Source organism: Thermomonas sp. (assembly GCF_029945965.1).
Lineage (GTDB): Bacteria > Pseudomonadota > Gammaproteobacteria > Xanthomonadales > Xanthomonadaceae > Thermomonas.
In genome coordinates this window covers 628,507-686,177 of sequence record NZ_JAQSDO010000015.1, presented here as the reverse complement: position 1 = coordinate 686,177, position 57,671 = coordinate 628,507, and the positions used below count along the sequence as shown (strand labels likewise).

45 protein-coding genes (2 of these 45 only partly in view) are annotated in these 57,671 nt (G+C 62.2%); 15 read left to right on the top strand and 30 right to left on the bottom strand.

Annotation, left to right across the window (positions count from 1 at the left end; translation table 11 throughout):
• From zwf to PSV05_RS09390, 6 genes are all read right to left on the bottom strand, one after another.
• On the bottom strand, positions 1–865 hold the 5' portion of the coding sequence (gene zwf, locus PSV05_RS09415) for a glucose-6-phosphate dehydrogenase (protein WP_300064389.1). Its footprint begins 524 nt before the window's first position; the window shows 865 of its 1,389 coding nt (coding positions 1–865); it begins with the start codon at positions 863–865; the stop codon falls past the left edge of the window.
• Positions 866–978: 113 nt separating this feature from the next.
• The gene (locus tag PSV05_RS09410; RefSeq protein ID WP_300064387.1) at positions 979–1,371 is read right to left on the bottom strand and encodes a CrcB family protein; all 393 of its coding nucleotides are present in this window, start codon (positions 1,369–1,371) and stop codon (positions 979–981) included.
• Positions 1,368–2,744 (bottom strand): replication-associated recombination protein A, encoded by a 1,377-nt coding sequence (locus tag PSV05_RS09405; RefSeq protein WP_300064386.1) that lies wholly within the window; start codon positions 2,742–2,744, stop codon positions 1,368–1,370. Before PSV05_RS09405 ends, PSV05_RS09410 begins: the two co-directional genes overlap by 4 nt.
• 45 nt (positions 2,745–2,789) lie before the next feature.
• On the bottom strand, positions 2,790–3,407 hold the full coding sequence (gene lolA, locus PSV05_RS09400) for an outer membrane lipoprotein chaperone LolA (protein ID WP_300065458.1): 618 nt from the start codon (positions 3,405–3,407) through the stop codon (positions 2,790–2,792).
• An 89-nt stretch (positions 3,408–3,496) separates the two neighbouring features.
• On the bottom strand, positions 3,497–5,851 hold the full coding sequence (locus tag PSV05_RS09395; RefSeq protein ID WP_300065456.1) for a DNA translocase FtsK: 2,355 nt from the start codon (positions 5,849–5,851) through the stop codon (positions 3,497–3,499).
• Between the two features lie 69 nt (positions 5,852–5,920).
• Positions 5,921–6,988 carry an alanine dehydrogenase gene (locus PSV05_RS09390; RefSeq protein WP_300064385.1) on the bottom strand — a complete coding sequence of 356 codons (1,068 nt, stop codon included), beginning with the start codon at positions 6,986–6,988 and terminating at the stop codon, positions 5,921–5,923.
• A gap of 176 nt (positions 6,989–7,164) precedes the next feature.
• Here PSV05_RS09390 and trxB point away from each other — a divergent pair, with 176 nt between their 5' ends.
• From trxB to infA, 4 genes are all read left to right on the top strand, one after another.
• Positions 7,165–8,118, top strand: coding sequence for a thioredoxin-disulfide reductase (gene trxB, locus PSV05_RS09385; protein ID WP_300064384.1), 954 nt, complete (start codon positions 7,165–7,167; stop codon positions 8,116–8,118).
• Positions 8,115–9,251: a GNAT family N-acetyltransferase gene (locus tag PSV05_RS09380; RefSeq protein WP_300065454.1), complete on the top strand. Its 1,137-nt coding sequence runs from the start codon at positions 8,115–8,117 to the stop codon at positions 9,249–9,251. Before trxB ends, PSV05_RS09380 begins: the two co-directional genes overlap by 4 nt.
• Positions 9,248–10,009: a leucyl/phenylalanyl-tRNA--protein transferase gene (aat, locus tag PSV05_RS09375; RefSeq protein ID WP_300064382.1), complete on the top strand. Its 762-nt coding sequence runs from the start codon at positions 9,248–9,250 to the stop codon at positions 10,007–10,009. Before PSV05_RS09380 ends, aat begins: the two co-directional genes overlap by 4 nt.
• An 88-nt stretch (positions 10,010–10,097) precedes the next feature.
• The gene (gene infA, locus PSV05_RS09370) at positions 10,098–10,316 is read left to right on the top strand and encodes a translation initiation factor IF-1 (RefSeq protein ID WP_300064380.1); all 219 of its coding nucleotides are present in this window, start codon (positions 10,098–10,100) and stop codon (positions 10,314–10,316) included.
• An 80-nt stretch (positions 10,317–10,396) separates the two neighbouring features.
• Here infA and clpA read toward each other — a convergent pair whose 3' ends face one another.
• Both clpA and clpS read right to left on the bottom strand, forming a co-directional pair.
• Positions 10,397–12,679: an ATP-dependent Clp protease ATP-binding subunit ClpA gene (clpA, locus tag PSV05_RS09365; protein WP_300064379.1), complete on the bottom strand. Its 2,283-nt coding sequence runs from the start codon at positions 12,677–12,679 to the stop codon at positions 10,397–10,399.
• A gap of 68 nt (positions 12,680–12,747) precedes the next feature.
• On the bottom strand, positions 12,748–13,077 hold the full coding sequence (clpS, locus tag PSV05_RS09360) for an ATP-dependent Clp protease adapter ClpS (protein WP_300064377.1): 330 nt from the start codon (positions 13,075–13,077) through the stop codon (positions 12,748–12,750).
• A gap of 114 nt (positions 13,078–13,191) precedes the next feature.
• Here clpS and PSV05_RS09355 point away from each other — a divergent pair, with 114 nt between their 5' ends.
• From PSV05_RS09355 to acnA, 4 genes are all read left to right on the top strand, one after another.
• Complete coding sequence (locus tag PSV05_RS09355; RefSeq protein ID WP_300064375.1) at positions 13,192–13,671, top strand: NUDIX hydrolase; 480 nt, start codon at positions 13,192–13,194, stop codon at positions 13,669–13,671.
• Positions 13,668–14,795 carry a tRNA 2-thiouridine(34) synthase MnmA gene (gene mnmA / locus PSV05_RS09350; protein ID WP_300064373.1) on the top strand — a complete coding sequence of 376 codons (1,128 nt, stop codon included), beginning with the start codon at positions 13,668–13,670 and terminating at the stop codon, positions 14,793–14,795. The genes PSV05_RS09355 and mnmA overlap by 4 nt, the downstream gene beginning before the upstream one ends.
• An 11-nt stretch (positions 14,796–14,806) precedes the next feature.
• The gene (hflD, locus tag PSV05_RS09345) at positions 14,807–15,418 is read left to right on the top strand and encodes a high frequency lysogenization protein HflD (RefSeq protein ID WP_300065452.1); all 612 of its coding nucleotides are present in this window, start codon (positions 14,807–14,809) and stop codon (positions 15,416–15,418) included.
• 99 nt (positions 15,419–15,517) lie between these two features.
• A complete protein-coding gene (gene acnA, locus PSV05_RS09340) occupies positions 15,518–18,289 on the top strand; it encodes an aconitate hydratase AcnA (RefSeq protein ID WP_300064371.1) in 2,772 nt (923 codons plus the stop codon).
• Positions 18,290–18,373: 84 nt separating this feature from the next.
• Here the strand turns inward: acnA and PSV05_RS09335 are convergent, their stop codons facing one another.
• Complete coding sequence (locus tag PSV05_RS09335; RefSeq protein ID WP_300064369.1) at positions 18,374–18,829, bottom strand: nuclear transport factor 2 family protein; 456 nt, start codon at positions 18,827–18,829, stop codon at positions 18,374–18,376.
• A 118-nt stretch (positions 18,830–18,947) separates the two neighbouring features.
• Between PSV05_RS09335 and PSV05_RS09330 the strand changes: the two genes are divergently transcribed.
• Complete coding sequence (locus tag PSV05_RS09330) at positions 18,948–20,627, top strand: AMP-binding protein (RefSeq protein WP_300064367.1); 1,680 nt, start codon at positions 18,948–18,950, stop codon at positions 20,625–20,627.
• A gap of 187 nt (positions 20,628–20,814) precedes the next feature.
• Complete coding sequence (locus PSV05_RS09325; protein ID WP_300064365.1) at positions 20,815–21,702, top strand: crotonase/enoyl-CoA hydratase family protein; 888 nt, start codon at positions 20,815–20,817, stop codon at positions 21,700–21,702.
• A 110-nt stretch (positions 21,703–21,812) separates the two neighbouring features.
• On the opposite strand, the gene PSV05_RS09320 is transcribed toward PSV05_RS09325, so the two are convergent.
• From PSV05_RS09320 to PSV05_RS09300, 5 genes are all read right to left on the bottom strand, one after another.
• Positions 21,813–23,930 (bottom strand): ATP-binding protein, encoded by a 2,118-nt coding sequence (locus PSV05_RS09320; protein WP_300064363.1) that lies wholly within the window; start codon positions 23,928–23,930, stop codon positions 21,813–21,815.
• Positions 23,931–23,938: 8 nt separating this feature from the next.
• Complete coding sequence (locus PSV05_RS09315) at positions 23,939–24,997, bottom strand: two-component system response regulator (RefSeq protein ID WP_300064361.1); 1,059 nt, start codon at positions 24,995–24,997, stop codon at positions 23,939–23,941.
• A gap of 130 nt (positions 24,998–25,127) precedes the next feature.
• A complete protein-coding gene (lysS, locus tag PSV05_RS09310; protein WP_300064359.1) occupies positions 25,128–26,642 on the bottom strand; it encodes a lysine--tRNA ligase in 1,515 nt (504 codons plus the stop codon).
• Between the two features lie 118 nt (positions 26,643–26,760).
• A protein-coding gene (gene prfB, locus PSV05_RS09305) for a peptide chain release factor 2 (RefSeq protein ID WP_300064358.1) occupies positions 26,761–27,889 on the bottom strand; the annotation gives its coding sequence in 2 pieces (ribosomal slippage) (positions 26,761–27,813 and positions 27,815–27,889; 1,128 coding nt in all).
• A 108-nt stretch (positions 27,890–27,997) separates the two neighbouring features.
• The gene (locus PSV05_RS09300) at positions 27,998–30,952 is read right to left on the bottom strand and encodes a VIT domain-containing protein (RefSeq protein ID WP_300064356.1); all 2,955 of its coding nucleotides are present in this window, start codon (positions 30,950–30,952) and stop codon (positions 27,998–28,000) included.
• A gap of 224 nt (positions 30,953–31,176) precedes the next feature.
• On the opposite strand from PSV05_RS09300, the gene PSV05_RS09295 reads away from it, so the two are divergent.
• Positions 31,177–32,394: an acyltransferase gene (locus PSV05_RS09295; protein WP_300064355.1), complete on the top strand. Its 1,218-nt coding sequence runs from the start codon at positions 31,177–31,179 to the stop codon at positions 32,392–32,394.
• Here the strand turns inward: PSV05_RS09295 and recJ are convergent.
• The 11 genes from recJ to hrcA form a co-directional block, all read right to left on the bottom strand.
• Positions 32,383–34,050, bottom strand: a complete 1,668-nt coding sequence (recJ, locus tag PSV05_RS09290; RefSeq protein WP_300065450.1) for a single-stranded-DNA-specific exonuclease RecJ — start codon at positions 34,048–34,050, stop codon at positions 32,383–32,385. The genes PSV05_RS09295 and recJ overlap by 12 nt on opposite strands.
• Positions 34,051–34,091: 41 nt before the next feature.
• Positions 34,092–35,033, bottom strand: a complete 942-nt coding sequence (locus tag PSV05_RS09285; protein WP_300064353.1) for a phosphoglycerate mutase — start codon at positions 35,031–35,033, stop codon at positions 34,092–34,094.
• Positions 35,034–35,076: 43 nt separating this feature from the next.
• Positions 35,077–35,541, bottom strand: coding sequence for a transcription elongation factor GreA (greA, locus tag PSV05_RS09280; protein WP_300065449.1), 465 nt, complete (start codon positions 35,539–35,541; stop codon positions 35,077–35,079).
• Positions 35,542–35,552: 11 nt separating this feature from the next.
• Positions 35,553–38,792 (bottom strand): carbamoyl-phosphate synthase large subunit, encoded by a 3,240-nt coding sequence (carB, locus tag PSV05_RS09275; RefSeq protein WP_300064351.1) that lies wholly within the window; start codon positions 38,790–38,792, stop codon positions 35,553–35,555.
• Position 38,793: 1 nt separating this feature from the next.
• Entirely contained in the window at positions 38,794–39,960 is a 1,167-nt protein-coding gene (carA, locus tag PSV05_RS09270; protein WP_300064349.1) for a glutamine-hydrolyzing carbamoyl-phosphate synthase small subunit, read from the bottom strand.
• A 151-nt stretch (positions 39,961–40,111) separates the two neighbouring features.
• The gene (dapB, locus tag PSV05_RS09265; protein ID WP_300064347.1) at positions 40,112–40,822 is read right to left on the bottom strand and encodes a 4-hydroxy-tetrahydrodipicolinate reductase; all 711 of its coding nucleotides are present in this window, start codon (positions 40,820–40,822) and stop codon (positions 40,112–40,114) included.
• 75 nt (positions 40,823–40,897) lie between these two features.
• Complete coding sequence (locus PSV05_RS09260; protein WP_300064345.1) at positions 40,898–43,123, bottom strand: DUF1631 family protein; 2,226 nt, start codon at positions 43,121–43,123, stop codon at positions 40,898–40,900.
• 122 nt (positions 43,124–43,245) lie between these two features.
• A complete protein-coding gene (gene dnaJ, locus PSV05_RS09255; RefSeq protein ID WP_300064343.1) occupies positions 43,246–44,376 on the bottom strand; it encodes a molecular chaperone DnaJ in 1,131 nt (376 codons plus the stop codon).
• A gap of 103 nt (positions 44,377–44,479) precedes the next feature.
• Entirely contained in the window at positions 44,480–46,405 is a 1,926-nt protein-coding gene (dnaK, locus tag PSV05_RS09250) for a molecular chaperone DnaK (RefSeq protein ID WP_300064341.1), read from the bottom strand.
• Positions 46,406–46,504: 99 nt separating this feature from the next.
• Entirely contained in the window at positions 46,505–47,017 is a 513-nt protein-coding gene (grpE, locus tag PSV05_RS09245) for a nucleotide exchange factor GrpE (protein WP_300064339.1), read from the bottom strand.
• 84 nt (positions 47,018–47,101) lie between these two features.
• Positions 47,102–48,166 carry a heat-inducible transcriptional repressor HrcA gene (gene hrcA, locus PSV05_RS09240; RefSeq protein ID WP_300064337.1) on the bottom strand — a complete coding sequence of 355 codons (1,065 nt, stop codon included), beginning with the start codon at positions 48,164–48,166 and terminating at the stop codon, positions 47,102–47,104.
• Between the two features lie 105 nt (positions 48,167–48,271).
• Here hrcA and recN point away from each other — a divergent pair, with 105 nt between their 5' ends.
• On the top strand, positions 48,272–49,942 hold the full coding sequence (recN, locus tag PSV05_RS09235; protein WP_300064335.1) for a DNA repair protein RecN: 1,671 nt from the start codon (positions 48,272–48,274) through the stop codon (positions 49,940–49,942).
• On the opposite strand, the gene fur is transcribed toward recN, so the two are convergent.
• Positions 49,939–50,340 (bottom strand): ferric iron uptake transcriptional regulator, encoded by a 402-nt coding sequence (gene fur, locus PSV05_RS09230; RefSeq protein WP_300065447.1) that lies wholly within the window; start codon positions 50,338–50,340, stop codon positions 49,939–49,941. The genes recN and fur overlap by 4 nt on opposite strands.
• Positions 50,341–50,490: 150 nt before the next feature.
• Here fur and bamE point away from each other — a divergent pair, with 150 nt between their 5' ends.
• Positions 50,491–50,877 (top strand): outer membrane protein assembly factor BamE, encoded by a 387-nt coding sequence (bamE, locus tag PSV05_RS09225; RefSeq protein ID WP_300065445.1) that lies wholly within the window; start codon positions 50,491–50,493, stop codon positions 50,875–50,877.
• Here bamE and PSV05_RS09220 read toward each other — a convergent pair.
• Both PSV05_RS09220 and PSV05_RS09215 read right to left on the bottom strand, forming a co-directional pair.
• The gene (locus PSV05_RS09220) at positions 50,874–51,149 is read right to left on the bottom strand and encodes an RnfH family protein (protein ID WP_300064333.1); all 276 of its coding nucleotides are present in this window, start codon (positions 51,147–51,149) and stop codon (positions 50,874–50,876) included. The two genes, bamE and PSV05_RS09220, sit on opposite strands and share 4 nt — an antisense overlap.
• Positions 51,146–51,607: a type II toxin-antitoxin system RatA family toxin gene (locus PSV05_RS09215; protein WP_300065443.1), complete on the bottom strand. Its 462-nt coding sequence runs from the start codon at positions 51,605–51,607 to the stop codon at positions 51,146–51,148. Before PSV05_RS09215 ends, PSV05_RS09220 begins: the two co-directional genes overlap by 4 nt.
• Positions 51,608–51,687: 80 nt before the next feature.
• Here PSV05_RS09215 and smpB point away from each other — a divergent pair, with 80 nt between their 5' ends.
• The gene (smpB, locus tag PSV05_RS09210; RefSeq protein WP_300064331.1) at positions 51,688–52,215 is read left to right on the top strand and encodes an SsrA-binding protein SmpB; all 528 of its coding nucleotides are present in this window, start codon (positions 51,688–51,690) and stop codon (positions 52,213–52,215) included.
• A gap of 25 nt (positions 52,216–52,240) precedes the next feature.
• On the opposite strand, the gene PSV05_RS09205 is transcribed toward smpB, so the two are convergent.
• Entirely contained in the window at positions 52,241–54,451 is a 2,211-nt protein-coding gene (locus PSV05_RS09205) for a CHASE domain-containing protein (protein ID WP_300064329.1), read from the bottom strand.
• A gap of 247 nt (positions 54,452–54,698) precedes the next feature.
• On the opposite strand from PSV05_RS09205, the gene PSV05_RS09200 reads away from it, so the two are divergent.
• Complete coding sequence (locus tag PSV05_RS09200) at positions 54,699–55,145, top strand: hypothetical protein (protein WP_300064327.1); 447 nt, start codon at positions 54,699–54,701, stop codon at positions 55,143–55,145.
• Positions 55,146–55,444: 299 nt separating this feature from the next.
• On the opposite strand, the gene PSV05_RS09195 is transcribed toward PSV05_RS09200, so the two are convergent.
• Positions 55,445–57,671, bottom strand: partial view of an efflux RND transporter permease subunit gene (locus PSV05_RS09195; RefSeq protein WP_300064325.1) — the 3' portion only. Its footprint extends 920 nt past the window's final position; 2,227 of the gene's 3,147 nt are visible here — the last part of the coding sequence; its start codon lies off the right edge, out of view; its stop codon occupies positions 55,445–55,447.

The window sequence follows — 57,671 nt, the reverse complement described above, 5'->3', positions numbered from 1 at the left end:
CGTCCGAATCCTTGGCCACACCGTCTTCGTCGCGATATCCACGGAATTGTCCGCGGACGAGTTCGTCACTGCGCAGCGGCCGCATCGCGCGAAAAAGGCGCAGCTTTTCCATCTGGATCGAGACCGGATCGCTGCCGATCGGTGCGTCCATCGCCAGTAGCGCGACCACTTGCAGCAGGTGGTTCTGGACCACGTCGCGCATGGCGCCGACGCCCTCATAGAAGCCTCCACGGCCTTGGACACCGAAGTTTTCGGCCATCGTGATCTGCACGTTGTCTATGTGTTCGCGGTTCCAGATGGGTTCCAGAAACGCATTGGCGAAGCGGAAATACAGCAGGTTCTGCACCGCTTCCTTGCCCAGGAAATGGTCGATGCGGAAGATCGACGACTCGGGGAATACCTTTTGCAGGATGCCATTGAGCTTGTGTGCCGAAGCGAGGTCGCGCCCAAATGGTTTTTCCAACACTACCCGGGCGCCCTTGGCACATCCGCTGTCGTGTAGCGCCTGGATCACGGTGCCAAACAGGTCAGGAGGGATCGCCAGGTAATGCAGTGGGTGCGCCGCGTCGCCAAGATCCTTGCGCAGCTGCGTAAACGTGGCCGGGTCGGTGTAATCGCCTTCGACGTAGCGCATCTGCGCAGACAGCTTCGAAAACGCGGCCTCATCGAGGCCGCCATGGTGCTCGAGGCTGTCACGGGCGCGTTCGCGCAATTGCTCAAGCGACCAGCCCGCGTGAGCCACGCCGATCACCGGCATGTCCAGCCTGCCGCGCGCGACCAGTGCCTGCAGCGCAGGAAAGATTTTCTTGTACGCAAGGTCGCCAGTGGCGCCGAAGAACACGAATGCGTCGGAAACGTGGTTCACGCGGGATCCAGTTCGGGAGTAGTACTGGACAATGCTAGCGACGGGCGAGTTAATTTCGAGTCATCGCCGGGATGCTTCGGCGTCCCGAAAGCGCCAGCCATGGCGCTGGCCGGTTATCCGCGCAGGACAGTCGCTAAACGCGCCCCGAGCCATACCAGCGCTAATCCCCCAATCAACGTGCCACCCAGGTAACCAAACATCAGTCCCGCGCGTTGGGACTTGGTGAACAGAAGGCATTCCAGCATCAGTGCTGAATACGTGGTCAATGCACCCAGCATCCCGACGATCAGGAATGCCCGCCAGTACAACGCTTGCGGGCCGCGCCCCTCCAGCCAGATGGCGATGAAGCCTGCGGCAAACGCGCCACCCAGGTTGGCTACCAGTGTTCCCCACGGGATGCTGTCGCCGACATGACGCAACATCGCGCCGCCCAGCCAGAAGCGGCCTGCGGCGCCAAGCGCACCGCCAAGCATGACCAGCATCAGTTGTTGCCACCAAAGACTCATTGGTCGTTTCCTTGCTTGCCTGATCGCCTGCCTGAATTTTCGCGTGCCTGCTTCCGCGCACTGCGAAGCACATCCAATTTTTCTTTCAGCTTGATCTCCAGTCCGCGTTCTACGGGCTGGTAGTACACGCGTTCGCCCATCGCATCCGGAAACCCGGTCTGGTCCAGCGCGACACCGCCATCGACATCGTGGTCGTACTGGTAATCCTTGCCATGGCCGAGCGACTTCATCAACTTGGTCGGTGCATTGCGGAAATGCAGTGGCACGTCCTGCGTGCCATATGCAGCAACATCCTTGCGTGCGGCGTTCCATGCAGCATAAGCAGCGTTGGATTTGGCAGTGCTGGCCAGGTAAATGGTCAGTTGCGCCAGTGCCAGATCGCCCTCCGGCGAGCCCAGCCGGTCGTAGCTATCCCAGGCATCCACCGCCATCTGCAGCGCGCGCGGATCGGCCAGGCCGATGTCTTCGACAGCCATCCGGGTCAGGCGCCGGGCAAGGTAGGCCGGATCGGCGCCGCCATCCAGCATGCGTGCCAGCCAATACAAGGCGGCATCCGGATTCGAGCTGCGCACGCATTTGTGCAGCGCCGAGATCTGATCGTAAAACTGATCCCCGCCCTTGTCGAAACGGCGGGTGCGATCCGCCAGCACCTGCTGCAGCGTGGCCTCGCCGATCTCACCACCCTCGCCCGCCAGTTCGGCGGCGATCTCCAGCAAGGTCAGTGCGCGCCGCACATCGCCATCGGCTGCATGGGCGATCTGCGCAAGCAAGCCAACGTCGATGCGGATGCCGCGCCCGCCCAGCCCATGTTCGGCATCCTGCAACGCGTGCTTCAATGCGATGACGATGTCGTCGGCGGAAACCGCCTCCAGCACATGCACGCGGCAGCGTGACAGCAGCGCGGAGTTCAGTTCGAAAGACGGGTTTTCGGTCGTGGCACCAACGAAAATGATGCTGCCGCGTTCGATATGCGGCAGGAATGCATCCTGCTGCACCTTGTTGAAGCGATGTACCTCGTCGACGAACAGCACGGTGCGACGGCCTGTATCGTACCTTCGCTGGGCCTCGGCCAATACTTCACGCACCTGCGGCAGGCCGCTGAGGACGGCGGAAATCGCCACGAACTCGGCATCCGCATAGCGTGCAAGCAACAAGGCCAAGGTGGTCTTCCCGCAACCAGGGGGACCCCACAGGATCATCGAATGCATGTGCCCGCCTTCGATGGCGCGGCGCAACGCCGAACCAGACGTGAGCAAGCGTTTCTGCCCCACCATCTCGTCCAGCGTGCGCGGACGCATGCGCTCGGCAAGCGGCCGCAAGGCCTGGTTTGTAGTGTCCGTCGGGTTATCGGGCAAGAGCGACTTGCTGGGCATCCGACATTGTAGGGCGACTTGGAATGGTTGCGGTCCGGTCAGCGCTTAGCCGCCGATCACATCCACACCCTTGGCGGGTACATACACGAACGTGCCCTTGGCGAAGCTGGGATTGCGCTTCCAGTCATCAAACGTGATGCGGGTGCGCTGACCAAGTGCATCCACGTATTCCATCTGCGCAAGCCCGGAATCGTTGAAACCCAGCTTTGCGGATTTGAACGCGGCATCGGTATTGCGCGGGGTCAGCTGCAGCCACTCGATGCCATTGTCCGCGCCCGCGTCCTTGACCACGAAATCGCGATCAAGCTTCGACGGATCCAGCAGGATGGCGAGTGGACTGTTGGCTTCTTCGGCGCCTTGCGGGCGTTTGCTGACTTGCTGCAGGTCGGGATCGTGCACCCATACGGTGCTGCCGTCGGCCACGATCAATTGCGGGTATGGCTTGGTGTATTCCCAGCGGAACAACCGCGGCGCGGAGACTGCCACGCGGCCGCTGGATTGCTCTTTCTGCTTGCCGTTGGTGCCGAACACCTGTTGGGTGAAATGCCCATCCAGGCCCTTCAGGCCCTTGGTGAAGGTGTTGAGGTCATCGCGCGCACCGGCGTTGGCGATACCGAACGTGGTCAGCAGGCCGATGGCGACTGCGTGGGTAAGGACTTTCATGGCTTTGCTCATGGAATGGCTCCCTGCATCATTGCGATGCAGTGTGTCCGAGCCAAGCTGAATGGGCATGTACGCAGGCGCGGGAAAGCTTATGGTCGTGGCGGTGGCGGTGCCAGCACGCTGCGATCACCGTTGTGTTCCGGGGTGCTGACCACGCCAGCCGCTTCCATCGCCTCGACCATGCGCGCCGCACGGTTGTAGCCGATCTTCAGCCGGCGCTGCACGCCGGAAATCGAGGCGCGGCGGGTCTCGGTGACGATCCTCACGGCCTCGTCGTAGAGCGGATCGGATTCGTCTCCGCCCCCGCTGCTCGCCTCCGACAAGCCGGTTGCGCCCACGCTGGTACCGTCGTACATGGTCTGTGAATCTTCCAGCACACCTTCGATGTAATCGGTACCGCCGCCGCTCTGGCGCAGGTGCTGGACCACGCGATGCACTTCCTCGTCGCTGACAAAGGCGCCGTGCACGCGCTCGGGCATGGCGGTGCCCGGTGGCATGTACAACATGTCGCCGTGGCCCAGCAGTGTCTCCGCACCGGACTGGTCGAGGATGGTGCGGCTGTCGATCTTGCTACTGACCTGGAACGCGATGCGGGTCGGGATGTTGGCCTTGATCAACCCGGTGATGACGTCCACCGAGGGTCGCTGGGTGGCCAGGATCAGGTGCATGCCGGCGGCACGTGACTTTTGCGCCAGCCGTGCAATGAGTTCTTCGACCTTCTTGCCGACCACGACCATCATGTCGGCGAATTCATCGATGAAGATGACGATGAACGGCAACGGCTGCAGCGGGCGCGGCGCTTCGTCCAGCTCGGGATTTGGCTTGAACAACGGATCCATCATCGGCTGGCCGGCATCGATCGCGTCGCGCACCTTCTTGTTGAACCCAGCCAGGTTGCGCACGCCAACCGCACTCATCAGCTTGTAACGGCGCTCCATTTCCGCAACGCACCAGCGAAGACCATTCGCGGCTTCCTTCATGTCGGTGACCACCGGCGCCAGCAGGTGCGGGATGCCCTCGTAGACCGAAAGCTCCAGCATTTTCGGGTCGATCATCAGCATCCGCACTTCCTTGGCGGACGCCTTGTACAGCAGGCTCAGGACCATCGCGTTGACCGCGACCGACTTGCCGGAACCCGTGGTGCCGGCGACCAGCAGGTGCGGCATGCGCGAAAGATCCGCCACGGTCGGTCGGCCAGCGATGTCCTTGCCCAGCGCCAGTGTGAGTGGGCTGCTGGACTTGTCGTATTCCTTTGAGCGCAGCAGCTCGCTGAGATAGATCATCTCGCGATGGGTGTTCGGGGTTTCCAGGCCAATCACCGACTTGCCCGGGATCACATCGACCACACGCACCGACTTCACGCTCAGGCCGCGGGCGATGTCCTTGTCCAGCGAACTGATCTGGCTGACTTTTACGCCAGGCGCGGGCTGTACTTCGAAGCGGGTGATCACCGGCCCCGGATACGCGCCGACAACTTCGGCATCGATGCGGAAATCCTTGAGCTTGAATTCGATCTGCCGCGATAGGGTTTCCAGGGTCTCCTCGCTATAACCCTTCGGCTGCGGCTTGGGGTCATCCAGCAAGGCCAATGGCGGAATGCCGGAGCCGTCGCCGACATGGAACAGCGGGATCTGCTGCTCGCGCTTGGCGCGCTCGCTCTTCTCGATGACGGGTGCAGCCGGCGGTTCGATCTTGACTGGCGCGCGCTTGGCACGCAGGCCGGAATCGACCTTGCGCATCTGATCGCGTTCTTCGCGGAAAGCTCGCGCCTCGCTCCATTCGCTGGCCTGCTTGCCGCTACGGCGAAACAATTTTCCCAGCGTGTCTGGCAATGCAAGCGTCCACTGGCCGACGCGGTCCATCACTGCCAGCCAGGACAGGCCAGTCGCCAGCGTGACCGAAATCAGCAACAGGCTGAGCAGGAACAGGTTCGCGCCAAGCGGTCCGAACAACAGGTTCAGCGAATTGCCCACCAGCGTGCCAAGCACGCCGCCACTACCGGACGAAAGCTCGTTGGATCCTGCAATGCGCAGGTTCAATAGTCCGCAGCTGGCAACCAGGAAACCGACGATGCCCACCAGCCGCAATGCCGGTCCCAGATCGACCTCGCCATCGCCGTCGATATCCATGCCGAACAGGGCAATCCAGGCGATCGCACCCAGCACGATGGGCAGCAGGAACGCCACGTATCCGCACAGGAACAACAGGAAACTCGCGATCCATGCGCCGGCGAGACCGCCGATGTTGTGGATTGGCGCCAGCAGGCTGTAATCGCGGTCGTAACCTGGATCCAGCGGGGAATAACTGAACAGGCAGGCAAGCAGATACAGCAACAATGGCGCAATCGCGATCAACGCGAGATCGCGCCATAGCCGCTGCCTGCGTGGATTCACGGCAGGCTTGGCCTTGTCCTGCCTGGCGGCCGGCTTGCGGCCAGCCTTCACGATGTCGGGCGCGCTGCGTGCCACCTGTGATCAGACCTCAGGAAGTTCCCCTAGACCGTTGATAGTACGTCAAAGTTTCATACCCTGCAGCGCCGGATGGACCAGTTTTCCGGCTTCAACATTGATCCCGCGTAGTAGCGCCTGGTTGTCGCGCCAGTTGCCGGAGGCAAGCTTGTTGACCCACGGAAGGATCGCCGCGCAGATCGCCTGCGAGCTGGTCTGCGGCACCGAACCCGGCATGTTGGTTACGCAAAAATGCGTCACGCCCTCTTCCACGTAGGTCGGGTCCTTCCAGGTGGTCGGACGCGAGGTCTCGAAGCAGCCGCCCTGGTCGATGGAGATGTCTGCCATCACGCTGCCTTCTTCCATCGTTCGCAGCATCTCGCGGGTGACCACGTGCGGCGCGCGCGCGCCGGTCACAAGCACCGCGCCGACCACCAGGTCCGCGTTGGCCAGTTCACGCATGACCACGTCATGGTAGGGATACAGGGCGGTGACGTTCGGACCGAGCCGCATCATTTCGTCCATGCGGTCGGTACGCATCTCGAATACCACCACATTGCAGCCTGCAGCTGCCGCCAGTGCCGCCGATGCACCACCAGCCTTGCCGGCGCCGAACACCACCACCTTGCCGCGCTCGGTCGATGGCAGGCCGCCAAGCAGCTTGCCCTTGCCGCCCTCCGGCATATGCAGCAGCGTGGTTCCGACCTGCACCGCGATCTTGCCGGCGATGATCGACATCGGCGCCAGCAACGGCAGGTCGCCATTGGGCAATTCGACGGTTTCGAACGCGATACCAGTCAAGCCGATATCCAGCAGGCGCTTGGTCAGCGCCGGTTCGGCGGCCAGGTGCAGGTAGCAGAACAACAGGTGATCCTTGCGCAGGAGCGCCAAATCGCCTTCGATCGGTTCCTTGACCTTGACGATCATTTCGCCCTTCTCGTACAGCGCGGCGGCATCCGGCGCGATGTGCACACCAAGCTTGGTGTACTGCTCGTCCTTGAACCCGGACTTGATGCCCGCGCCCTGCTCCACCCACACCTCATGGCCACGCTTGACCAGGTCGCCTGCGGCAGCCGGCACCAGTGCTACACGCCCTTCCAGGGTCTTGGTTTCCTTGGGTACACCGATGCGCATGACGAACTCCTGTTGGGGTTGGGCGCCAGCGTTGCAACCAGACTGTTGCAACGACGCGCCTTGTAAAGGGTCGATGCGGCCGCCAAGCTAGAGGGCACGCAGCGGGTACCGAATATCCGCCAAGAAGCGCGAACACCGCGAATAGCCACGCAATTATAGAGCCTGGACTCCACTCGATGAACCCGACCAAGCACACCCGCCTGTTGATCCTCGGCTCCGGCCCGGCCGGCTGGACCGCCGCGGTTTACGCCGCGCGCGCCAACCTGAAACCGGTGGTGATCACCGGCATGGCCATGGGTGGCCAGCTGATGACAACCACCGAAGTCGACAACTGGCCTGGCGATGCGCACGGCTTGATGGGCCCGGCCTTGATGGAACGCATGCAGGCGCATGCCGAGCGCTTCGAGACCGAAACCGTGTTCGACCACATCCATACCGCCGACCTGTCGCAGCGTCCATTCCGGTTCAAGGGCGATTCCGGCGAATACACCGCCGATGCATTGATCATCGCCACGGGTGCCACCGCCAAGTACCTCGGCATCCCTTCCGAGGAAATGTTCAAGGGCCGTGGCGTGTCTGCCTGCGCAACCTGCGACGGCTTCTTCTACAAGGACCAGGACGTGGCGGTGATCGGCGGTGGCAACACCGCGGTCGAGGAAGCCCTGTACCTGTCCAACATCGCCCGCAAGGTCTACCTGGTCCATCGCCGCGACACCCTGCGCGCGGAGAAAATCATGCAGGACAAGCTGTTCGCCAAGATCGAATCGGGCAAGATCGAACCGGTCTGGCACCACACGGTCGACGAGGTGCTGGGCAACGATGCAGGCGTCACCGGGATGCGGGTCAAGTCGATGCTCGATGGCAGCACCCGCGACATCGCCGTGCATGGCTTCTTCGTGGCGATCGGCCACAGCCCGAACACCCAGTTGTTCGATGGCCAGCTGGCCATGAAGAACGGTTACCTGACGATTCTCACTGGCCTTGAAGGCAATGCGACCCAGACCTCGGTGCCAGGCGTGTTTGCTGCTGGCGATGTCGCCGACCAAGTCTACCGCCAGGCGATCACCTCGGCCGGCTTCGGTTGCATGGCCGCACTGGATGCCGAGAAATTCCTGGAAGACGCCCACTGATGATCCAGGCGCGCATCCATCGCGCGCTGTCCGAAATCAGTCCCGCCGATTGGGATGCGCTGCACGACGGGCGCAATCCATTCGTCGCCCATGCCTTCCTGGCTGGGCTTGAGGCGTCTGGTTGCGTGCGCGCGGAATGGGGCTGGACCCCGCATCACATCTCGCTATGGGATGGCGATGCGCTGGTGGCGGCTGCGCCGGCCTACCTGAAAGCCAATTCGCACGGGGAATTCGTGTTCGACCACGCCTGGTCGCATGCGTACGCGCAGCACGGTTTGGACTATTTCCCCAAGTGGCTGGCTGCAGTGCCCTACTCGCCCGTCACCGGAGCGCGATTGCTCGCCCGCGATGGTGATGTACGCGTTGCATTGGTGCAGGCGATCAGCACGCACATGCGCACCACGGAACTGTCATCGGCACACGTCAATTTCCATACCGAATTGGACGATACCGCCTTCGATACAGACTGGATGTTGCGTGAAGACATCCAGTTCCATTGGCACAACAACGTCGGCTGGAACACGTTCGAGGATTTCCTCGGTGCGATGGACCACAAGCATCGCAAGAACATCCGCCAGGAGCGGCGCAAGATGCGCGATGCCGGCATCCAGTTCCGCATCGTGCATGGCGGTGAAGCGACGGATGATGACCTGGCCGCGATGCATGGTTTCTACCTGCAGACGTTTGCCGAATATGGCAATTCGCCGGCATTGACGCTCGACTTCCTGCGCCACCTGGCCAGCACGATGCCGCGCCAGTTGGTGATGTTCCTGGCCGAGCTGGACGGCGTGCCGATTGCCGGCGCGCTCTGCCTGCGTGGCGGCGACACCCTGTACGGTCGTTACTGGGGTGCATCAGAACTGTTGCCGGGCCTGCATTTCGAGACGTGTTACTACCAAGGCATCGACTACTGCCTGCGCGAAGGACTGACGATGTTCGAGCCTGGTGCTCAAGGTCGGCACAAGATCGCCCGCGGTTTCCTGCCATCGCTGGTGCGCAGCCGGCATCTGCTGGCCGATCCGCGTTTCGCGATGGCGCTCAAGCAATGGTGCGCGGAAGAACGCGACTCGGTTCGCCAGCATCTCCAGCAACTCAGCGCACATTCGCCGTTCCGCATGGTGGATGTGGCGTGAGCCTGCAGCTTCCGCAGTTGCCGCTGGACCCAAACGCAGCATTCCCACCGCCAGGTACTGCACTTGTGGAACCGGATGGCCTGCTCGCATTTGGTGGCGATCTTTCCCCAGAGCGCCTGCTCAACGCTTATAGCAACGGCATCTTTCCCTGGTATTCGGACGACGAACCGATCCTGTGGTGGAGCCCTTCGAGACGCGCGGTGTTCCGCACCGACGCGGTCCGCCTGCCGACGCGGCTGCGCCGCAGCCTGCGCGGTTCGAACTGGATCGTGCGAATGGATACTGCATTCGAAAGGGTCATTGCGGCATGTGCCAGTGCTAGGCGCGCCGGTCAGCGTGGAACCTGGATTACTCCGTCGATGCAAAGCGCTTACATCGCGCTGCATCGGCTTGGACATGCGCACAGCGTCGAGGTATTCGACGGAAGCGTGCCTGGTGGAGGCAGGCTGGTTGGCGGCCTGTACGGCCTCAACGTCGGTCGGATGTTCTGTGGCGAGAGCATGTACTCCGCCGAATCCGGTGCTTCGACGGTCGCGCTGGTAGCACTGGCAAGGCATCTGGATCAGCGCGGATGGCCATTGGTCGATGCGCAGGTACCAAACGACCATACCCGCCGGCTGGGCGTGGAAACCTGGTCACGGGACGATTACATGCAGGCACTGGCCGGGTTACTGGATGCCGATGAGCCACCAGGAAACTGGGCGGCCATATTTCGCGGACAGCCTGTTTCGTTGCTGGCAGCTACGGCCCCGGTTTAACGATTTCTTTGCAAGAGGCCATCCCGCGTGTCAGAATGCTCGGCTTCGGGCCTCGAATCTGGCCCACACTAGCTACACATAGGAACACATGGCGAAAGACGACGTCATCGAATTCGAAGGCACGATCTCCGAGACCCTCCCGAACACCATGTTCCGGGTCAAGTTGGAGAACGGCCATGAGATCATTGCGCACATCTCCGGACGCATGCGCAAGAACTACATCCGTATCCTGACCGGCGACAAGGTCAAGATCGAAATGACACCTTACGACCTCACCAAGGGTCGCATCACCTATCGCATGAAGTGATGGCCTGAAGTAAGCGCGCCGGTGATGTATATGAAAGAGGCGGCCACTGGCCGCCTTTTTCGTTGTTGCCGAAGCAACAGTTATTCAACGACCGCCGGTAGCAGCTTCTCCGGTTCTGCCTGCACATCCAGGCGCAGCTCGCCATCGAGCACGTCCAGGCCGACCCGGCCACCATTCATCAGCTTTCCGAACAGCAGCTCGTCGGCCAACGGGCGCTTGATCTTGTCCTGGATCAGCCGCGCCATCGGGCGAGCACCCATCAGCGGATCGAACCCATGCCGGGCCAACCAGTCGCGCGCTTCCGGGGTGGCCGACAGGCTGACCTGCTTGTCGTGCAGCAGCATTTCGAGTTCGATCAGGAACTTGTCCACCACGCGCAGGATATGCTCGAAGCCCAGCGCCTGGAACTGCACTACCGCATCCAGCCGGTTGCGGAACTCCGGGGTGAAGCCGCGGCGGATCGCTTCCATCGAATCGCTGCTGTGGTCCTGCTTGGTGAAACCAATCGTCCGCCGTGCCGCCTGGGTGGCACCGGCATTGGTGGTCATCACCAGCACCACGTTGCGGAAGTTGGCCTCGCGGCCATTGGTGTCGGTCAGCACACCGCGATCCATGACCTGCAGCAGGATGTTGAAGATGTCCGGATGCGCCTTTTCGATTTCGTCCAGAAGCAACACGCAGTGCGGAGTCTTGACGATCTTCTCGGTCAGCAGGCCGCCCTGGTCGAAGCCGACATAGCCAGGCGGCGCGCCAATCAGGCGGCTGACCGAATGCGACTCCATGTATTCGGACATGTCGAAGCGCACCAGCTCGATGCCGAGCTGCATCGCCAGCTGTTTGGTGACCTCGGTCTTGCCGACACCGGTTGGGCCTGCGAACAGGAAATTGCCGATCGGTTTGTCCGGATTGCCAAGTCCCGAGCGCGCCAGCTTGATCGCTGATGTCAGGCTGCCGATCGCTTCGTCCTGGCCGAAGATCACCATCTTCAGGTTGCGCTCCAGGTGCTGCAGCACATCCTTGTCCGACGAGCTCACTTGCTTGGCCGGGATCCGCGCCATCTTGGCCACGATCGTCTCGATTTCCTCGACATCGATCAGGCTCTTGCGCAACTCCACCGGCATCAGCCGTTGACGTGCACCAGCTTCGTCGATTACGTCGATCGCCTTGTCCGGCAGCAAGCGGTCGCAAATATGCTTGACCGACAGGTCGACCGCGGCCTTGATCGCCTCGTCCGCATAGCTGACGCCGTGATGCTGTTCATAACGTGGTTTCAGGCCATGCAGGATTTCGATGGTCTCGCCGACGGTTGGCTCGACGATGTCGATCTTCTGGAAGCGTCGCGCCAACGCGCGATCCTTTTCGAAGATCCCGCGGTATTCCTGGAACGTGGTGGAACCAATGCAGCGTAGTTCGCCATTGGCCAGCACGGGCTTGATCAGATTGGACGCATCCATGGTGCCGCCGGACGCAGAACCGGCACCAATAATGGTATGGATTTCGTCGATGAACAGGATCGCGTTGGGCAGTTTGTTGAGCGCCACCAGAACGCCCTTCAGTCGTTTCTCGAAATCGCCGCGATACTTGGTGCCGGCAACCAGGGCGCCCAGGTCGAGCGAATAGATCACCGCTTCGCTCAGCACCTCGGGCACGTCGCCATCGACGATGCGTTTGGCCAAGCCCTCGGCCAGCGCAGTCTTGCCGACGCCGGCCTCGCCCACGTACAGCGGATTGTTCTTGCGGCGCCGGCACAGGATCTGGATCGTGCGTTCGACCTCTTCGGCGCGACCGACCAGTGGGTCGATCTTGCCCGCTGCAGCCAGTTCATTGAGGTTGCTGGCGAACTCGGATAGCGCATCGCCCTTGTGTTCGCCCTCCCCGCCTTCGCCTTGCGGCGCGTCGCCAGCGGCAGGCTTCGCCTCGCCCTCTCCATCGTGATGGGCGATGCCGTGCGACATGTAATTGACCACATCAAGCCTGTGCACGTCCTGCTTGTTGAGGAAGTACGTCGCGTGCGAGTCCTTTTCGCCGAAGATCGCCACCAGCACGTTGGCGCCGGTGACCTCCTTCTTGCCGGATGACTGCACGTGATAGACCGCGCGCTGGAGCACGCGCTGGAAACCCAGCGTCGGCTGAGTGTCGCGCCCGTCATCCTCGGCCAACTGGTTGACCGACGCCTGGATGGCTTCCTCGAGCTCATGGCGCAAGCGCGGGAAATCGGCGCCTACAGCCTTGAGCACGGCTTCCGCGGAAGCATTATCGAGCAGCGCCAGCAGCAGGTGTTCAACGGTCATGAATTCGTGGCGCGCGTCACGGGCGCGCTTGTAACACTGGCCGATGCTGTGCTCGAGATCCTTGCTGAACATGGGGGCAAAACCCTCCGTATTGCGACTACTCAGGATGTGGGGTTTTGATGCGCCCCGTACAAGCCCTTCTACGCTTTCTCCATCGTGCACAACAGTGGATGTTGGTTCATCCGTGAATATTCGTTCACTTGCGCCACCTTGGACTCGGCGATTTCACGGGTGAACACACCGCAGACGCCACGCCCACGAGTATGCACATGCAACATGACCTGAGTGGCACGCTCAAGGTCGAGTGCGAAAAAACTGGTCAGTACCTCGATCACGAAGTCCATGGGCGTGTAGTCGTCATTCAACAACATGACCGAATACAGCGGTGGGCGGGCCGTCTCCGGCCGGCTGGGCGCGACGACGACACCGTGATCGTGTCCGTATTGGGGTTTGTCTGGGTCTTGGGGCATGGGGTGATTATAAGGAGGGTTGATACGGATGGCGGCATGCATGGACGCGGCCCATGCCAACGGTGAGAATGTGGGCATGCGCATTGATATCCAAGCCCGCACGGGCGCAGCCACATGACTTATCGCGAAGGTCGTTTCTGGCAACCCGACGTCACCGTGGCGACCATTGTTGTTCGAGATGGTCGCTTGTTGTGCGTGGAGGAGCGCGCCAACAACCAGTTGGTGATCAACCAGCCGGCCGGCCACTTGGAGCCCGACGAAAGCCTGCTACAGGCTGCGGTGCGCGAAACACGGGAGGAAACCGGCTGGATCGTCCGCCCCACCCACTTCATCGGTGCCTACCAATGGAAGGCACCCACGCGCGCCAATGAATACGATGGACGACACTACCTGCGATTCGCCTTCGCCGCTGATGCGCTGGAGGAAATCCCGGAACACCGGCTCGACGAAGGCATCGTCCGCGCCCTGTGGCTGACCCCGGAAGAATTGCAAGCCATGGCGCCACGCCATCGCAGCCCATTGGTCTGGCGCACGGTCGCGGACTATCTGGGTGGCAACCGGCATCCACTCGCGCTGGTGGGTCAGTTGGCATGAGTGCTGGTCACATCGTGATTGGCATGTCGGGTGGCGTGGATTCCTCGGTTGCGGCCCTGCTGCTGCGCGACCAGGGATTCGAGGCAACCGGCCTGTTCATGCAGAACTGGGCGGAAGATGGAAGCGGGGATTGCCGTGCCGAGGACGACCGTCGCGATGCGGTGGCGGTCTGCGGCACGCTGGGACTACCGATCCGGTTCCGTGATTTCTCGCGCGAATACTGGGACGGCGTGTTCACGCACTTCCTGGCCGAATACGCCGCCGGGCGCACACCGAACCCGGACGTGCTGTGCAACCGCGAGATCAAGTTCAAGCATTTCCTGGATGCCGCCCATGAGCTTGGCGCGGACGCGATCGCAACTGGTCATTACGCACGGGTGGACTTCGTGGTTGGATTGCATCGCCTGCTGCGCGCACGCGACCGCGGCAAGGACCAGAGCTATTTCCTGCATCAACTCGGGCAGGCGCAACTGGCGGCAACGCGTTTTCCGCTGGGTGAACTGCACAAGGATGAGGTGCGCCGCTTCGCCATGACGGCTGGCTTGCCCACTGCAGCAAAGAAGGATTCCACCGGTATTTGTTTCATCGGCGAACGCGATTTCCGCAAGTTCCTGTCGCAGTACCTGCCGGCAAAACCCGGCGAAATCCGCGATCCGCAAGGCGTGCCGGTCGGTGAGCACCCTGGCGTTTTTTATTTCACCTTGGGCCAGCGCGAGGGCCTGCACATCGGCGGTGTGCGTGGCCGCGATGACGCGCCCTGGTACGTGGTGGGCAAGGATATCGAGCGCAATATCCTGTACGTCGACCAGGGCCATGACAGCCCGTGGCTGCAGTCCATCAACCTGCAGAGCGAGCCTGCACATTGGATCGCCGGTGTCGCGCCAGCCGCGCAGTTCACATGCACCGCGCAGACTCGCTATCGACAGGCGGACGAAGCCTGCGACGTGCAGGTGCTCGATGACGGTAGCCTGCAAGTGCAATTCGCGTGTCCGCAGCGTGCGGTCACGCCTGGCCAATCACTGGTGCTGTACGACGACGATGTTTGCCTTGGCGGCGCAGTGATCCTGTCCAGCGATGCGCCTGTGGCAGGCTGTGATATCGCAACAAGGAGCCATGCTGCATGAGTCACGCACTATTGAAATCGGGCATCGATGATCGCGTACTGGCATTGGCAGGTGTACTGCAGGCCTTGGCCCAGGTACGCCGGATCGCCGATACCGGCCAATCCGAGGCTGCGCCAGTCGACGTTGCACTGGCCAGCGTGCTGCGTCTCGAGGCCGACACCGCAGAAGCGGTCTATGGCGATGCGCAGGGTTTGCGCCAGGGCCTGCGGCTGCTGCGCGACCATCTGGTCAACAATCCCCGCGACGAGGCGTTGGGCAAGCTGGCGCTGGCGGTGCTGCAACTGGAACGCCGTTTCAGCCGCGACGACGCGATGGCGGCAAAAGTTGGTGCAGGCATTTCAGATGCCGCAGATACTGCCGCCAAGCTCGGCAGCAGCCATCCAGATGTCATCAGCCAACTGGCCGAACTGTATGCCGGCACCATCAGCCAACTGAGTCCGCGGATCATGGTCCAGGGCAATCCGCATTATCTGGGCCAGGCCGGCGTGGTCGCCGAGATCCGGTCCTTGCTGCTTGCCGCATTGCGTTCGGCGGTGCTGTGGCGGCATTCCGGTGGCAGCCTGCTGGACTTCGTGTTCCGCCGTCGCGACATGGCCGCGGTGATCAATGCACGGCTGGGCTGACACCAGTCGCCGGCGTACGGAATGGCCCGGTTTCGGGCATAATTGCAGTAATAAATGGCGTGTTTTTCCGCCCCTCCCACCGACCATGGAGCCCCCAAAATGGCTGATTCATTCGCCACCCGCGCCCACCTCGACGTCAACGGCAAGTCCTACGCCTACGCCAGCCTGACCAAGCTGGGCGAGAAGTACGATCTGTCTCACCTTCCGTATTCGATGAAGATCCTGCTGGAGAACCTGCTGCGCCATGAAGACGGCGTCAGCGTGACGCCGGCGCACATCAAAGCGGTTGCGCAATGGGACCCGAAGGCCGAGGCCAGCACCGAGATCGCCTTCATGCCGGCGCGCGTGTTGCTGCAGGACTTCACCGGCGTGCCCTGCGTGGTTGACCTGGCCGCGATGCGCGATGCGGTGGTCAAGTTGGGCGGCAAGGCCAACCAGATCAATCCGCAGATTCCATCGGAACTGGTCATAGACCATTCGGTGCAGGTCGATGTATACGGCCGACCGGAAGCACTGGACATGAATGCCAAGATCGAGTTCGAGCGCAACCAGGAGCGCTACAGCTTCCTGCGCTGGGGACAGAAAGCGCTGCTGGATTTCAAGGTGGTTCCGCCAAGCACCGGCATCGTCCATCAGGTGAACCTGGAACACCTGGCGCGGGTGGTGATGGAACGCGTCGTGCCCGATGAGAACGGGGACAGTGAATTGATGGCATTCCCGGACACCGTGTTCGGTACCGACAGCCATACCACCATGATCAATGGCCTGGGCGTGCTGGGCTGGGGCGTCGGCGGCATCGAGGCCGAAGCCGCGATGCTGGGACAGCCGTCGTCCATGCTGATCCCGCAGGTGGTCGGTTTCAGGCTGACCGGCAAACTGCCCGAAGGCGCCACCGGCACCGACCTGGTGCTGACCGTCACCCAGATGCTGCGCAAGCACGGTGTGGTCGGCAAGTTCGTCGAGTTCTTTGGCGACGGCCTGCAGCACCTTTCGCTTGCCGATCGCGCCACCATTGCCAACATGGCGCCGGAATACGGCGCCACCTGCGGCATCTTCCCGATCGATGCCGTGGCCGTGAAGTACCTGCACCTGTCTGGTCGCAGCGATGCACAGATCGCACTGGTCGAAGCCTATGCCAAGGCGCAGGGCATGTGGCACGACGCCGATTCCCCGCAAGCCACCTACTCCGCCACCATGGCGTTGGACATGGGCAGTGTGCTGCCGTCGCTGGCCGGCCCCAAGCGCCCGCAGGATCGCGTACTGCTGAGCGACATGAAGACCAACTTCCACGACAACGTGGGCGCCATGACCGCCGGTCGCACACTGAAGACCGGTTGCGCCGTGCAGGAGCTCAAGGATGAGGGCGGTGCCCAGCCTCAGGCCGACCATCTGGCTGCAAAACCAATTTCGAAGATCTGCATCGCCGACCAGGACGTACACATCAGCGACGGGTCAGTGGTCATTGCTGCGATCACCTCGTGCACCAACACCTCCAATCCGGCGGTGATGCTGGGCGCTGGCCTGGTGGCGCGCAATGCGCTGGCCAAGGGCCTGAAAACCAAGCCGTGGGTCAAGACCTCGCTTGCCCCGGGTTCGCTGGTTGTGACCGATTACCTGAAGAAGGCGGGCCTGCTAGAAGACCTTGAACAACTGGGCTTCTATCTTGTGGGCTATGGCTGCACCAGCTGCATCGGCAATTCCGGCCCGCTGCTGGCCTCGGTGTCGCAGGGCATCAGCCAGAACGACCTGGCCGTGGCCGCGGTGCTGTCGGGCAACCGCAATTTCGAAGGTCGCGTGCATGCAGAGGTCAAGATGAACTACCTCGCATCTCCACCACTTGTAGTGGCGTATGCGCTGGCCGGCACGATTGATATCGACCTCACCTCCGAGCCGATCGGCCAGGATGGTGATGGCAACGACGTGTACCTGCGCGATATCTGGCCCACCACCAAGGAAGTCGGCGAACTCATCGCACAAAGCGTCACCCCCGAGATGTTCATCCGCAACTATGCGGACGTGTTCAAGGGCGATACCCGCTGGAACCACGTGCACTCACCAGACGGCGAGAGCTATGCGTGGAGTGAGGAGTCGACCTACATCAAGAACCCGCCCTACTTCGATGGCATGACCATGGCCGTCGGCAGCATCGACGACATCCACGGCGCGCGTGTGCTGGGCTTGTTCGGCGACTCGATCACCACCGACCACATCTCGCCGGCCGGGAACATCAAGAAGGATTCGCCCGCGGGTCGTTTTCTGCAGTCGCGTGGTGTGCAGCAAGCCGATTTCAACAGCTACGGCAGCCGCCGCGGCAATGATGACGTGATGGTGCGCGGCACCTTCGCCAACATCCGTATCAAGAATCAGATGCTGGGTGGCGAGGAAGGCGGTAACACACTGCACTTCAACATCGACGGCAGCGAGCCAGAGAAGCTGGCGATCTACGACGCGGCGATGAAGTACAAGGCCGACAGCGTGCCGTTGGTGGTGCTGGCCGGCAAGGAATACGGCACTGGCTCCAGCCGCGACTGGGCGGCCAAGGGCACCATCCTGCTGGGCGTCAAGGCGGTGATCGCCGAGAGTTTCGAGCGCATCCACCGTTCGAACCTGGTCGGCATGGGTGTGTTGCCATTGCAGTTCATGGCTGGCGAAAACGCAAAGACCTACGCCTTTGATGGTTCGGAAACATTCGCCATCACCGGCTTGCAGGACGGCGAGGCCAAGGTCGCCACGGTCACTGCGACCCGCACCAGTGGTGAGCAGGTCGTGTTCCAGGCCAAGGTGCTGCTGCTGACCCCGAAGGAAGTCGAATACTTCCGCCATGGCGGCCTGTTGCAGTACGTGCTGCGCCAGTTGGCGGGCAAGGCCTAAACGCAAGGCAACATGCGCGCAATGCAGGGGCGGCTTCGGCCGCCCTTGTTGCATCTGCCGGAAAGACTTCCCGAATCCGTTTCATCAGAACTCAGGCGTCCAGCGTGCATTGAGCAGGCGCCACTTCCCATCCACCAGGCGCCAACCGGTTTCGAAATCGAATACCTGCCCGTTCGTGGGTAGCAGGCCGCTATTGCCCCCGGTCGCCAGCACGCTGAATTTCGCGGTCGCCTCGGTTTCGCTGCGCACCTCGACCGTCACCGGGCCAAGGCGCGCACCCACATCGCGATGCTGCAGGAACACGGCGACTGCCAACTGGCGTGCGCCACGTCGATTCATGCCGTGATTGCCGATGAAATCCTCGGCCAAAAGATCCTGCACGGCGCCAGTATCGCGCGCGTCGATCGCCTTTTGCAGGGCTTCGAGTTGCTGGCGCACCGCCTGTTCCGGTTGCGTTCGCGAACAGGCTGTCATCGCTGCGATCAGTAGCCAGACCAGTGCTAGCGTGCCCGATATCCTTGCCCAGCTGGAATGCTGCATCGCGGAAACCTCCATGCGGTTTCGTCCAGCTTGTCACTGCTGGGTGCCTATGCTCAAATCAAACGCAATCCATACGCCGCCGCATTCGTGCGCTGGCCCACTCGCAGGGGAGTTGACCATGAGTTCAGAACGTCCTTGGCTGGACCACTATCCGGAAGGCGTACCTGAAGAGATCGATCTGAACGAGTTCCAGTCGATCCCCGCGGTATTTGATGCAGCACTCGAGAGATTCCGCGACAACATCGCATTCTCGAACATGGGCAAGATGATCACCTACGGCGAGCTCGACCGCCTCAGCCGCGATTTCGCCGGTTATCTGCTTGGCGAGCTGAAGCTCAAGAAGGGCGATCGCGTGGCGATCATGCTGCCCAACTGCCTGCAGTACCCGGTGGCGATTCTCGGTGTGTTGCGCGCGGGGCTGACCGTGGTCAACACCAACCCGATGTACACGCCGCGGGAACTGAAACACCAGATGGTGGATTCTGGCGCTTCCGTCATCCTGGTGATGGACAATTTTGGCGCCGTCGTGCAGGAAGTGCTTGCAGACGTGCCGGGTGTGCGTGCTATCACAACGGGCCTGGGCGACATGCTTGGTTTCCCGAAGGGCATGATCGTCAATTTCGTGCTTCGGCACGTCAAGAAGATGGTGCCCGACTACGACATCCAGGGCGCCGTCCGCTTTCGCGACACGCTTACCCTCGGGCGCATGCACCAGGTGTCCAACGTCGTCATCGACCATGAAGATCTTGCCTTCCTGCAATACACAGGCGGTACCACCGGCGTGGCCAAGGGCGCGATGCTGACCCACCGCAACCTGGTCGCCAACATGCAGCAGGCTGCTGCCTGGGTGGGCAGCAATATCCGCATGGGTGAGGAGATCATTGTCACCGCGTTGCCGCTGTACCACATCTTTGCGCTTACCGCGAACTGCCTGGTCTTCATCAAGTTCGGCGCGCGCAACCACCTGATCACCAACCCCCGTGACATGCCGGGTTTCGTCAAGGAACTGAAGTCGATTCCGTTCACTGCGTTCACCGGCGTCAACACCCTGTTCAACGGGTTGCTGCACACACCCGGATTCGACCAGGTCGACTTCTCGCACCTGCACCTGACCTTGGGTGGTGGCATGGCCGTGCAACGCGCAGTGGCCGACAAGTGGAAGCAGGTCACCGGCTGCACATTGGCCGAGGCCTATGGCTTGACCGAAACCTCGCCAGCGGTCTGCATCAACCCGCCCGAGCTGGGTGCGTTCAACGGCTCGATCGGCTTGCCGGTGCCGTCGACCGACGTCTGCATCAAGGATGACGACGGCAACATGCTGCCGATGGGCGAAGTCGGTGAGTTGTGCGTCAAGGGCCCGCAGGTGATGCGCGGCTATTGGCAGCGCCCGGAGGACACAGCGCAATCCATCGATGCCGGCGGCTGGCTACATACCGGAGACATGGCGCGGATGGACGAGAATGGGTATTTCTATATCGTCGATCGCAAGAAGGACATGATCCTGGTGTCGGGTTTCAACGTGTACCCGAACGAGATCGAGGACGTGATCGCAATGATGCCCGGGGTGCTGGAAGTGGCCGCTATTGGTGTCCCGGACGAAAAATCCGGCGAAGCGGTCAAGGTGTTCGTGGTCAAGAAGGATCCGGCGCTCAGCGTCGAGGCGATCAAGGCATTCTGCCGAGAGAACATGACCGGCTACAAGCAGCCGAGGCAGGTGGAGTTCCGCGACGAATTGCCAAAGAGCAACGTCGGCAAGATCCTGCGCAAGGAATTGCGGGACCCGCCCAAGGCCAGCTGATCGCAGCCAACTGATCGCAGGGATCGTTCGAGTGACTTTCCCTGCAACAAAAAGATCAAAAAGTATTGGAGTGATCTCCCGGGGACTTGTCCCCGGTTCAAGCGTGCGGCATAGAATCGGGGCGAGCGTTCAGCTTCCGTCGCCGACGTCAGCTCGGCGGCGGTCACCGCAACTTGAGGGACCTCCCATGTCTACTGTAATCGCGTTTCCCCGTGAGCATTACCCGACCCTGCGCATCGAAGAAGATGCCTCACGCGACGTCTATTGGGCCTACATGCACGGCAACCATGAAGTCGCGCCGGTCAGGTCCTGTTTCAACAACGAATTGGTGGGCGACCTGAGGCGCTACCAGGACGAGCTGGGCGCCCGCCTGCGTAACCGACCGCTCGCACAGCAGGATGCAGGGCCGGTTCATCTGGTGCTTGGTTCCATCACCGATGCCTTCAGCCTGGGGGGCGATCTCGCATTGTTCAGCAGCCTCATCCAGGAGCGAAACCGCGATGCATTGCGCACGTACGCGCACGAAGCCGTGCGCCTTGTGCATGGCTTCCACGCCGGCCTCCATGCAGGGGCCCACACGATCGCGCTGGTGCAAGGCGATGCGCTTGGTGGCGGCTTCGAAATCGCGTTGAGTTGCCACACCATCGTCGCCGAGCGCGGGGCTGTCATGGGCTTGCCGGAAGTCTTGTTCGACCTGTTTCCGGGCATGGGCGCATATTCCTTCATGTGCCAGCGCGTCAGCCCGCAATTGGCCGAGAAGATCATGCTGGAAGGCCGCATGTACACAAGCGAAGAGTTTTACAAGATGGGATTGGTGGATGTACTCGCCGCCAAGGATGAAGGCTTGCATGCGGTCGAGGACGCGATACGTTCGAACCGGCGCACTCCGCATGCCCGCGCAGCCTTGCACCAGGTTCGCGAACCGGTGCCGATGGCAGAGCTGATGCGCATCACCGACATCTGGGTGGAAACCGCACTCAAGCTCGGCAAGAAATCCATCCGGACGATGGAACGACTGGTGCGTGCGCAATCGCGTCGCGGCGGGACAGCATCGGCTGCGCGTGAAGTGAGTTGAACCCGCAGGCGATCATTCCGACCCCATGAAAACGGGACACGAAAGGGAAAAGAACGAAGGTCAGGCAGCTGGTGTCGGCACGCCTGACCGGGCCAGGGGCGTGGGTGGAGTCACGGCGGCGAGCCGTGATCTTTGTCCACGCTCCGGGCGTTCGAAGCAATCCTTTGCACCTCTTGTCTTGCCTGGATTGCCGCAGCCTCCAGTAGCTCGCTTAGCTTTGCGAGGCTCCGCCGCCAGATTTTGGCCAATTCCGTATTGGTGCTTTGCATCATCCCGGCGCTGCATTCGACCAGGGCGCTGTCACCGATGTTGTAGCTCACGCCCTTGAGTGCATGTGCGGCTTCACGCACACCTTCCCAGTCGGCATCGATACAATGGCGTTCGATCTCCATCAGGCAACGACTGGCGTCGCGCAGGCATTGCTCCATGAACTCCCGGAGGAAGTCCGCGCCGAGGCCCATGCTGGCCATCTCTTCGAGGATCACGGGCTGCAACGAAGGTGCTGCCGGTTCAAGCGGAATGCGTGGGCGCTCCGCCCCAGCGGCGATTTGGCCAAGTACTTCCAAGAGCTTAGATACCGCCAGGGGCTTGTTGAGGAAGGTCCATGCACCGGCAGCCGTAGCCTCCCGCATCGCATCGACAGTGACATCAGCGCTCAGCACGACGATCGGCGTACGCACATTACCGGCCTGCATCACCCTGGCCTGCTTGATCACGTCCAACCCGCTCAAGCCAGGCATGTGCAAGTCGACGATTGCCACGTCGAAGGATTCGCGCGCCATGTAATCGAGCGCTTCTTCGCCATCCTCGGCCAGCACCACGCGGTGCCCGGCACGCTCCAGCAACCGGCCGAGTACTAGCCGATTGTTCAGTTGGTCGTCCGCAACCAGCACTCGCATGGATGCCACGCGCGCGCGATGACGAACGAAAGGGTCGTCGAACGAAACGACCTTGGACTGCTTTCCCGACACGATCTGGTCCACGATCGGGAAAGACAGGTCCACCCAGAAATGGCTACCGCCGCCAGAATTCCCTTCCACGCCAATACTGCCGCCGAGCAATTCGGCAAGGTTCTTGGCGATCGTGGTTCCCAATCCCGTCCCGCCGTAACGGCGGGTAATGCCTGTGTGCACCTGTTCGAAAGCCTTGAATAGCCTCTCGCGGGCTTCGAGCGGAATGCCTATGCCGGTATCGCGCACGGAAAACCTGAGTGCGACACGCCCCCCTTCCCGGGAGCGGACCATGACCTGGATCGCGACTGATCCATCCTCGGTGAATTTGATCGCGTTGCTGGTCAGGTTGACCAGGATCTGCAGCAAGTGCCCAGAATCTCCGTGCAACAGGGAGGGGACGTCGCTTGCGACTTCATTGGTCAGGTTCAATCCCTTGCCCGTCGCCTGGGGTTGCAGCATCACCCGCAACTTCCGAAGCAGCTCGCGTGGCTGGAAATCGATGTCCTCCCTGCGCAACTTGCCCGCTTCGATGGCGGAGATGTCGAGCACGTCCTCGACCAGCAACAGCATGCTTTGGGCCGATGTCTGGATCACCTCGGAGCATTCGCGCTGTTCGGACGTCAGCTGCATGCTCGAAAGCAATTCCGCCATGCCGATGATCCCGTTCAATGGCGTGCGGAACTCATGGCTCATCGTGGCAAGGAAGCGACTCTTGGCTTCGTTGGCGCGACGGGCTTCATCGGTAGCCTTGGTCAATGCGTTCAACAGCGAGGTCAGGTATAGCGGAAGTGCCACCAGGCCAAGCGTCAGTCCCCAAGCCAAGGTTGCATTGGCAAGCCAATAGCCAGTCGTGTTGATAACGATAACGAAAACCACGCCAGCCATGCCGATGGCCGACATCAGGTACCGGGTCCCGTAGCGCAGGCCATTGCCGATGGTGACCCACAGGAATGCGATGTAAATCGGCGCGCCTGTCTCGCCGAGGAAGTACATCAGTAACGCAAGGAACGTATAATCATTGCACATGCCAATGACCCGGCGCACGTGCAGCGTCGCAGGCTGAAATGCAATCCAGCCCAGAATCACCAGTCCAATCAGGATATCCGCAACGACAATGAGCAGGCCAAGCTGCAGCCGCTCATCCGGCAGTTCAGGGGCCAGCAGGAAGTAGACGAAAAACAATACCTGGATAACCAACCGCACCTTCGCCTGCTGGTGCTCGCTGTCGGGACGGTTCGCCAGTCGTCCACGGAACCGGGTGATCAAGGTACTCATACGCCGGATCAAGCGATGCCAGGGCGTCTGGCCGTATTCGAGAAACGTCGACAGATCTCGTGTAGGCGCTCTTGGGAGTCCAGCAGGGCATCCACGCAACGCGGATCAAAATGGCGGCCGCGTTGGGAACGAATGTAGTCCAACGCCGCCTCGATGTCCCAGGCTGGTTTGTACGGGCGTGGCGAAAGCAAGGCATCTAAAACGTCGGCAACAGCCACGATTCGCGCTTCCAGCGGGATGTTCTCGCCAGCTAGCCCGTCCGGGTATCCGGTGCCGTCATAGCGCTCGTGATGGCGCAGGGCAATCGACGCGCCAGCCTGTATGAAACGGTTCTGGCTGTCGGAAAGCAGCTCATGGCCGATGCGTGGATGCTGGCGCATCACCGCGATCTCCACTTCGGTCAACGGGCCGGGCTTGAGCAGGATTGCGTCCGGAATCGCGATCTTGCCGATATCATGCAAGGGCGCCGCCATTTCCACCATCCGGGCCTCGTCTTCCGGCAACCCTAGCTGCTCGGCGATCAGCCCGGCAATCCTCGCCATGCGCTCCAGATACGCGCTGGTGCCGGTATCCCGGTATTCGATCGCGCGTGCCAACCGGGTCAGGGTTTCGCGTTCGCGCTCTTCCACTTCGTGCATGCTCGCTAACAGACGCTGTTCAAGGGACAGCGCACGCTGCTTGACGGACTCCGTCTGTTGTCGCAGTTGCAGCAGATTTCTGCAACGTGAGCGCAGCTCACGCGGGCGGATCGGCTTGACCAGAAAATCGATGACTCCAGCGTCCAGTGCGGCCTGCCGAACTGGCTCGTCGCCAACCACGGTCACCAGCACGATTGGAACGTCCCGGTGCTGCAACGGGCGGCGGAATGCACGGGCGAATTCGAGCCCGTCCATGCCGGGCATACGGTAGTCCAACAACACCAGGTCCGACGGGTTGTTCAGGCACCAGGACAATGCGACTTCCGGCTCGCCGAAATCGTGCACGACAAGGGTGGGCCCGATGTCCTCCACGATATGCCGGAGCAGGGTCCGCGCAGAAGGCTGGTCATCGACAATCACGATATCCATGCACCGTTCCTTTCGTCAGGAGGGGGCAAGCGCCCAAGGCTTGCAGCCATGCTCAGCGCAAAACCGTAGAAAGGCAAGCCCTTGGCCTTGTCCATGCAAACGGAATGCACCATCGGTCCAGGCCATTTGGTCAACCGGGTTCAGGCCGCATGTATGGGAACAACAACACGTCTCGGATCGAACTTGAGCCGGTCAGCAGCATAACCAGCCGGTCGATGCCGACACCCAGGCCACCGGTCGGCGGCAGGCCGACTTCGAGCGCCCGGATGTAGTCGGCATCGAAATGCATGGCTTCGTCGTCGCCGCCCTCCTTCGCATCGACCTGTGCGCGGAAACGCGCGGCCTGGTCTTCGGGATCGTTGAGCTCGGAAAACCCATTGGCAAGCTCCTTGCCGCCGACGAACAACTCGAAGCGGTCGGTGATGCCGGGTTCGCTGTCGGATTCACGCGCCAGCGGCGAGACTTCGACCGGATAGTGGGTGATGAAGGTCGGCTGCACCAGCCCGGCTTCCACCGTCTTCTCGAAGATCTCCAGCAGCAGCTTGCCCCAGCCATAGCCCGACTTCACATGCACACCGTGGCGCTTGCAGTGCACGGCCAGCGCCTCGCGGTCGCGGCAATCGGCCACCGAGATGTCCGGGTTCAATTCGCGCACGGCTTCTTCCAGCTTCCAGCGGCGGAACGCTGGCGCCAAGTCTATGACCTGTCCGTCCCAATTGAACTGCAGCTTGCCCATCGCCTCGGCAGCAACGTCGCGGATCATGCCCTCGGTCAGGTCCATGACCTCGGTGTAGCTGACGTAGGCCTCGTACAACTCGAGCATCGTGAATTCGGGGTTATGCCGGGTGGACACGCCTTCGTTGCGGAAATTGCGGTTGATCTCGTACACGCGCTCGAACCCGCCAACGACCAGCCGCTTGAGGTAAAGCTCGGGCGCGACGCGCAGGAACAGGTCGAGGTCAAGCGCATTGTGATGAGTGGTGAACGGACGCGCGGTGGCGCCGCCGGCGATGTAATGCATCATCGGCGTTTCCACTTCCAGGAAGCGGCGCGCATCCAGCCAGCGGCGCATGCCGGACACGATCCGCGAGCGCGCAATGAACACGTCGCGCGCCTCGGGACTGACGATCAAATCGACATAGCGCTGCCGGTAGCGCTGCTCGACGTCGGCCAATCCGTGCCATTTGTCCGGCAGCGGCCGCAGCGACTTGACCAGCAGGCGCAGGGTGTCGGCGCGAACCGACAGTTCGCCGGTCTTGGTGCGCATCAACGTGCCTTCGGCAGCCACGATGTCGCCCACGTCCCAGCCCTTGAATGCGTCGTAGGCATCGCCGAGTGCGCTGCCTTGCAGGAACAACTGGATGCGGCCGGTCATGTCCTGGATCTGGGCGAACGCGGCCTTGCCCATGACGCGCTTGGCCAGCAACCGCCCGGCGATCGTGACCCGCTTGTTCTCAGCCTCCAGCGCTTCGCCCGTCCATTGCTCGACGTCCGCATAAGCGTCTTGCAGGTCCTGCACGTAATCGGCGCGGCGGAAGTCGTTCGGGAAGGCAACCCCCTGCTCGCGCAGCACAGCAAGCTTGGCGCGGCGTTCGGCGATCAGGTGGTTTTCGTCGGTGTGCTGGACTGGCGTTTGGTGTGTCATGGCGGGAGGCTCGGCTGTTGTAGAGCCGGGCTTGCCCGGCTTGTTCGCGATTGCAGCGGGGCAAGCCCCGCTCTACGGACGTGTGGCGGGACTGGACCCGCGTGGCAATGTTGCGGCCTCAGGCCGCATCGCTGCGTTTCGAGCCAGCCTCCAGCCCCGATTTCAGGCTCGCTTCCACGAATTCGTCGAGGTCGCCATCCAGCACTTTCTGGGTATCGGTACGCTCGATGCCGGTGCGCAGGTCCTTGATCCGGCTCTGGTCGAGCACGTAGTTACGGATCTGGCTGCCCCAGCCGATGTCGGACTTGGTGGCTTCCAGCGCGTCCCTCTCGACGTTGCGCTTCTGCACCTCCAACTCATAGAGCTTGGCCATCAGCATCTTCATCGCGGTGTCGCGGTTCTGGTGCTGGCTGCGGCCGGTCTGGCAGGCCGCGACCGTATTGGTCGGAATGTGGGTGATGCGCACCGCTGACTCGGTCTTGTTGACGTGCTGGCCGCCGGCGCCGGACGAGCGATACACGTCGGTGCGCAGGTCGGCCGGGTTGATGTCGATTTCGATGTCGTCATCCACTTCCGGCGACACGAATACGCTGGTGAAACTGGTGTGGCGGCGGTTGTCGGAATCGAACGGCGACTTGCGCACCAGACGATGCACGCCGATCTCGGTCTTCAGCCAGCCGTAGGCGTACTCGCCCTCGACGCGGAAAGTGGCCGACTTGATGCCGGCCACGTCGCCGCCGCTGGCTTCCATCAGTTCGGTCTTCCAGCCGCGTGACTCGCACCAGCGCAGGTACATGCGCAGCAGCATTTCGGCCCAGTCCTGCGCCTCGGTGCCACCGGCGCCGGCCTGGATGTCGACGAATGCATTGGCGGTGTCCATCTTGCCGGAGAACATCCGCTGGAACTCGATTTCCTCAACGCCCTTCTCGAGCCGATCGACATCGGTGACCACGGCCAGCGCGGTTTCCTCGTCGTCTTCCATTTCGGCAAGTTCCAGCAGTTCATTACCGCCAGCAAGGCCGTCGGTAAGTTCGCAGATGCCGTTGACGGTCTTGTCCAGCATCGAACGTTCCCGCCCCAGCGCCTGTGCACGTTCGGAATCGTTCCAGACGTCCGGATTCTCGAGTTCGCGTTCTACTTCTTCCAGGCGCTCGCGCTTGGCATCGTAGTCAAAGAAACCCCCGGAGCGAATCGAGCCGACCAATCAGATCGGCGATGCGGGCTCGGATGGGATTGAGTTCGATCATGGGTAGGGACTTGTTGCGACGAAAGACCGCCGATTCTAGCAGTCGCCCGACGCTGGCCAAAAAGTTGGCTAGCCGCTGACGGTCTTTCGTTTCCTCGCAGAGTCCGCGTCATTCCACCTCGAATTCGCCGACCAGCACGGATTCATCCTTGCCCGACAGCCTCAGCGTGACCGTGCGGTCCTGCTGGCGAGGCGTGCCCCAGCCGGTGCTGAGCGAAAGAGTGAGCGTGGTGGCACCGGTCACGATCTGCTGTCGGTCGCCGAAATAATGCGCCTCGACCCGGTACAGCCCCGGCTTTGCATCGCGCAGCACGAATTCCTCCGGGCCATAGCCGCCGGTGAAGTCATTCGAGATCAACCCACCCTGGTAGGTAAGCTTGTTGCTGTAGTAGCACTTCTCACCGTTCGGATCGGTCACCCACAGGTCCATGTCGCTGTTGTCGCTGTCCCATGACAACGCGACGCGAAGATCCAGCGGCATGTTCTGCAGCAGGCGACGATCGATGAAGCTGGTGTCCAGCGGCTTCGGACTGGTCGCGATGATCGCGTTCATTTCGTTCAGCGCGATTGCAGGGATGCCATTGAAGCGGCTGTCCCATTCCCCTGATGCCACGTCGTACAACTGTTCGATCGCCTGCTGGCGCTGCCCGGATGCCGCCAACGCCAGCGCAAGATCACGACCGCTCTGCGGCTCTTCTTCGGCCATGCCGAGTACTTGCCGGAATGTCTGTACGGCGAGCGCCCATTGCTTGGCCTGCATCAGCCGATAGCCGAGCACGCGCAGCACATGCCGATTGTCCAGATCGAGTTCGGCGAGGTTCGACAACACCCGCATCGCTTCGACACGGCGTTCCTTCTGCAACAGCAAGTCAGCAACGTCGAGATAGAACGCCGTGCTGTCCACGTGACTGTCGCGCTCGTCCAGGTACAGGGCGTAGATCTGGTCAGCCGGGGCCGCACGCAAGCGCTTGGCATAAGGGGAATCTGGAGCCCACGCCTGCAAGCGAATGGTGGCGACAGTCTCGCCTTCTGCTTTCGCGGCCTTGTGTACAACACCTGGCGCAAGTAGTGCCACGCTGGCCTGATTCCGGGCGAATCCTTCAGATGCACCCCGTTCGGCGGCGAGAGCAGGAGAAGGTGGTGGTGCCATTGCCATTGCAGGCTGCGCCACATCGGCAGTGACCGTCACGCTGCCCAGCGTGGTCGAATCTGACTCTGACCTAGCCTTGTCCCTGACCTTCTGGGCCGCTTGTCGATCCTTCGGGAATGACGTCTTCCACCAGACAAGCCGTTCCGCGAAAGCATTGGCGACCGCATCCAGCCGCTCGCTGCGTGACGCATCACGTCGTTTGCCCTGCTCTGCCTGCAGGCGTGCGACATCAGCGCGCAGATCAGCGGGTGGCGCAATGTCGTAGCGCACGTAATCGGCGATATCGTCCAGCACCAGCAATGATGTGCCTGCGGTCACGATCGAGAACTGCTGCCCGAGCCGCGCGATTGCCGCGCGATGGCGCTCAGGCTCGCCCGCATCGGCAGCGATTTGCCATCTCGCCCACTGCCGCGGGACGTAGTCGCCATTCGTTGCGGCCGAAACCGGCAGCGTGATGTCACGCCGATGTCCCGACTCATCCAGGGTCACCCGGATCACGCCAGTCGGCTCGGTGAGGCGACCGGCGATCCTCATCAGACCGGCATCCACATGACGTGACTCGGCCTGCAGGTCGCTTACGCCCTCGCCGCGCATGGTGACAATGCGGGTTCCGTGCCCAAGCAATGCACGCGCTGCCGCGTCAAGCCCGTTTCGGCCTTGCCATGCGACCAACCGCCCACCGCGCGCATCCGCCAGTGCGGCCAGGCGAGCCCCATCGGATGCTGCGCCCGCCGAGTTGATGGCATACAGGTGCTGGTTTTTTTCAAGCACGGGGAATGGCTTGTCGCCATAGTCCTGAAGGCCATCGCTGACCAGCAGGTATTCGGTGATGGTGGGGTCTGGCGTCCAATCGGACAGGTCGCTGGCGCCGTCGTTGACGGTGGTTCCCAGTACGCGCCGCAGTTGCGCCCAATCGCCGTTGCGGATCTCGAACGTGCCGCCATCCATGCCGACATCGCGAAGGATGCGCAGGCTCACGCGGCCATTGCCCATCGCCTTGAAATAGCGATCAAGCAGCATGAATTCACCGTCCCGGTCGCGCTTGCGCGCAGATGCGGACGCATCCCATAGCAGGCCCATTTTGGATGGCGGCGTCCTGTTTGATGCACTGAATTGCGGAACCGGTACTTCGGCCAGGACATAGTGCTCGCCGTCGTGCGTGCCTCCGTACGCCATTGGTTTGGTGCTGGCGGGAAAACGCAGTGACAAGCCGCCCTGTGGGCGGAACGCGGTACGTCGAACGACTGCCTGGTAACCCTGGGCATCGTGCGTGAAGGGCAATGCACCAAAGCTGCCCTCCACGATGGGTGCGCTGGATATGCCGTTCGCCCGTACACGCAACGAAAATTCATCCGCGCCGGACAGCAGCTGCACCGGAACCGCCAGACGCCATGCGCCGGTTTCGCGCGGCATGGCCTCTTCGATCACCAGTCGCACCTGGCGTGAACCATGTGCCGGGATCGGGTAGATGCGCAGTCGGAACTGGTTGCCGGCGGTCTGCTCAAGCAGCGCCGGATCCACGCCGCGGCGTTCGATGCTCTCGAACACCTGCCTGCCACGCGCCTTGGGCACAGGGACTGCATCGCGCAAGACGCCGCCGATATCCAGCGCAAACCCCACGACTTGCTGGCCGCTGCCCAATGGAAATTGCAGGGTGCCTTCCAGGACTCGATTGTTCGGATTGCGAAGCTCAAGCAGCATGGTGGTGGTCGCGAATCCGCCATTGACCTCGATCCCGACGTCTGCGGAATGCAGGCTGACAGGCGTATCCACCTTGCCGCTGACCTGCAGCAATGGGGGTTGCAGCACCACATTCGATGATACCTGTTGCGCAGGCACGAGCGAGGCGAAGCCAAGGGTGATCAAGCAGACGCTTGCAGTGAACTGGGTGATCCGGCGCATGGCGAGTTCCATGAAGGTGACTATCCCTGCCAACGCATGGATGCGGCAGATGGGGTTTCTCGAGCCTGCACAGGGCGAACCGCTGGCGCCAGCACTGCAAGTCGGTTGGCCAAGCTCAACCATTCATCCCCGGATCCCGCAGCCCGTCCCTGCGCCCCATCCGATGGTCACTTCGTGCTGGCGTGATGATGGGATGTAACCAAGGCTCTACGCATATCCAGCAAGGAATGTGCGCCATGCAACGCCGCCACGACATCGACGCACTGCGCGTCTTCGCCTTCGCCCTGCTGATCCTGTATCACGCCAGCGGCGTTTACCAGACGAATTCCGATTTCCAAATCGTCAGCACCTATCAGTATGACTGGATCGAGTGGGTCAGGATCGTGGTCAACCGCTGGCGGATGCCCTTGCTGTTCGCGATCTCGGGAATTGCGATTGGCCTGTACCAGCCGACGCGGGGCCCACTGCGGTTTGCAGGGAACCGGACCTGGCGCCTGCTGTTGCCGCTGGTGTTCGGCATGCTCTTCATCGTGCCGATCCAGTCCTATTGCGAAGCGGTCCGCAACGGCGCGGTACCGACCGGGTTCGTCCACTTCATGCAGCGTTACCTGCAGCTCAAGCCGTGGCCGGACGGCGGCTGGACCGGTGCTTCGCATGGCGTGACCTGGAACCACCTGTGGTACCTGGCCTATCTGTGGAATTACACGCTGGTCTTGCTGGCGCTGCTACCCATGATTGAATCCGGTATCGGCAAGCGAATGCAGGCATGGTTGGCCAATCGCAGCCTGGCCTGGATGATTCTGCTTCCAACCATGTTGTTCTTCGGCTACCTGCAGTTGCTCATGCCGAGGTTCCCGGAAACCCATGCGTTGGCCGGCGACTGGTACCTGCACGCGGAGTATTCCAGCGTGTTCCTGTTCGGCTATCTGGTTTCCCGCCAACAGGATTTCTGGCAGCGGGTGGCGCGTTGGCGCTGGAAGACGTTGCCGATTGCACTGCTCGGGATCACCTTGGAGCTGGGTTTGCGGGCGGTTGGACGCGGACTGCTGTTGCCTGACGATATCCCGGAATGGCTGACCATATTGCCGTGGAACGGTATCGAACACGCCGGACGCGCGCTATACATGTGGACCGCCCTGCTCGCGATCTTCGGCTGGGGTGTTACCTGGCTCAACCGTCCATTCCGCTGGCTGCCGTATGCGACCGAAGCGGTCTATCCCTGGTACATCCTGCATCAAAGCCTGATCGTGCTGCTTGCCTACTGGCTGATCCCATTGAAGCTCGGTGCCGGCCTTGAATCCACGCTGGTGATCGGCGGCACGATTGCAGGTTGCTTGCTGCTGCACGAATTCGTGATCCGTCGTGTCGGATTCCTGCGCCCGTTGTTCGGGCTCAAGCGCAAGCGCAACAACAATCTGCTTCGCAGCACGGCTGTCCCGGTTTCAGCCCTCTGAGCCGGGAGCGACCGCCTGCGCATGCACGACGATCAACTGGATCGCATCCTTGCCACGATAGTCGTCCGGTGTGAGGCGATAGGCCAGGTGCACGCGCGCGGGTGGTGGCGTGCCATTCCAGCCACCGAAGTGGATGGCATTGAGTCGGCGACCGTCATGCATGAGCTCGAGTTTTAGATGACGTTCGCCAACGATGCGCCAGCCCAGCACATCGAACTCGCCATCGAACATCGGTTCGGGGTAGCCCTGCCCCCAATGGCCGCCGTCGCGCAGGGCCAATGCAGATTCGATGGCGAATTCATCGGCAGCCAACTCGCCATCGCTGTGCAGGGTATCGGTGAGCAGGTCCGGCGTCAGCCATTCGGATGCGACCTGTTGGAATGCATCGCGGAATGCAGGCAAGTCATCGAATTCAAGACTTAGACCCGCGGCCATCGCATGCCCGCCAAAACGCGGGACCAGCCCAGGATGTCGCGCATCGACCAGCGCCAGCGCATCGCGGATATGGAAGCCCGGGATGGAACGCGCCGAGCCGCGCAGCATGCTGTTGCCGGGTTCGGACGGCGCGAATGCGATCGCGGGGCGATGCAGGCGTTCCTTGGTCTTGGATGCAACCAGCCCAACCACGCCCGGATGCCAATCTGCGTCGTACAGGCACACGGCACACGAAGTGGCGGCATCATCAAGGCCGGGCATCTGTGCTTCGGCCATGTCCTGCATTTCGGCCTGCACACCCCGGCGCTCCTGGTTGATCGACTGCAGGATCTGCGCCAGGACCAAAGCCTGTGCCGGATCATCGGTGATCAGGCATTCGATGCCGATGCTCATGTCCTCCAGGCGGCCCGCCGCATTGATCCGCGGGCCAATGGCGAAACCAATGTCGGTCGTGGTCAGACTTGCAGCGTGGCGACCGGCGACCTCGATCAATGCACGCAGGCCGGCGCAACCCTGCCCTGCACGCAATCGCCGTAGGCCTGCGCCGACCAAAGCGCGATTGTTGGCATCCAGCGCCACCATATCGGCCACGGTGCCCACTGCGACCAAGTCCAGCAATGAAGCCAGATCAGCCTGCACGCCACGCTTCGCGCGCAGCGCCAGCAGCACGTAGAACATCACCCCGACGCCGGCAAGCGCCTTGCTCGGGAATGCATCGCCAGGCTGGTTGGGATCAACGATGGCGTCCGCGGTCGGTAGGGTTGCGCCCGGCAGGTGATGGTCGGTCACCAGCACCTGCCAGCCGTGCGCCTTCGCGGCTGCAATGCCCGCATGGCAGGCGATGCCATGGTCGACAGTGACCAACAGATCGGGCTCCAGCCCGACAAGCTCTTCGACAAGTCCCGGCGTCATGCCGTAGCCATGCACGATGCGATTGGGCACCGCATGCGACACGCGCTTCGCGCCGAGCATGCGCAAGCCGCGCACGCCAACTGCACAGGCGGTGGCGCCGTCGCAGTCATAGTCGCCGACCACCACGATATGCGCATCGCGATTGATGGCGTCTTGAAGCAGCAGCACCGCCTGTTCGATGCCGGTCAGCAGATCGAAAGGCAGCAAGTCGGCCAGTCGCGGCATGGCCTGTGATGCACCAGCACTACCACGCGCAGCATGCAGTCGCTGTAACAATGGCGGCCATTGTGCCGGCCACTCACCATCCATGCTCGCCGGTTGTCCGCGACGAACGATGCGCCGCTGCACGTTCACGCGGTCAGCGCCGTGCGTGGCTTGCGCCAGAAACGCCAGCGCTGGCTTGGCTGCAATTGGAACATCCGGCCATCGGCAAGATCGAAATCGACTTGGCCTTGCGTGGCGACGACAAATGCAGGCTGCAACCAGCCCTCCAGCAACACCTTTGGATCGCGGACCGCGCGCAGATCGATCAGTGCGTCATTGGCGAGGGATTCAAAACTTTTGAAATCAGCGATTGGCATGGCTTTGAATGTGCCGACGCTAGCCAGACCGTGCAAGACGGGATCATCCGAAAATACGGTCATGGAATCGCTGGTCGCGTTGTCGGGCAACAGCCCGCCGCCCCAGAACCACAGCGAATTTACCGGCACAAGTCCCGCTCGTGCGCGCTCTTCATTACGCGGGTGGTTGTGCAGCACGACCTGCGTTTCACTCAACAAGGTACGCCAGCGGCGTGCCTGCGGGCCGTCCGGCATGTGGTCGAACACATCCTCGCCCAGCGCCTGGTCGGGTGCGGGAAAATCGGGTAATTGGGTCTCGCGTGGCAGGCGCAGGTACCAGCGCGTCGGATGCGGTGCATCTAGCAGGAAGCCGGCATCGCCGAACAGTGGACGCAGTGCAGGCAGGAACGCCTCGACATCCTGCACACTCATCGAGAGCGCGGCGCCAGTCGCCAGCAGGCGCGCGCCATTGATGTCGGGACGGATGTAGGCCGGGTCGGCGCGCAGCCATGCGGAGGAACGCGCGTCGTCCAACCCGGCATCCGCAACGTGGGTCAATGCCGCGTGCGGCCAGCGATCCGGCAGTAGCTGGAAATGACGCGACAGCTGCGCTTGCTCGCCCGGTTGCCCGACCACTTCGTCTGCGCGGCCTAGTGCCTTTGCCAGCGACGCGGGAAACGTGATGCCGGCGAGCCGTGCGCCTGCCGGCAGCAACAGGTTCAACTGCGTCATGTCGGGCGCGTCACTTCAGGTGAGCCACTTCGGACGAGCCACTTCAATCGAGATAACTAACCGCGATGATTTCGTACTCGCGGGTGCCTGCTGGTGCTTCGATGGTGGCGGTATCGCCCTCGTGTTTGCCGATCAACGCGCGTGCCACCGGCGAGGAAATCGCGATCAACCCCAGCTTGATGTCGGCTTCGAGATCGCCAACGATCTGATAGGTGCGCTCTTCGTCGGTATCGCAATCGGCAAGTTTTACCGTGGCGCCAAACACAACCCTGTCGCCGGCGGTCAGGGTGGCGATGTCGATCACCTGTGCATGCGACAACTCGCCTTCCAGGTGCTTGATGCGACCTTCGATGAAACTCTGCTGATCGCGTGCGGCGTGGTATTCGGCGTTTTCCTTTAGGTCGCCATGCGCACGCGCCTCGGCGATCGCAGCGATGACCGTCGGTCGCTTGACCGACTTCAGTTCCTCGAGCTCTGCGCGCAGGCGCTTGGCGCCCTTCGCGGTAATGGGTGCGTGCGTCACTTCAGTTCCTTGTGCAGTTCCTGCAGCGCCAGCACTTCGCCGACGCCGCGATGGTCCATCGAGTGCAGCAATGCACGCGCGCCGGCCACCGTGGTGGAGTATGTGACGCGATGCTGGAGGGCTTCGCGCCGGATCGAGAAGGAGTCGGCGATCGCCTGGCTTCCCTCGGTGGTGTTGACGATGTAGCAGATCTCGCCGTTCTTGATCAGGTCGACGATGTGCGGACGACCCTCGATCACTTTGTTGACCCGCTCACAGGCGATGCCATTGGCAGCCAACGCGTTGGCAGTGCCGGACGTGGCGACCAGGCTGAAGCCACGCGCGATCATGTCGCGTGCAACCGGCACGACGCGCGCCTTGTCTGGATCGCGCACCGAGATGAAGGCCTTGCCGGGTTGTGGCGCGCGGATATTCGCGGCTTCCTCGGCCCTTGCGAACGCAGCACCGAACGTGCGACCTACACCCATCACTTCGCCGGTGGAACGCATTTCCGGACCGAGGATCGGGTCCACATTCTGGAATTTGGCAAACGGGAACACCGCTTCCTTGACCGAGTAGTACTCCGGCACAATTTCTGTAGTCGTGCCCTGCTCGGCCAGCGACTTGCCGGCCATGCAGCGCGCGGCGATCTTGGCCAGCGGCCGGCCGGTCGCCTTGGACACGAATGGCACCGTGCGCGAGGCGCGCGGATTTACTTCCAGCAGGAAGATGGTGTCGTTGCCATCAGCGTCTGTCTGCACTGCGAACTGGGTGTTCATCAGGCCAATCACATTGAGCGCCTTGGCCAGCATCACCACCTGTTCGCGTAGCTTTGCCTGTGTGTCGGCTGATAGCGAATACGGCGGCAGCGAGCATGACGAGTCGCCGGAATGCACGCCAGCTTCCTCGATATGTTCCATCACCCCGCCGACCAGCACATTGCCGGTTGAATCGGCGATTACATCGACGTCGACTTCGACCGCGTTGTCCAGGAAGCGGTCCAGCAATACTGGCGAATCGTGCGAAACCTTGACCGCCTCGCGCATGTAACGCGCGAGATCGGCTTCGGCATGTACCACTTCCATCGCGCGGCCGCCGAGTACATAACTCGGGCGCACCACCAGCGGGTAACCAATTTCGCGTGCGTGCAGCAGGGCTTCGTCTTCACTGCGCGCAGTACGGTTCGGCGGCTGCAGCAGGCCCAGCTCGGTGACCAGTTTCTGGAAGCGCTCGCGGTCCTCGGCCAGGTCGATGGATTCCGGCGACGTACCAATGATCGGCACGCCATTGGCTTCAAGTGCTTTAGCCAACTTCAGCGGAGTCTGCCCGCCGTACTGCACGATCACACCGTGCGGCTTTTCGAGTTCGACGATCTCCAGCACATCTTCCAGTGTCAGCGGCTCGAAATACAAGCGGTCGGACGTGTCGTAATCGGTCGAGACAGTTTCCGGGTTGCAGTTGACCATGATGGTCTCGTACCCGTCCTCGCGCAGCGCCAACGCTGCGTGCACGCAGCAGTAATCGAACTCGATGCCCTGGCCAATGCGATTCGGGCCGCCGCCGAGCACCATGATCTTCTTGCGGTCGGTCGGCAGCGCCTCGCATTCGTCCTCGTAGGTCGAATACAGATAGGCAGTAGTAGTCGCGAATTCCGCCGCGCAGCTGTCGACCCGCTTGTACACCGGACGCACGCCGAAGGCCTTGCGCAACGCACGCACCGCCGACTCGTTGGTACCGGTCAGCTGGGCGATGCGGATGTCGGAGAAACCCTTGCGCTTGAGCGCACGCAGGCGCGCCGCATCCAGTCCATCCAGCCCGCGATGTGCGATGTCCACTTCGGCATCGACGATCTCTTCGATCTGGTCGAGGAACCACGGATCGACGAACGACAGCGCATGCACCTCTTCCACGCTCATGCCGGCGCGGAATGCATCGGCGAGATAGAAGATGCGCTCGGGACCAGGCTCCTTGGTCTCGCGGCGCAGTGTCGCGAGGTCGTTCTCATCGGTCAGGTTCAGGCCCGTCGGGTCCAGCCCGACCTTGCCGGTTTCAAGTCCGCGTAGCGCTTTTTGCAAGGATTCCTGGAAGGTGCGGCCGATCGCCATCACCTCGCCCACCGATTTCATCTGGGTGGTCAGGCGTGCATCGGCAGTCGGGAATTTCTCGAAGGCAAACCGCGGAATCTTGGTGACCACATAGTCGATGCTGGGTTCGAACGATGCCGGGGTCAAGCCGCCGGTGATTTCGTTCTTGAGTTCATCCAGCGTGTAACCAACCGCGAGCTTGGCCGCAACCTTGGCAATCGGGAAACCCGTCGCCTTCGACGCCAGTGCGGAGGAACGCGACACCCGCGGGTTCATCTCGATCACCACCACGCGACCGTTCTCGGCATTGATGCCGAACTGCACGTTGCTGCCGCCGGTATCCACGCCAATCTTGCGCAGCACCGCGATGGAAGCATTGCGCAGACGCTGGTATTCCTTGTCGGTCAAGGTCTGCGCCGGCGCGACAGTGATCGAATCGCCGGTGTGCACGCCCATCGGATCGAAATTTTCGATGCTGCAAACAATAATGCAGTTGTCCGCGGTGTCGCGGACCACTTCCATCTCGAATTCCTTCCAGCCCAGCACCGACTCTTCCACCAGCACTTCGCCGGTTGGCGAGAGTTCCAGGCCACCGGTGACGATGTCGATCAGTTCTTCGCGGTTGTAGGCGATGCCGCCACCGCTGCCACCGAGGGTGAAGCTGGGTCGGATGATCGTCGGGTAGCCGACACGGGTCTGGATATCCAGCGCCTGCTCCAGCGAGCGCGCGACTTCCGCCTTCGGACAGTCCAGGCCAATCTCGCCCATCGCCACGCGAAACAGTTCGCGGTCCTCGGCCATGCGGATTGCTTCGCGCTTGGCACCAATGAGTTCGACGCCGTATTTTTCCAGCACGCCGTTGTCGGCCAGGTCCAGCGCACAATTCAACGCGGTCTGGCCACCCATTGTCGGCAGCAGCGCGTCGGGTTTTTCCTTGGCGATGATGCGTTCGACTGTTTGCCAGTTGATCGGCTCGATGTAGACCGCATCAGCCATGTCCGGGTCGGTCATGATCGTGGCCGGATTGCTGTTGACCAGCACCACCCGGTAGCCCTCGTCGCGCAGCGCCTTGCAGGCCTGTGCGCCGGAGTAGTCGAATTCGCAAGCCTGGCCGATCACGATCGGGCCAGCGCCGATGATCAGGATGGTCTTGATGTCGGTGCGCTTTGGCATGTCAGTTGGCCTCCGCCTGCTTGTTCAACATCAGGGCAACAAACCGGTCGAACAATGGCCCCAAGTCATGTGGACCTGGACTGGCTTCGGGGTGTCCCTGGAAACTGAAGGCCGGCGCGTCGGTCAGGGCGATGCCCTGGTTGGTCTCGTCGAACAGCGAGCGGTGGGTCGCGCGCGCGTTCGCCGGGAGTGTGGTTTCATCGATGCAGAAACCGTGGTTTTGAGAGGTGATCATCACCCGTTTCTGGCTTCCTTCAGGTGACCCCAAGTCAATCACGGGATGATTGGCGCCATGATGGCCGTGCGGCATTTTCATGGTCTTTGCGCCAACCGCCAGGCCAAGCAACTGGTGACCGAGGCAGATCCCGTAGATCGGCATTTTGGCGGACAGCAGTTCGCGGATCGCGGCGATTGCGTAGTCGCAGGGCGCGGGATCGCCGGGGCCGTTAGACAAGAACACACCATCAGGTTTCATCGCCAACACGTCGGATGCAGGCGTCTGCGCCGGCACCACGGTCACCGCGCAGCCACGCTCGGCCAGCATGCGCAGGATGTTCCGCTTCACGCCGAAATCGTAGGCCACGACCTTGAACCGCGCATCGACGCGCACGCATTCGCCGGTATCGAGATCAAGCTGGCCATCACGCCATTCGTAGGCCTTGGTCGTGCTGACCACCTTGGCCAAGTCCATGCCAGCCAGGCCGGGGAACTTGCGCGCAGCTTCGATCGCCTTGTCGGCATCGAGCTGTTCGCCAATTACGTTACCCGCCAGCAACGTGCCGTTCTGGGAGCCGCGATCACGCAACATCCGGGTCAGCTTGCGGGTATCGATGTCGGCGATGGCGACAATACCGCGCGCCTGCAGCCATTCCGGCAGTGCGACCTGGCTGCGCCAGCTGCTGGGACGGCGTGGCACGTCGCGCACGATCAGCCCGGCCGCCCAAGCTTTGCCGGACTCGTCGTCCTGGTCGGTGCAGCCGGTATTGCCGATATGCGGGTAGGTCAGGGTCACCAACTGCCGTGCGTAGGACGGGTCGGTGAGGATTTCCTGGTAGCCGGTCATGGCGGTGTTGAACACCACCTCGCCCACGGACAGGCCGGGTGCGCCCACGGAACGGCCCTCGAAGACGGTGCCGTCTTCAAGCGCGAGGATTGCAGGTATGGTCAAGTGCGTCGCCTTGCGTCAGGTTGCAAGAAAGCGCCGAAGCGGTATTGACCGGTTCGGAGCGTTGGGGATCAGGCGAGCGAGAATTGTACGGGCGAGCAGCCTTCAGTGCCAGTCTTGCGTGCCCAGCATGCGTGCGAGTCGCGCGCCGGCCTCAATCAAGCAGGTCGATCATCCGATAGCGCCCCGGGTTGCGCCCGTGCAATGCATGGGCGACATGCAATGCCCCCGCCGCGAAGATGTCGCGGTTGCTGGCGCGATGGATCAGCTCAATGCGCTCGCCGGTGCTGGTGAACTGCACGCAGTGCTCGCCGACGATGTCGCCGGCACGGATCCAGGCGTAATGCGGCGTGGCCCCGCCCTGTGCGGCTGAATCGCCCAAGGTAAGCGCCGTGCCTGAAGGCGCATCGATCTTGCGGGAGTGGTGAGTTTCGATGATATCGCAGTCCCAACCCGGCAAGACGCGGGCGGCGCGCTCGACCAAGTCGTGCAGAACCGCCACGCCCAGGCTGAAATTGGAGGCCCACATCGTTGCGATGCGCGCCGATGCCGCATCCAGCGCCTCGAACTGGTGGACCGACAGCCCGGTGGTGCCAGAGACAAGTGGCTTGTTACGGGCGACACACAGTTCGAGGATCGCATCGAAGCCATCTGGCTGGCTGAAATCGATGGCGACATCAAACTCGGGTACGCCCTGTAGTTCCGAAACCGCAAAACGCGGAATGCCGTCGACCACGCGCGCATCGACGCTGCGCGACACCGCGCCGACGACATCGCACGCCGCATCACCCGCGGCCAAACGCAACAAGGCCTGGCCCATGCGGCCATTGGCGCCATGGATCAACACATGCAAGAAATCTGTCATGTGATCAGGCTAACCACCACTGCGTTCATCCACAAGTCGAAGGCCTGCTGGCTGACAGGCGCCCAAGTCAGCAAGTCAGGTTGGCCTGGAGATGCTTCGGAGCCTTCCGGCGACCTGGTGCATGGCATCGTCGAAGGGCGTTGCGCCTTCACGTACCACGACCTTGTCCAGCTTGGCCATCGCCGCCAATTCCTCGGGCGATGCGACCAGCACGCGGATGCCGCGCCGGTTGACCAGCAGCAGGCGCCCGGAGATCGGGCTGATCCAGGACACCTTGGCAGGTTCGATGCGATCCGCCGACGTGGCCAGCTGGATCCAGCTGCCTACCTCCAGCTTGCGCATGCGCTCGAGGCCGGCGGCATCGAAATCCAGTGCGTCGGTACCGGCAATCACTTCCAGAATCGGCTCCGGTTCCGGCTGGGGCAGTGGCTCCGGGATGATCGCCTGATCCGGCATGTGCGAGGTATTGTCGACGGCGCGCTCGCCGCCAGCCAGGCGGACCAAGGCCTGCTGCAGGCTGTCGATCGCCGCCTGCGCGGTTTCGCCCACGCAGCCCGAGCTCGCCAGCATTGTTTTGATTTGTTCGCGTGGCAGAGCTGGAAGCTCTTCAGCGGGCGTATGCAGGTCGGCGTGGTCGAACGCCAACAGCAGGTCGCCTACCGCCAGCATCGCCTCTTCATGCCGCTGCGAACCATAGCCGTCGCGCAACATCACCTGGATCAGGTGGTGGGATGCGTACCGGCTCAGGAACTCATCCATCACCGCCGGCAGTTCGCGTTCGCCGCGCTGCTTCGCCAACAGTGCATTGGTCGCACTGCGCGCATGCTCCAGCCGCTCGCGCCCGCTCTGGGCTTCGGCCGTGCGCTTTTCCGCCAGCTCGAAGCGCTTGCGGTGCTGCGCCATATAAGAGCGCAGTTCCTGTTCGAGTGTTTCGAAGATCGCTACGTCTTCGTTGAACTCCATGACGAGGCGGTCGATGGTACTGTCCACGCGCCCAAGCAGTTCACGCTCCTGCGGCGCTTCGCCGTGGTTGCCCTCGCAGGCTTCGGCCACCGTGTTCAACAGCCGCCGCGCGGGATGCTCCTTGAACAGGAACATGCGGCGATCCTGCACTGCGACTTTCACGTAGGGCACCAGCATCCGGCCGATCTTGCTGCGGATGTCAGTGTCGTATTGCGGGCCGTCGAGCAGTACGTCGAACAACAATGCGACCAGGTCGACCGCGTCTTCGTCCAGGCCGTCCAGGTGCAGATTGTCGCCGGCAACACCCAGCTTTCGCGCACCGGTGATGACTTGCTTGCGTAGTTGTTCGGCGAGAGATTGCTGCGGCTGGTCTTTCGGATGTTCGATCTGCTCAGGGATCTCGCGCTGCAGGAGCGACAGCACCGACATCAGATCCTGCGAGGCAAGGGTCTGCGATGGCCCGTTGCTCTCCTTGCGCCCCGCCGTGTCCGGACCCGTGGCACTGCGCCAGCCCTGCAGCAAGCTGAGCATGTTGGCGAACATCGCCTGCTCTGCGGCTGAAGGTGGGTGCGTCATCGCCCCTGCATGCTGGGCTGCCGGCAACCCAGCCGCGCTGGCCTCATTAACATCTTCGGAAACGCTGTTTGCATGACCAGCACCCGCATCGCCCGCGGCTTTCACTGGCTGCTTGCGTGCGGTTGCCTGCAGATGCGGCAAGATGCCTGCTGCTGCCAGCAAGGCGTTGGCGCGTTCGTACATCGTGACCAGCGTCGTCGCCAGATCGCGTTCGAAGAACTTGAACAGCACGATGCGTACGGAAGACGCGAGTTCAATGCCTTCCATCGCTCGTAACAAGCGGTTGGCGATGGAATGCGGATCCAGTGGATTGTCGGCGGGCTCAAGCGCGTCCTGCCCGAACAGGAAGGCGACCCGCTTACCCAGTACTTCCAGCGCCGGGGCATGCGCTCGCGACTGGCTCTCGGCCAGTTGTTCCTTGGCGAGCAGTTCCTCCAGCGCATCTTCCTCGACCAGCGCCAGGTCTTCGACCTGCTCTGGCATGAAATGCGGCTCACGCAGGGCCTGGAACGCAGCGTGCACGCCTTTCTCGAAGCGCTGGCCGATCTTGTTGCGCTCGCGGCGCAATTCACGAAGTGCCGTCAGTTCCGTATCGTCGTGACTGTCTTCGCTGCGATTGAACAGATAGTCATCGACGCTGCCGAGTGCACTGTCCAGCGATGGCTTCAGGTATTCCCGCGCCAACTTCTCCAAGGCGTCCAACAACCGTCCCGGATCCTTGGGGCCTGTACTGTTTGTATCGTCGTGGGGGAAGGACGACATGACGGAACCTGAATGGGCATAACTGCACTTTACATCCTAGGCCCAAATACGCCACATGTTGTTGATGAGCGTCATATTTCGACACAATGAGCAAACGTTGCAAACGTTTGCACTTGAAGCACTCAAGAAACCATTCGATCCCAGAAGCCCTTGACCCCATCAAGAAAAGTACTGGCCTTTGGCGAATGACGGCGGGCTCCTTCGCCGACGAAGGTTTTTTCGAACTGTTCCAGAAGCTGGCGCTGTTCACCGGTCAGGTTGACCGGCGTTTCCACCACTGCCTTGCAGTAGAGGTCGCCCGGGGCGCGGCTGCGCACTGACTTGACCCCCTTGTCGCGCAAGCGGAACACGCGACCAGTCTGGGTCTCGGCGGGAATACGAAGTTCTACTTCGCCACCCAGGGTCGGTACGCGGGTGATATCACCCAGCGCGGCCTGGGAAATTCGGATCGGCACGTCGCAATGCAGGTCGTCGCCATCGCGTTCGAATATCTCATGCGGGCGCACCCGGACTTCCACATACAGGTCGCCGGGTGGCGTACCTGCTGGGCCTGCCTCGCCCTCGCCCGCCAGGCGGATGCGATCACCATTGTCCACGCCAGCCGGGATCTTGACCGATAGCGTCTTGTCTTCCTCGACCCGGCCTGCGCCATTGCAGGATTTGCAGGGGTTGGCGATGGTCTTGCCACTGCCACCGCAATGCGGGCAGGCATGCTGCATCTGGAACATGCCGCGCTGCATCCGGACCTGGCCATGGCCATTGCAGGTGCTGCAGGTGTCGACCTTGCCGTCGGCAGAACCACTGCCATTGCAGGGCACGCAGGGTGCGATGCTGGGAATATCGATGCGTTTCTCGACCCCGGCGACAGCGTCCTCGAGATCCAATTCCATGACATAGCCGACGTCGGCGCCACGGCGCGGGGCCTGCCGGCCACCACCGCCAAAAATATTGCCGAAGATGTCGCCGAAGATGTCGCCGACATCATGAAAACCGGGACCCGGTCCGGCGTTGCCGCCGCCCATGCCATGTTCGAACGCTGCGTGGCCGTGCTGGTCGTACATGCGGCGCTTGCCGCCATCGGCCAACACTTCGTAGGCCTCCTTGCACTCCTTGAACGCCGCCTCCGCATTCTTGTCACCTGGATTGCGATCCGGATGGTGCTTCATCGCACTGCGTCGATAGGCCTTCTTCAGTTCATCATCGCCGGCACTGCGGGCCACGCCCAGCACTTCGTAATAGTCGCGTTTGCTCATCGGGCCTGTCTGCCTGCCTTACCAGTAGAACGTCCAAGACAACGGGCAGGTCCAGCCTGCCCATTGCATGTTTCGATCATGGAACACACGTGATCGTGCGGGATCAGGCCTTGTCGCCGTCGTCCTTGACTTCGGTGAACTCGGCATCGACCACATCCTCGCCTGCCGGCTGGGCACCGGCATCGCCACCTTCAGGTGCCTGCTGGCCAGCCGCGGACACGGCTGCGAACACTGCCTGGCCGGCTTCTTCCAGCGCCTTGGCCTTGGCCTCGATCTGCACCTTGTCATCGCCCTTGATCGCCGATTCAAGTTCGGCAATCGCACCCTCGGCGCGACCGATCAGGTCGCCGGGCACCTTGTCGCCGTTTTCCTTGATCGCAGTGCGCGTCGCGTGAATCAGGCCATCGGCATGGTTGCGCGCGGTGACCAGCTCGTGGAAGCGCTTGTCTTCCTCACGGTTGACTTCGGCATCGGCGACCATCCGCTGGATCTCTTCGTCCGACAGGCCCGAACCAGCCTTGATCTCGACTTTCTGTTCCTTGCCAGTCTTCTTGTCCTTGGCGCTGACGTGCAGGATGCCGTTGGCGTCGATGTCGAAGCTGACTTCCACCTGTGGCAAGCCGCGCGCCGCCGAGTCAATCCCGGTGAGGTCGAACTTGGCCAGCGACTTGTTGTAGCGGGCCTGCTCGCGCTCGCCCTGGAGCACGTGCACGGTGACCGCGGTCTGGTTGTCCTCGGCAGTGCTGAAGGTCTGTGCGGCCTTGGTCGGGATGGTGGTGTTCTTCTCGATGATCTTGGTGAACACGCCACCCATGGTCTCGATGCCCAGGCTCAGCGGGGTCACGTCCAGCAACAGCACATCCTTGACGTCGCCCTGCAGCACGCCGCCCTGGATCGCGGCGCCCACGGCCACGGCTTCATCCGGGTTCACGTCTTTCTTCGGTTCCTTGCCGAAGAATTCGGTGACCGCCTGCTGCACCTTGGGCATGCGGGTCTGGCCGCCGACCAGGATCACCTCGCTGATGTCGCTTGCGCGCATGCCGGCATCGTTCAAAGCGATGCGGCACGGCTCGATGGTCTTCTTGACCAGGTCCTCGACCAGCGCCTCGAGCTTGGCCCGGGTCAGCTTGATGGCGAGGTGCTTCGGACCGCTGGCGTCGGCGGTCACGTACGGCAAGTTGACTTCGGTGTGCTGGGCGCTGGACAGCTCGATCTTGGCGCGTTCGGCCGCATCCTTCAGGCGCTGCAGGGCCAGCGGATCCTTGCGCAGGTCGATGCCCTGCTCCTTGTTGAACTCGTCGACCAGATAGTCGATGACGCGTTTGTCGAAGTCTTCGCCACCAAGGAAGGTGTCACCGTTGGTGGCCAGCACTTCGAACTGCTTCTCGCCGTCAATGTTGGCGATTTCAATGATCGACACGTCGAAGGTGCCACCGCCCAGGTCATACACCGCGATCTTGCGGTCCTTGGTGTCGCCCTTGTCCATGCCATATGCCAGCGCGGCCGCTGTCGGCTCGTTGATGATGCGCTTGACGTCGAGGCCGGCAATGCGGCCAGCGTCCTTGGTCGCCTGGCGCTGGCTGTCGTTGAAATAGGCCGGCACGGTGATCACCGCTTCGGTCACGGTCTCGCCAAGGTAGGCCTCGGCGGTCTTCTTCATCTTTTCCAGGATCTTGGCGGACACTTCCTGCGCTGACATTTTCTTGCCGTCTGTCAGCGCGACCCAGGCATCGCCGTTGTCGTGCGCGGTGATCGCGTACGGCACCAGGCCAAGATCCTTCTGGACCTCGGCATCGGTGAACTTGCGGCCGATCAGTCGCTTGACCGCATAGAAGGTGTTCTTCGGATTGGTCACGGCCTGGCGCTTGGCCGATGCGCCGACCAGGACTTCGCCGTCCTTGGTCCATGCCACCACCGATGGCGTAGTGCGGTCGCCTTCGCTGTTTTCGATGACGCGCGCCTTGCCGCCTTCCATGATCGCCACGCAGGAATTGGTGGTGCCCAAATCAATACCGATGATCTTGCCCATGTTTGTGTCCTCTGTATTTCTGTGTTCGGGGGCGCATTGCGCCGATGTTCAAAATGTGGGGTTGACTGGCACGGGTTCAAGCCCCGCACCAATGCCGGTTCAATCGTGCTTCGCCACGACCACTAGTGCAGGTCGCAGCAGGCGCTCGTTGAGCACGTAGCCTTTCTGGAAGGTCTGGGCGACCGCACCGGGCGCGATTCCGGGCGCATCTATCATGCTCATCGCCTGGTGACGCTCAGGATCGAACACATCGCCAGCCGCCGGGACTACCGTGACCAGGCCATTAATTTCGACTACCCGAATCAATTGGCGCTGGCTCAGTTCCAGGCCAGCCCGCAGCGGGCCATCCGCAGGTGCATTGGCCAGCCCGGCTTCAAGGCTGTCCAGCACAGGCAGCAAGTCGCCAAGCAAACGCTCATTGGCAAAACGGCGCGCATTGTCCAGCTCACGCGCCATGCGCTTGCGCTGGTTGTCGAGGTCAGCGCGTTCCAGCAGGGACTGCGCCTTGAGATGTTCAAGTTCGCCGCGCAGCGCCTCGGCTTCGTCGCTCAGCGGCGCGTCGTCGGCTGCATCCACTGCATTGGGCATCGGGTCTTGGTTGGTGGGGGTCATGGTTGCCAGGGTTGAAGTAGGCGGCCTTGCGCCGCGTCGAACAGGCAATGGGGGCTTGCGCTGGCCGATTCAAGGCAAACCTGTTCAGGAACCCGCGTAGAACGCAGCTCCCAACACCGCTGCGGTCGCTTCCACGACCGGGATCACCCGTTCGTAGGCCATCCGACTGGGGCCGATCACGCCCAGTACGCCCAGCACCTGTCCGTCCGCGCCATACGGCGCACTGACCAGGGACATGCCCTCCAGCGGCGCCAGGCCGGTTTCATCGCCGATGAACACGCGCATGCCGGGTGCCTTGGCGGTGCGCTCCAGCAACTGCAGTAGCTCGCGCTTCTCGGCGAAGGCCTCGAACAAGGCCCGCAGCCGGTCCAGGTCAGCCAGGTCCTGAAGGCCCATCAGCCGGGTCTGGCCGGCCACGACCACGCCGTCAAAAGACGAGTCGTCCTTGCCGGGGGCAAACGCCTGTTCGGCCAATTCCACGGAGCTGGCCAGCAACTGCTCCATTTCACTGCGCGCATGCCGCAACTCGGCCAGCAGGCGCGCACGGATATGCGCCAGTGGTTGCCCGGCAAAATGGCTATTGAGGTAATTGGCGGCCTGTTCCAGTTCGGATGGGTCGAATACACGCCGTACATGCACCACGCGGTTTTGAACTTCGTTGTCGGCGAACACCAGAATCGCCAGCACCCGTTGCGGATCCAGCGCCACGAATTCGATCTGGCGGAACACGAACACCTCGCGCTTGGGTACGCTGACCATGCCGACGAAATGGGTCATCGCCGACAACAGTTCCGAGGTATTGCCCAGTAATGCCTGGGTGCCAGCGCCACTCGGCAACTCATGGCGCAGGCGCTCGAGTTCCACACTCGCCAGCGGCTTGATCTGCAGCAGGGAGTCCACGAACAACCGGTAGCCCTGCGCCGTCGGGATGCGCCCGGCCGAGCTGTGCGGCGCCGACAGCAGGCCGGCGTCCTCCATCGAGGCCAGGATGTTGCGGATCGTCGCCGGGCTTACGTCGAGGCCCGAATGCTTCGCCAGGGTCTGCGAGCCCACCGGTCCGCCATCGCGCACATGGCGCGACACCAGCGTGCGCAAGAGCTGCCGTGCGCGTGGGTCGTTGGCGATGTCGCCGGTCTTAAGCTTGGCCATGCCTGTGTTGTAAGCGCCACCCTGCCTGCTTGCAAGCGGGCCGGTTGCAAACGGGCACGTCAAGCGCTATCGGGCAAGCCGCTGCAACAGGCACAATGCGCAGCGATGCTGACCCGCCTCTCCATTCGCGATTTTGCCGTCGTGGCCCAAGCCGAACTCGAATTCGGTGCAGGCCTGACTGTGATTTCCGGCGAAACCGGCGCCGGCAAGTCACTGCTGGTCGACGCATTGGGCTTCCTGTGTGGTGCCCGTGCTGATGCCGGCAGCGTGCGCCATGGCGCGCAGCGGGCGGAACTGGCGGCGGAGTTCTCGCTCTCCGATGCGCCAGCCGCATCTGCCTGGTTGCGTGAAGTCGAGTTCGATGACGCCGACAGTGCGGATGCTCCCATGTGCCAGTTGCGCAGGACCCTGCGCGCCGATGGTGGCTCCAAGGCCTGGATCAATGGCCGCCCGGCAACGCTGACTCAACTTGCCGAATTGACCGGTTTCCTGGTGGAGATCCATGGCCAGCACGAACAGCAGGCCTTGCTCGCGCGTGCGACCCAGACCGAACTGCTGGATGCGCATGCCCGGCATCCGGCATTGCGCGAGGCAACCCGCGATGCCGCGATGGGTTGGCGCGCGTTGCACAACGAGCGCGAGGCCCTGCTCTCACGCGGCGACGTCAGCGAACGCCAAGCCTGGTTGCAACACCAGTTGCAGGAATTACAGGCAGAGCTATTGGAGCCGGAATCGCTGCTCGAACTCGACCGCAGCCATCGCCGTCATGCACATGCCGCCTCGCTGATTGCCGCTTGCGAACTTGGCTTGCAACAACTGGTAGGCGACGACGGGCTCACCAGCCAGCTGCAGCAACTTCGCAGTGCACTGCAACGCGAAGCTGGCCACGAACCACGGCTCGCCGAAGTCGATGCGATGCTGGATTCGGCCGCGATCCAGATGGACGAAGCGCTGTCGATGCTCGAACGTATTCGCGACGACCTCGACCTGGACCCGGACGCCATGCTGGAACTCGAGCGTCGGCTGGTCCGGGTGCAGGACCTGGCACGCAAGCATCGGTTGCCGCCAGATCAATTAGCCACGCATCGCGATGCACTGGCGGTCGAGCTGGAGTCCCTCGCCGATGCTGGTGAACGCCTGCAACGGCTGGAACAGGCAATCCAGGCAACATCGTCGCAATGGCGGGATGCCGCTGCCGCACTCACTACTTCGCGGCGACGCGCGGGCGATGCGCTCGCGGCGGAGGTCTCGGTCCTGATCGGCACGCTGGGCATGCAAGGTGGCCAATTCGAAGTCGCACTGGAAACGGCCGGCGACCCCACCACACCCGATCCGAACGGCGCGGAACGCGCCGACTTCCTGGTCAGCGCGAATGCCGGCCAGCCGCCCCGCCCCTTGCGCAAGGTCGCTTCCGGCGGCGAGCTGTCGCGTATCTCGCTGGCAATAGAAGTTGCCATGCAAGGATTGGATCCGGTGCCGACCATGGTCTTCGACGAGGTCGATGCCGGCATCGGCGGCGCCGTCGCCGCGGCTGTGGGCGCCAGGCTGCGTGCGCTGGGCGATGGCCGTCAGGTGTTGTGCGTGACCCACCAGCCGCAGGTCGCGGCCGCGGGTCATGCGCAATATCGGGTCAGCAAGGCCGCGCAGGAAGGGATCACCCAGTCTGCGGTGGAGTATCTCGATGCAACCGGTCGCATTGCGGAAATCGCGAGGATGCTCGGTGGTGCCAAGGTGACCGCTGAAGCCGAGGCTGCGGCGAGACAATTGCTGAGTTAGCGCTTCTTCCTGACGTACAACACCAGCGCATGGTCCTCGATCGCATAGCCCTGTTCGGCGGCGATCTCATGCTGCAGGGCTTCGATGGCTTCGCTTTGGAACTCGATGACCTTGCCGGTATCGACATCGACCATGTGGTCGTGGTGCTCGCCACGATCCAGCTCGTACACGGCATGGCCGCCTTCGAAATTGTGCTTGAGCACCAGACCGGCCGATTCGAACTGGGTGAGCACGCGGTAGATGGTGGCCAGCCCGATTTCCTCGCCATCGCCGAGCAGTTGCCGGTAGATGTCCTCGGCGGTCATGTGGCGCGGCTTGGTCTGCTCAAGCAACTGCAGGATCCGCATCCGCGGGTGGGTCACCTTGAGGCCGGCCTTGCGTAGATCCTGCGATTCCATCACCACTCCGAATACCTGCCGACTACGTGCAGAAGCATGTCCCTGCACGCGATACAGCGCATGAACGCGGGCCATGGCGGTCCATACGGGCGCCGTGATGCATGGCTTAAGTGTATCATCGCGCAGTCCTTACACAGCCCCCTGATGCCCATGCGCAAGCTGCTGCTCGTCCTCCTCGTCGCCTTGATCACCAGCGGTTGCGGCGTGCTCTATCGCCAGCCGATCTACCAGGGCAACCTGCTCGACAAGACCGCCGTGGACCAGTTGCAGGTCGGCATGGACAAGCGCCAGGTGATGATCGTGCTGGGCACGCCATCGATCCAGGATCCGTTCCACCATGATCGCTGGGATTACACCGCCAGCCGCCGCACAGGCCGCAGCGGTGCCCCCACTGTCAAGAACATGACCGTGTGGTTCGAAGGTGACGCACTCACCAAGTGGGAAGGCGACTATTTTCACGAAGATCAGTCCGATCTGGCCAAGACCATGTCGCGCTTCGGCAACCTGGCCAAGGACAAGAAGAAAAACCGTCGCTAAGGCGAAGGCGATTTTCCGCTGCGTTGGGCGCGCAACCGGCGCGCCTGTTTAGGATCGACCTGCAAGCCACGCAATAACTCGACGCGATCGCCATCGTGCAATGGTGTTGACTGCGTGGCAGCAACGCCGAATACGGCCAGCCCGATGAGTTCCTGGCCTAGGGACCAGCCACAGGCCAGCAGCGCATCGGCCACGCTCGCATCATTGGCAAGTTCGACCACGGTCGTTTCGCATCGGCTCGGCCATGCGCGGATCAGTTCGGCCCTGATCATCCGTTGCTCTTGCCGGCCTCGGAAATGTTTGTCGCGCATATGTCCGCCTCGCGCACGAAGTCGTCGACCATGCGATCAGCCAGGCCTTGCATGCCCAAGGCCAACGCTGGCGCGAGCAGTCGGCTCTGTGATTCGAAGTCCAACTTCAGGCTGACCTTGCACGCGCACTCGTCCAGGGCGTGGAACTGCCATCGCCCCTGCAGCCGCTTGAACGGGCCATCACGCAGATCCATGTCGATATGGTGCGGTGGCGACAAGGTGTTTTCTGTGGTGAACCAGATGCTGAAGCCACCGAGGCCGAGGTCAAGTCGCGCGGTCAGGTGATCTTCCCCCTTTTCAAGCACCTGGGCTTCATTGCACCAGTCGAAGCGGCGTGGATAGGCCGCCACGTCGTTGACCAGGGCGAACATGCGGGCGGCTGAATGCTCGACCAAAGCGCTGCGGATGATGACGGGCATGGCGTGGCGGGAATCCTTCAGATGGTTCGGCATGGCTTCCATCGCACAGAATTGCAACCGGATCGGCGACAATAAGCGCAATGAGCAAGCAAGCGCACAAGGATAAGGCAAACGGCAAGGACGCGAAGGCGTCGGCCAAGGCACCATCGATCAAGATGATCACGCTGAACAAGCGCGTTCGCCACGAGTACCACCTTGAGGACCGCTTTGAGGCGGGTCTGTCCCTGCAGGGCTGGGAACTGAAATCGATCCGCGCCGGGCGCGCCAATGTCGGTGATTGCTACGCGATCATCAGTGCCGGCGAAATGTTCCTGGTTGGCGCGCAGATCACGCCGTTGATCTCGGCTTCCACCCACGTGGTGGCCGAAGAAAGGCGCACGCGCAAATTGCTGCTGCACCGGCGAGAGATCGACGTACTGATGGGCCGCGTGCAGCGCGACGGTTATACGGTGGTGCTGACCGCGCTGTACTGGAAAGGCAACAAGGTCAAGGCCGAAATTGCGCTTGCCAAGGGCAAGCAGTCCCACGACAAGCGCGACGCGAGCAAGGAACGCGACTGGAACCGCGAGAAGCAGCGGACCCTGCGCAAACACAACAAGAACGCCTGAAACCTGAAGTCGACTTGGAATTCGATCAGCCCATCACATCCGGTTCTGGCGGCGATGGTTCACCCAAGGTGAATTGGAAGGTTGCGCCCTGCCCGACCGCGCCTTCGGCGCTGATTTCGCCACCATGGCGCTCGATGATGCGCTTGACCGACGCCAGCCCGATGCCATGTCCAGGAAACGCATCCTGGCTGTGCAGGCGCTGGAACGGGTGGAACAACTTGTCCGCATAACCTGCATCGAAACCGGCGCCGTTGTCGCGCACGAACCATCTCGGCTTGCCATCCTGGCCTGGCGCCATGCCTACCTCGATCCATGCGCCGGGCGTGTCGCGGGTGAACTTCCAGGCGTTGCCCATCAGGTTGTCGAGCAAGGTCAGCAGCAGTGTGCGGTCGCCCTGCGCGTGCATCCCAGGCTGGATACGTACATCAACCCGGCGCTGCGGATCGGCATCGGCCAGGCTCGCAGCGACCTCCTTGGCCAAGGAGCTCAGGTCCACTTCGGCCATGCTAAGACCGGTCCGGCTGATCCGCGAAAGCTTGAGCAAGGCATCGATCAATTCCGCCATGCGCGCGGTGGCCTTGCGCACACGACCCAGGTAGTCGCGGCCGGTTTCGTCCATCGCATCGGCATAGCGTTCGCCCAGGATGCGGCTGAAGCCCTCGATCGCCCGCAATGGCGCACGCAGGTCGTGGGAGACGCTATAGGCGAATGATTCCAGTTCCCGGTTGGCATCGCTCAGCTCGCGGGTGCGCGCCGCCACCCGCGACTCCAGCGTGCGATTGAGCGACTTCACCGCGGCCTCGGCACGCACGCGTTCGCTCACGTCCTCCATCTGCACGAGCCGGGCGATATCCCGATCCGGGTCGCCTGGCACCGGCGAGATGGTCAGTTGCACATGACGTACCTCGCCATCCTGCCGATGCAGCGTGCGGGTGATGCGCGCCACGCCTCGTCCATCGTCTAGCAAGGCATTCATCTGCGTGGTGCGCAACTGCTCATCGCCTCCGTCAAGCAGGGACACCAACGACCGGCCGAGCAAGTCCGGCTGGCTTCGCCCCAGGATCGCGTTGAACGCCGGATTGGTGTCGACGATGTTGCCAGCCTTGTCCAGCAGCGTCTTGCCGATCGCGGAATATTGCATCGCGCTGCGGAAACGCTGCTCGCTGCGGCGGTATGAGGCCGTCATGTCGGCCGCAAGCCGCTGCGCGCGCGCTTGCGTGGAAACCAAGGTCCATATCAGGCCGAACAGCAAAAACGAGACCAGACCGCCGGCGACCAGCATGTTGTTCAACGACGCCAATTGCGGCGCCGCTATATTCTGCGGTCCCGAGAAGAAATCGAGGCGCCAGCGACGTCCGTACATGCTCAGCGACAGGTTATGAGTGAAGGCGTTCACCTTGCCGATGCCAGGATCCGCATACAGCACGACCTGGGCCGGATCAGTGACATCGACAACCCGCATGTGTTCGCTGGTCCTGGCTGGCGCAATGGCACGTTCAAGCATCTGCGCGATATGGAACGGCGAGTACACCCAGCCGACTATCGATGTCCGTCGTTGGGCTGGCGTCGATGGCACGAACTCGCCTGCATACACCGGTGTGTACAACAGCAAGCCCATGGTTGGCTTGCCATTGTCCTGGACCAATTGCACCGCGCCGGTCAGCTGAACCTCTCCGGATTCCATGGCGGCCTGCATCGCACGCTGGCGGATCGGGTCCGAATACATGTCGAATCCCACCGCAATCTGGTTTTCCGGCGTGTGTGGCTCAAGGTAGATGATCGGTCCGTAATGCGGACGCACGCCGTGCGGGCGGACGTCCAGCAAACCTCCGCCAGCCTCGCGAATCTGCAGTTGCATGCGCATCAGCTGCGACTGGTCGGCGTATGCGGCGAACCCGAGCCCGATCAGCGAAGGAAAATGTTCATCCAGCGCGAGGCCATCGGCGTAGCTGCGCCACTGCTCCGCCGATGGCCATTTCAGTGCCGCAAACAGGGACGCGCCACCACGCTGGGTCAATGCATAACTGGTCATCCGCAACTCGACCAGCGACGCCAGCTTGCCAACTGTTGCATGGAACTGCGCCTCGGCCAGCCTGAGTTCGCGCTCGCGTGCGTTGTTCCAGGCCACCAGCGCGAGCGCAGACGACACCAGAAAGATGGCAATGGCCATGACATGGCCGATGCGCCACCGGAAGACCTGTGCTTGCTGCTGCGTTTCGATACCGTCCGTCATCATTCGCGAAGCATAGCGGCTGCGCGTCAACGTGGTGGTCACGCCAGCAAAAAAACGAAATGGCCGCTTGCGCGGCGCGGCATCAATCAGCCGCCTGAGCCCGGCCGGGCTACACTCAACCTGACTATCAGATTAAAGCCGAACCTGCTCCGCGGCCTCAGCTTGAGGTGTGTTTGTACTCCAGCCGACTCGCCACTATGCAGGCCGGCTCAACCCAAGTATCAAGCGTCGCAGGAAAGGTTCAATCCTCATGCAATCACAATCTGGATTCGCAGGCATACCTGAGCTCAATGTGGCAATTTTTTCCTTTCTTCTCAATTTCGTCTGGGAGATGTGGCAAGTACCCTTTTTTTCAGTAACGCCGAGCGATCCGCACTGGGTTGGTGTCGTGGCCTGCACTCAGGCAACGTTTGGAGATGCCGCCATATCCCTTTTCGCATTCTGGTGCGTGGCAGCGGTCGCGCGATCACGCTCGTGGATCCTTAATTCGAGCCCTTCTCAGGTTGGGGCCTTTATAGCGGTGGGGGTGGTCATCACGATCATTCTCGAAGCTATGGCCACCGGTCCCTTGGAACGATGGAGCTATACGTCATCGATGCCAACGCTACCGGTTCTGGGAACTGGAATTGTTCCGCTACTCCAGTGGATCCTGTTGCCACCGTTGACGATTTGGTTTGTCCGGCGCCAACTCACATGAGGTGCAATGAGTAGATCACGAGCGCGCCGCCTAACAATGTATTCAAGGCGAGGCCGCTTTGCGGCCTCGCCTTGCGCACTTTATATGTAGAACAACGCTCGGCCGCTGCTACGGTTCCTGCTGGATGCTCGCTTTGGGCCTTTTGGCCAGAAATGGACCTTCCGCGTTTACTCACATCACGCCGTATTCCCCATCCTGATGAAACTTATGAGAACTCCAGCATCAGGAGTTCGACATGCCTGCATTACACAGATCAACTGACCATTCCCCTTGGAACAAAGCGGTGCTTCGGCCCTGAATCAGCCAGTCCGCTTTCGCGCCAGTTCGCGTCGTCGCAACCACCTGAACGCGGCCGGGATCACCAGCATCGATAGCAGTGGCGCGGTCAGCATGCCGCCGACCATCGGCGCGGCGATGCGCTGCATCACCTCGGAACCCGCGCCGGAGCCAAGCATGATCGGCAGCAGGCCAGCCAAGATCACCGCCACGGTCATCGCTTTTGGACGAACCCTTTGCAGCGCGCCTTCACGGATCGCCACGTCCAGCGCCGTCTCGTCAGCCTGCGGGTTAAGCGCCAGCTGGTGCTCCCAGGCGTGCCGCAGGTACAGCAGCATGATGATGCCGAACTCCGCGGCGACCCCGGCCAGCGCGATGAAGCCGATGACCGTTGCGATGGAGATCGCATGACCCAGCAGCCACACCAGCCACAGGCCGCCGACCAGCGCCAGCGGCAGGCTGAGCATGATCAGCGCGGCATCGTCGAAGCGGCCGAACACGAAATAAATCAGCAGGAAAACAATCGCCAGCGTGGCCGGCACCACCAATTTCAGTCGCTCCATTGCATGCTGCAGATACTCGAACTGGCCCGACCACGCCAGCGTGTAGCCGGTGGGCAGCGGCACCTGTTCGCCGATCGCGTGTTGCAGTGCGGCGACCTGCGCGGCCAGGTCCGAGCTATCGGTATCGACGTAGACATAGGTGGCTAGTTGCCCGTTTTCGCTCTTGAGCATCGGCGGGCCGCCGCTCAGGCCGATGTCCGCCACCTGTTCCAGTGTCAGTTGGCTGCCGTTGTCGGCCACGATGGGCATTGTGCGCAACGCAGCCAGCGAATCGCGCTGGCTGCGCGGATAGCGCAGCACGATCGGATAGCGTTCCAGCCCTTCGACGGTCTGGCCGATCGGCGCACCGCCGACGGCCATTGCAATCATCGACTGCAGCCGCGCCTGGCTCAGCCCGTATCGCGCCGCTTGATCGCGACGGATGTGGATATCCACGTAACGCCCGCCGGCGGCGCGGTCGGAGATCGCCGAGGTCACGCCATCGACGTTCCTGGCCACGCCTTCGATCTTCGATGCCAACCGTTCCAGTTGGCGGATGTCAGGCCCCAGTACCTTGATCCCGATCGGACTCTTGATCCCGGTGGCGAGCATGTCGATGCGGTTGCGGATCGGAAACACGAACAGGTTGCTCAGCCCCGGCACCTGCACCGCGGCATCCAGTTCGGCCTTGAGTTTCTCCATGGTCATGCCCGTGCGCCACTCGCTCTTCGGCTTGAACGTGATGGTGGTTTCGAACATCGTCAGCGGCGCCGGGTCGGTCGCGGTATCGGCGCGTCCGGCCTTGCCGAACACGTGGTCGACTTCGGGCACGGTCTTGAGCATGCGGTCGGTTTGCTGCAGCAGCTGCGAGGCCTTGCCAGCGGATAACCCGGGCAGCGCGGTCGGCATGTACAGCAGGGTGCCTTCATCGAGCGGCGGCATGAATTCGCTGCCCAGCCGGCTCCATGGCAGCAGCGCCGACAACAAGGTCAGGCTCGCGACCAGCAGCAACATCTTGGGCGCACGCAGCACCCAGGCCAGCAGCGGCCGGTAGGCGGCGGTCAGCGCGCGATTGATCGGGTTCGCATGTTCTGGGCGGATGCGGCCACGCACCAGATAGCCCATCAGCACCGGAATAAGTGTGATCGAAAGGCCAGCCGCCGCCGCCATCGCATAGGTCTTGGTAAAGGCCAGTGGCTTGAACAGCCGGCCTTCCTGCGCGCCCAGCGCGAACACCGGCAGGAACGACAGGGTGATCACCAGCAGGCTGGCGAACAATGCCGGCCCGACTTCGGCGACTGCGGTGGCGACCAGTTGCCAGCGTTCGCGCGTGTCGGGTTCCACGCGGTCGGGGTGTTCGTGTTGCCAGGCCTCGATGTGCTTGTGGGTGTTCTCGATCATGACAACGGCCGCATCCAGCATCGCGCCAATCGCAATCGCAATCCCGCCCAGCGACATCAGGTTGGCGTTGATCCCTTGCATGCGCATGACGATGAACGCGGCCAGCACGCCCAGCGGCAAGGAGATCACCGCCACCAAGGATGAGCGCAAGTGCCACAGGAACAGCAAGCACACCAGTGCGACGACCAGGAATTCCTCCAGCAGCTTGCGCGACAGGTTGTCGACCGACGCGCGGATCAGTTGCGAGCGGTCGTAGGTGGTGACGATCTGCACGCCTTCGGGCAGGCTCTTCTGCAATTCCTGCAGG

Bases quoted from the DNA above. Each gene is read 5' to 3' on its own strand.
- PSV05_RS09410 (WP_300064387.1), bottom strand. From the start codon at position 1,371: ATGAGTCTTTGGTGGCAACAACTGATGCTGGTCATGCTTGGCGGTGCG.
- PSV05_RS09405 (WP_300064386.1), bottom strand. From the start codon at position 2,744: ATGCCCAGCAAGTCGCTCTTGCCCGATAACCCGACGGACACTACAAAC.
- lolA (WP_300065458.1), bottom strand. From the start codon at position 3,407: ATGAAAGTCCTTACCCACGCAGTCGCCATCGGCCTGCTGACCACGTTC.
- PSV05_RS09390 (WP_300064385.1), bottom strand. From the start codon at position 6,988: ATGCGCATCGGTGTACCCAAGGAAACCAAGACCCTGGAAGGGCGTGTA.
- trxB (WP_300064384.1), top strand. From the start codon at position 7,165: ATGAACCCGACCAAGCACACCCGCCTGTTGATCCTCGGCTCCGGCCCG.
- infA (WP_300064380.1), top strand. From the start codon at position 10,098: ATGGCGAAAGACGACGTCATCGAATTCGAAGGCACGATCTCCGAGACC.
- clpA (WP_300064379.1), bottom strand. From the start codon at position 12,679: ATGTTCAGCAAGGATCTCGAGCACAGCATCGGCCAGTGTTACAAGCGC.
- clpS (WP_300064377.1), bottom strand. From the start codon at position 13,077: ATGCCCCAAGACCCAGACAAACCCCAATACGGACACGATCACGGTGTC.
- PSV05_RS09355 (WP_300064375.1), top strand. From the start codon at position 13,192: ATGACTTATCGCGAAGGTCGTTTCTGGCAACCCGACGTCACCGTGGCG.
- mnmA (WP_300064373.1), top strand. From the start codon at position 13,668: ATGAGTGCTGGTCACATCGTGATTGGCATGTCGGGTGGCGTGGATTCC.
- acnA (WP_300064371.1), top strand. From the start codon at position 15,518: ATGGCTGATTCATTCGCCACCCGCGCCCACCTCGACGTCAACGGCAAG.
- PSV05_RS09335 (WP_300064369.1), bottom strand. From the start codon at position 18,829: ATGCAGCATTCCAGCTGGGCAAGGATATCGGGCACGCTAGCACTGGTC.
- PSV05_RS09330 (WP_300064367.1), top strand. From the start codon at position 18,948: ATGAGTTCAGAACGTCCTTGGCTGGACCACTATCCGGAAGGCGTACCT.
- PSV05_RS09325 (WP_300064365.1), top strand. From the start codon at position 20,815: ATGTCTACTGTAATCGCGTTTCCCCGTGAGCATTACCCGACCCTGCGC.
- PSV05_RS09320 (WP_300064363.1), bottom strand. From the start codon at position 23,930: ATGAGTACCTTGATCACCCGGTTCCGTGGACGACTGGCGAACCGTCCC.
- PSV05_RS09315 (WP_300064361.1), bottom strand. From the start codon at position 24,997: ATGGATATCGTGATTGTCGATGACCAGCCTTCTGCGCGGACCCTGCTC.
- lysS (WP_300064359.1), bottom strand. From the start codon at position 26,642: ATGACACACCAAACGCCAGTCCAGCACACCGACGAAAACCACCTGATC.
- PSV05_RS09300 (WP_300064356.1), bottom strand. From the start codon at position 30,952: ATGGAACTCGCCATGCGCCGGATCACCCAGTTCACTGCAAGCGTCTGC.
- PSV05_RS09295 (WP_300064355.1), top strand. From the start codon at position 31,177: ATGCAACGCCGCCACGACATCGACGCACTGCGCGTCTTCGCCTTCGCC.
- recJ (WP_300065450.1), bottom strand. From the start codon at position 34,050: ATGGATGGTGAGTGGCCGGCACAATGGCCGCCATTGTTACAGCGACTG.
- PSV05_RS09285 (WP_300064353.1), bottom strand. From the start codon at position 35,033: ATGACGCAGTTGAACCTGTTGCTGCCGGCAGGCGCACGGCTCGCCGGC.
- carB (WP_300064351.1), bottom strand. From the start codon at position 38,792: ATGCCAAAGCGCACCGACATCAAGACCATCCTGATCATCGGCGCTGGC.
- dapB (WP_300064347.1), bottom strand. From the start codon at position 40,822: ATGACAGATTTCTTGCATGTGTTGATCCATGGCGCCAATGGCCGCATG.
- PSV05_RS09260 (WP_300064345.1), bottom strand. From the start codon at position 43,123: ATGTCGTCCTTCCCCCACGACGATACAAACAGTACAGGCCCCAAGGAT.
- dnaJ (WP_300064343.1), bottom strand. From the start codon at position 44,376: ATGAGCAAACGCGACTATTACGAAGTGCTGGGCGTGGCCCGCAGTGCC.
- dnaK (WP_300064341.1), bottom strand. From the start codon at position 46,405: ATGGGCAAGATCATCGGTATTGATTTGGGCACCACCAATTCCTGCGTG.
- grpE (WP_300064339.1), bottom strand. From the start codon at position 47,017: ATGACCCCCACCAACCAAGACCCGATGCCCAATGCAGTGGATGCAGCC.
- hrcA (WP_300064337.1), bottom strand. From the start codon at position 48,166: ATGGCCAAGCTTAAGACCGGCGACATCGCCAACGACCCACGCGCACGG.
- recN (WP_300064335.1), top strand. From the start codon at position 48,272: ATGCTGACCCGCCTCTCCATTCGCGATTTTGCCGTCGTGGCCCAAGCC.
- fur (WP_300065447.1), bottom strand. From the start codon at position 50,340: ATGGAATCGCAGGATCTACGCAAGGCCGGCCTCAAGGTGACCCACCCG.
- bamE (WP_300065445.1), top strand. From the start codon at position 50,491: ATGCGCAAGCTGCTGCTCGTCCTCCTCGTCGCCTTGATCACCAGCGGT.
- PSV05_RS09220 (WP_300064333.1), bottom strand. From the start codon at position 51,149: ATGATCAGGGCCGAACTGATCCGCGCATGGCCGAGCCGATGCGAAACG.
- PSV05_RS09215 (WP_300065443.1), bottom strand. From the start codon at position 51,607: ATGCCCGTCATCATCCGCAGCGCTTTGGTCGAGCATTCAGCCGCCCGC.
- smpB (WP_300064331.1), top strand. From the start codon at position 51,688: ATGAGCAAGCAAGCGCACAAGGATAAGGCAAACGGCAAGGACGCGAAG.
- PSV05_RS09205 (WP_300064329.1), bottom strand. From the start codon at position 54,451: ATGATGACGGACGGTATCGAAACGCAGCAGCAAGCACAGGTCTTCCGG.
- PSV05_RS09200 (WP_300064327.1), top strand. From the start codon at position 54,699: ATGCAATCACAATCTGGATTCGCAGGCATACCTGAGCTCAATGTGGCA.